The organism is Streptomyces sp. NPDC001068, from assembly GCF_042897315.1.
Lineage (GTDB): Bacteria > Actinomycetota > Actinomycetes > Streptomycetales > Streptomycetaceae > Streptomyces.
The window spans coordinates 1-54,219 of record NZ_JBIAYD010000027.1; the positions used below are offsets into that span (position 1 = coordinate 1).

General features: G+C 71.2%; 52 protein-coding genes. 31 read left to right on the forward strand and 21 right to left on the reverse strand.

Annotated features, from left to right (window positions below):
• Nucleotides 1–196: 196 nt before the first annotated feature.
• The 5 genes from ACFY3I_RS42165 to ACFY3I_RS42185 all read right to left on the reverse strand — a co-directional run bounded on the left by ACFY3I_RS42165 (nt 197) and on the right by ACFY3I_RS42185 (nt 3,582).
• Complete coding sequence (locus ACFY3I_RS42165; RefSeq protein ID WP_350751515.1) at nt 197–277, reverse strand: Ms5788A family Cys-rich leader peptide; 81 nt, start codon at nt 275–277, stop codon at nt 197–199.
• 203 nt (nt 278–480) lie between these two features.
• The gene (locus ACFY3I_RS42170) at nt 481–1,218 is read right to left on the reverse strand and encodes a DUF2993 domain-containing protein (RefSeq protein WP_390866268.1); all 738 of its coding nucleotides are present in this window, start codon (nt 1,216–1,218) and stop codon (nt 481–483) included.
• 118 nt (nt 1,219–1,336) lie between these two features.
• The gene (locus ACFY3I_RS42175; protein WP_390866269.1) at nt 1,337–2,407 is read right to left on the reverse strand and encodes a hypothetical protein; all 1,071 of its coding nucleotides are present in this window, start codon (nt 2,405–2,407) and stop codon (nt 1,337–1,339) included.
• A 9-nt stretch (nt 2,408–2,416) separates the two neighbouring features.
• Complete coding sequence (locus tag ACFY3I_RS42180; protein ID WP_365289839.1) at nt 2,417–2,671, reverse strand: MoaD/ThiS family protein; 255 nt, start codon at nt 2,669–2,671, stop codon at nt 2,417–2,419.
• Nucleotides 2,672–2,745: 74 nt separating this feature from the next.
• Complete coding sequence (locus ACFY3I_RS42185; RefSeq protein ID WP_390866270.1) at nt 2,746–3,582, reverse strand: alpha/beta hydrolase; 837 nt, start codon at nt 3,580–3,582, stop codon at nt 2,746–2,748.
• A 179-nt stretch (nt 3,583–3,761) separates the two neighbouring features.
• On the opposite strand from ACFY3I_RS42185, the gene ACFY3I_RS42190 reads away from it, so the two are divergent.
• From ACFY3I_RS42190 to ACFY3I_RS42225, 8 genes are all read left to right on the forward strand, one after another.
• A complete protein-coding gene (locus tag ACFY3I_RS42190) occupies nt 3,762–4,550 on the forward strand; it encodes a response regulator transcription factor (RefSeq protein ID WP_390866271.1) in 789 nt (262 codons plus the stop codon).
• Between the two features lie 107 nt (nt 4,551–4,657).
• Nucleotides 4,658–5,680 (forward strand): LacI family DNA-binding transcriptional regulator, encoded by a 1,023-nt coding sequence (locus tag ACFY3I_RS42195; protein WP_365289844.1) that lies wholly within the window; start codon nt 4,658–4,660, stop codon nt 5,678–5,680.
• Nucleotides 5,681–5,954: 274 nt separating this feature from the next.
• Nucleotides 5,955–7,022, forward strand: a complete 1,068-nt coding sequence (locus ACFY3I_RS42200; protein ID WP_390866272.1) for a S1C family serine protease — start codon at nt 5,955–5,957, stop codon at nt 7,020–7,022.
• Nucleotides 7,023–7,074: 52 nt separating this feature from the next.
• Nucleotides 7,075–7,308 (forward strand): hypothetical protein, encoded by a 234-nt coding sequence (locus ACFY3I_RS42205; protein ID WP_390866273.1) that lies wholly within the window; start codon nt 7,075–7,077, stop codon nt 7,306–7,308.
• A gap of 106 nt (nt 7,309–7,414) precedes the next feature.
• Nucleotides 7,415–8,149, forward strand: coding sequence for a response regulator transcription factor (locus ACFY3I_RS42210; protein WP_390866274.1), 735 nt, complete (start codon nt 7,415–7,417; stop codon nt 8,147–8,149).
• The gene (locus ACFY3I_RS42215) at nt 8,146–9,597 is read left to right on the forward strand and encodes a sensor histidine kinase (protein WP_390866275.1); all 1,452 of its coding nucleotides are present in this window, start codon (nt 8,146–8,148) and stop codon (nt 9,595–9,597) included. Before ACFY3I_RS42210 ends, ACFY3I_RS42215 begins: the two co-directional genes overlap by 4 nt.
• 95 nt (nt 9,598–9,692) lie before the next feature.
• A complete protein-coding gene (locus ACFY3I_RS42220) occupies nt 9,693–10,403 on the forward strand; it encodes a PH domain-containing protein (RefSeq protein WP_390866276.1) in 711 nt (236 codons plus the stop codon).
• Between the two features lie 73 nt (nt 10,404–10,476).
• Nucleotides 10,477–11,079, forward strand: a complete 603-nt coding sequence (locus tag ACFY3I_RS42225) for a PH domain-containing protein (RefSeq protein WP_390866277.1) — start codon at nt 10,477–10,479, stop codon at nt 11,077–11,079.
• A 15-nt stretch (nt 11,080–11,094) separates the two neighbouring features.
• Here ACFY3I_RS42225 and ACFY3I_RS42230 read toward each other — a convergent pair whose 3' ends face one another.
• On the reverse strand, nt 11,095–12,876 hold the full coding sequence (locus ACFY3I_RS42230; RefSeq protein ID WP_390866278.1) for an ABC transporter ATP-binding protein: 1,782 nt from the start codon (nt 12,874–12,876) through the stop codon (nt 11,095–11,097).
• Nucleotides 12,877–13,368: 492 nt separating this feature from the next.
• Nucleotides 13,369–15,165, reverse strand: a complete 1,797-nt coding sequence (locus tag ACFY3I_RS42235) for a bifunctional metallophosphatase/5'-nucleotidase (protein ID WP_390866279.1) — start codon at nt 15,163–15,165, stop codon at nt 13,369–13,371.
• Between the two features lie 168 nt (nt 15,166–15,333).
• Here ACFY3I_RS42235 and mshD point away from each other — a divergent pair, with 168 nt between their 5' ends.
• Nucleotides 15,334–16,263 (forward strand): mycothiol synthase, encoded by a 930-nt coding sequence (gene mshD / locus ACFY3I_RS42240; RefSeq protein ID WP_390866280.1) that lies wholly within the window; start codon nt 15,334–15,336, stop codon nt 16,261–16,263.
• A gap of 58 nt (nt 16,264–16,321) precedes the next feature.
• Here mshD and ACFY3I_RS42245 read toward each other — a convergent pair whose 3' ends face one another.
• The 4 genes from ACFY3I_RS42245 to ACFY3I_RS42260 form a co-directional block, all read right to left on the reverse strand.
• A complete protein-coding gene (locus tag ACFY3I_RS42245) occupies nt 16,322–17,857 on the reverse strand; it encodes an ABC transporter permease (RefSeq protein WP_390866281.1) in 1,536 nt (511 codons plus the stop codon).
• Nucleotides 17,854–18,714, reverse strand: coding sequence for an ABC transporter ATP-binding protein (locus ACFY3I_RS42250; protein ID WP_365289865.1), 861 nt, complete (start codon nt 18,712–18,714; stop codon nt 17,854–17,856). Before ACFY3I_RS42250 ends, ACFY3I_RS42245 begins: the two co-directional genes overlap by 4 nt.
• Nucleotides 18,715–18,827: 113 nt before the next feature.
• A complete protein-coding gene (locus tag ACFY3I_RS42255; RefSeq protein WP_365289867.1) occupies nt 18,828–19,637 on the reverse strand; it encodes a zf-HC2 domain-containing protein in 810 nt (269 codons plus the stop codon).
• The gene (locus tag ACFY3I_RS42260) at nt 19,634–20,176 is read right to left on the reverse strand and encodes an RNA polymerase sigma factor (protein WP_365289868.1); all 543 of its coding nucleotides are present in this window, start codon (nt 20,174–20,176) and stop codon (nt 19,634–19,636) included. Before ACFY3I_RS42260 ends, ACFY3I_RS42255 begins: the two co-directional genes overlap by 4 nt.
• Nucleotides 20,177–20,288: 112 nt before the next feature.
• On the opposite strand from ACFY3I_RS42260, the gene ACFY3I_RS42265 reads away from it, so the two are divergent.
• From ACFY3I_RS42265 to ACFY3I_RS42305, 9 genes are all read left to right on the forward strand, one after another.
• Nucleotides 20,289–20,717: a GntR family transcriptional regulator gene (locus ACFY3I_RS42265; RefSeq protein WP_390866282.1), complete on the forward strand. Its 429-nt coding sequence runs from the start codon at nt 20,289–20,291 to the stop codon at nt 20,715–20,717.
• On the forward strand, nt 20,714–21,592 hold the full coding sequence (locus ACFY3I_RS42270) for an ABC transporter ATP-binding protein (RefSeq protein WP_390866283.1): 879 nt from the start codon (nt 20,714–20,716) through the stop codon (nt 21,590–21,592). Before ACFY3I_RS42265 ends, ACFY3I_RS42270 begins: the two co-directional genes overlap by 4 nt.
• Entirely contained in the window at nt 21,589–22,500 is a 912-nt protein-coding gene (locus ACFY3I_RS42275) for an ABC transporter permease (RefSeq protein ID WP_390866284.1), read from the forward strand. Before ACFY3I_RS42270 ends, ACFY3I_RS42275 begins: the two co-directional genes overlap by 4 nt.
• Nucleotides 22,501–22,508: 8 nt before the next feature.
• A complete protein-coding gene (locus ACFY3I_RS42280; protein WP_390866285.1) occupies nt 22,509–23,288 on the forward strand; it encodes a hypothetical protein in 780 nt (259 codons plus the stop codon).
• A 196-nt stretch (nt 23,289–23,484) separates the two neighbouring features.
• A complete protein-coding gene (locus ACFY3I_RS42285) occupies nt 23,485–25,839 on the forward strand; it encodes an RNA degradosome polyphosphate kinase (protein ID WP_390866286.1) in 2,355 nt (784 codons plus the stop codon).
• Complete coding sequence (locus tag ACFY3I_RS42290; protein WP_365289880.1) at nt 25,820–26,842, forward strand: CHAD domain-containing protein; 1,023 nt, start codon at nt 25,820–25,822, stop codon at nt 26,840–26,842. The genes ACFY3I_RS42285 and ACFY3I_RS42290 overlap by 20 nt, the downstream gene beginning before the upstream one ends.
• A complete protein-coding gene (locus tag ACFY3I_RS42295) occupies nt 26,839–27,255 on the forward strand; it encodes an NUDIX hydrolase (protein ID WP_365289882.1) in 417 nt (138 codons plus the stop codon). The genes ACFY3I_RS42290 and ACFY3I_RS42295 overlap by 4 nt, the downstream gene beginning before the upstream one ends.
• Nucleotides 27,256–27,576: 321 nt before the next feature.
• On the forward strand, nt 27,577–28,431 hold the full coding sequence (locus ACFY3I_RS42300) for a hypothetical protein (RefSeq protein WP_390866287.1): 855 nt from the start codon (nt 27,577–27,579) through the stop codon (nt 28,429–28,431).
• A gap of 110 nt (nt 28,432–28,541) precedes the next feature.
• Nucleotides 28,542–28,703: a hypothetical protein gene (locus tag ACFY3I_RS42305; protein ID WP_390866300.1), complete on the forward strand. Its 162-nt coding sequence runs from the start codon at nt 28,542–28,544 to the stop codon at nt 28,701–28,703.
• 56 nt (nt 28,704–28,759) lie between these two features.
• Here ACFY3I_RS42305 and ACFY3I_RS42310 read toward each other — a convergent pair whose 3' ends face one another.
• A complete protein-coding gene (locus tag ACFY3I_RS42310; protein ID WP_365289887.1) occupies nt 28,760–29,098 on the reverse strand; it encodes a metal-sensitive transcriptional regulator in 339 nt (112 codons plus the stop codon).
• Between the two features lie 197 nt (nt 29,099–29,295).
• Here ACFY3I_RS42310 and ACFY3I_RS42315 point away from each other — a divergent pair, with 197 nt between their 5' ends.
• Nucleotides 29,296–29,916, forward strand: a complete 621-nt coding sequence (locus ACFY3I_RS42315) for a DUF47 family protein (protein ID WP_351708843.1) — start codon at nt 29,296–29,298, stop codon at nt 29,914–29,916.
• A 7-nt stretch (nt 29,917–29,923) separates the two neighbouring features.
• Nucleotides 29,924–30,922 carry an anion permease gene (locus ACFY3I_RS42320; RefSeq protein ID WP_390866288.1) on the forward strand — a complete coding sequence of 333 codons (999 nt, stop codon included), beginning with the start codon at nt 29,924–29,926 and terminating at the stop codon, nt 30,920–30,922.
• A 437-nt stretch (nt 30,923–31,359) separates the two neighbouring features.
• Here ACFY3I_RS42320 and pstB read toward each other — a convergent pair whose 3' ends face one another.
• The 4 genes from pstB to pstS all read right to left on the reverse strand — a co-directional run bounded on the left by pstB (nt 31,360) and on the right by pstS (nt 35,510).
• Entirely contained in the window at nt 31,360–32,136 is a 777-nt protein-coding gene (gene pstB, locus ACFY3I_RS42325; RefSeq protein WP_365289891.1) for a phosphate ABC transporter ATP-binding protein PstB, read from the reverse strand.
• Between the two features lie 39 nt (nt 32,137–32,175).
• Complete coding sequence (gene pstA / locus ACFY3I_RS42330) at nt 32,176–33,231, reverse strand: phosphate ABC transporter permease PstA (protein WP_390866289.1); 1,056 nt, start codon at nt 33,229–33,231, stop codon at nt 32,176–32,178.
• Nucleotides 33,228–34,235: a phosphate ABC transporter permease subunit PstC gene (pstC, locus tag ACFY3I_RS42335; RefSeq protein WP_365289895.1), complete on the reverse strand. Its 1,008-nt coding sequence runs from the start codon at nt 34,233–34,235 to the stop codon at nt 33,228–33,230. Before pstC ends, pstA begins: the two co-directional genes overlap by 4 nt.
• A 144-nt stretch (nt 34,236–34,379) precedes the next feature.
• Nucleotides 34,380–35,510, reverse strand: coding sequence for a phosphate ABC transporter substrate-binding protein PstS (gene pstS / locus ACFY3I_RS42340; RefSeq protein WP_390866290.1), 1,131 nt, complete (start codon nt 35,508–35,510; stop codon nt 34,380–34,382).
• A gap of 366 nt (nt 35,511–35,876) precedes the next feature.
• Between pstS and ACFY3I_RS42345 the strand changes: the two genes are divergently transcribed.
• Entirely contained in the window at nt 35,877–37,439 is a 1,563-nt protein-coding gene (locus ACFY3I_RS42345) for an FAD-binding oxidoreductase (protein ID WP_390866291.1), read from the forward strand.
• A gap of 100 nt (nt 37,440–37,539) precedes the next feature.
• Here the strand turns inward: ACFY3I_RS42345 and ACFY3I_RS42350 are convergent, their stop codons facing one another.
• The 3 genes from ACFY3I_RS42350 to ACFY3I_RS42360 form a co-directional block, all read right to left on the reverse strand.
• The gene (locus ACFY3I_RS42350) at nt 37,540–38,232 is read right to left on the reverse strand and encodes a phosphatase PAP2 family protein (RefSeq protein WP_365289900.1); all 693 of its coding nucleotides are present in this window, start codon (nt 38,230–38,232) and stop codon (nt 37,540–37,542) included.
• A 194-nt stretch (nt 38,233–38,426) separates the two neighbouring features.
• The gene (locus ACFY3I_RS42355; RefSeq protein ID WP_390866299.1) at nt 38,427–39,446 is read right to left on the reverse strand and encodes an NlpC/P60 family protein; all 1,020 of its coding nucleotides are present in this window, start codon (nt 39,444–39,446) and stop codon (nt 38,427–38,429) included.
• Nucleotides 39,447–39,519: 73 nt separating this feature from the next.
• Nucleotides 39,520–40,290 carry a trypsin-like peptidase domain-containing protein gene (locus ACFY3I_RS42360; RefSeq protein ID WP_365289901.1) on the reverse strand — a complete coding sequence of 257 codons (771 nt, stop codon included), beginning with the start codon at nt 40,288–40,290 and terminating at the stop codon, nt 39,520–39,522.
• A gap of 287 nt (nt 40,291–40,577) precedes the next feature.
• Here ACFY3I_RS42360 and ACFY3I_RS42365 point away from each other — a divergent pair, with 287 nt between their 5' ends.
• On the forward strand, nt 40,578–41,924 hold the full coding sequence (locus tag ACFY3I_RS42365; protein ID WP_390866292.1) for a DUF4157 domain-containing protein: 1,347 nt from the start codon (nt 40,578–40,580) through the stop codon (nt 41,922–41,924).
• Nucleotides 41,925–41,948: 24 nt separating this feature from the next.
• Here the strand turns inward: ACFY3I_RS42365 and ACFY3I_RS42370 are convergent, their stop codons facing one another.
• Nucleotides 41,949–42,857: an oxidoreductase gene (locus tag ACFY3I_RS42370; RefSeq protein WP_365289905.1), complete on the reverse strand. Its 909-nt coding sequence runs from the start codon at nt 42,855–42,857 to the stop codon at nt 41,949–41,951.
• A gap of 90 nt (nt 42,858–42,947) precedes the next feature.
• On the opposite strand from ACFY3I_RS42370, the gene ACFY3I_RS42375 reads away from it, so the two are divergent.
• From ACFY3I_RS42375 to ACFY3I_RS42410, 8 genes are all read left to right on the forward strand, one after another.
• On the forward strand, nt 42,948–43,550 hold the full coding sequence (locus tag ACFY3I_RS42375) for a TetR/AcrR family transcriptional regulator (RefSeq protein ID WP_365289907.1): 603 nt from the start codon (nt 42,948–42,950) through the stop codon (nt 43,548–43,550).
• Between the two features lie 267 nt (nt 43,551–43,817).
• Nucleotides 43,818–45,179 carry a peptidase S8 gene (locus ACFY3I_RS42380; RefSeq protein ID WP_390866293.1) on the forward strand — a complete coding sequence of 454 codons (1,362 nt, stop codon included), beginning with the start codon at nt 43,818–43,820 and terminating at the stop codon, nt 45,177–45,179.
• Between the two features lie 532 nt (nt 45,180–45,711).
• The gene (locus ACFY3I_RS42385) at nt 45,712–46,020 is read left to right on the forward strand and encodes a hypothetical protein (RefSeq protein ID WP_351328461.1); all 309 of its coding nucleotides are present in this window, start codon (nt 45,712–45,714) and stop codon (nt 46,018–46,020) included.
• Between the two features lie 141 nt (nt 46,021–46,161).
• Nucleotides 46,162–46,992 carry a hypothetical protein gene (locus tag ACFY3I_RS42390; RefSeq protein WP_390866294.1) on the forward strand — a complete coding sequence of 277 codons (831 nt, stop codon included), beginning with the start codon at nt 46,162–46,164 and terminating at the stop codon, nt 46,990–46,992.
• Entirely contained in the window at nt 46,982–48,313 is a 1,332-nt protein-coding gene (locus ACFY3I_RS42395) for a hypothetical protein (RefSeq protein ID WP_390866295.1), read from the forward strand. The genes ACFY3I_RS42390 and ACFY3I_RS42395 overlap by 11 nt, the downstream gene beginning before the upstream one ends.
• A complete protein-coding gene (locus ACFY3I_RS42400) occupies nt 48,310–49,869 on the forward strand; it encodes an SCO6880 family protein (protein ID WP_365289914.1) in 1,560 nt (519 codons plus the stop codon). The genes ACFY3I_RS42395 and ACFY3I_RS42400 overlap by 4 nt, the downstream gene beginning before the upstream one ends.
• A gap of 14 nt (nt 49,870–49,883) precedes the next feature.
• Nucleotides 49,884–51,299, forward strand: a complete 1,416-nt coding sequence (locus ACFY3I_RS42405) for an ATP-binding protein (RefSeq protein WP_365289916.1) — start codon at nt 49,884–49,886, stop codon at nt 51,297–51,299.
• Between the two features lie 13 nt (nt 51,300–51,312).
• The gene (locus ACFY3I_RS42410; RefSeq protein WP_390866296.1) at nt 51,313–52,800 is read left to right on the forward strand and encodes a type IV secretory system conjugative DNA transfer family protein; all 1,488 of its coding nucleotides are present in this window, start codon (nt 51,313–51,315) and stop codon (nt 52,798–52,800) included.
• Nucleotides 52,801–52,871: 71 nt separating this feature from the next.
• Here ACFY3I_RS42410 and ACFY3I_RS42415 read toward each other — a convergent pair whose 3' ends face one another.
• On the reverse strand, nt 52,872–53,450 hold the full coding sequence (locus ACFY3I_RS42415; protein ID WP_390866297.1) for a GNAT family N-acetyltransferase: 579 nt from the start codon (nt 53,448–53,450) through the stop codon (nt 52,872–52,874).
• 95 nt (nt 53,451–53,545) lie between these two features.
• Here ACFY3I_RS42415 and ACFY3I_RS42420 point away from each other — a divergent pair, with 95 nt between their 5' ends.
• Nucleotides 53,546–54,097, forward strand: coding sequence for an isochorismatase family protein (locus ACFY3I_RS42420; protein ID WP_390866298.1), 552 nt, complete (start codon nt 53,546–53,548; stop codon nt 54,095–54,097).
• Nucleotides 54,098–54,219: the final 122 nt, after the last annotated feature.

Genomic DNA, 54,219 nt, shown 5'->3' on the forward strand with positions numbered 1-54,219 from the left:
CCTCCACGATCGCGATGTCGGCGTTGTCCAGGTTGTCCTGGACCCAGTCGGCGTCGACCAGGACGTCGCTGCGGCTCATGCTCTTTCTCCTCCGGGGCGGGTGCGGCGGTGCGTGCGGGTGGGTGCGCGTGGGCGCGCACGGGTGCCCTCGGCGAGGGAGGGCGAGGGGATGCGGAGGCAGCAGCGGCCTCCACCGTCAGAAGGGGCGACAGAGCATGGCGGCGACGCGGCACAGGTCGACTGCCCGCCGCTTCGTGAGATCCGCCTGACGCTTCATGGGCTCGATCGTAGGGACGGATGACCGGGCATGTCACCGGCATGTCGCATGATGAGACGCGATCGTCCGGATTGCGGGACGGTTGCGGGGTCCGAGGCATGACCGGGCCGCGGCCGTCGTACCGCGCCCGTCGCCGTATCTACGGTACGGACGTCACCGTCTCGACAGATGGACGACGGCGTCGACCGCCGAACGGGTGACGGCTACCCGGCCAGCCGGACGTTCGAACCCTTCACACCGATCTCCACGCCGTCCGCCGCCGCCTCCACCTTGTCCAGCCGGATGCCACCGGGGAGCTGGTCGATCGCCTGCTGGAAGTCGGAGGCCTGCCGGAGCCGGCTCTCGACCAGGCCGACCCCCGCGAGCTTGGGCAGGTTGTCGGCGTGCACCTGCACGGCGTTGTCCTTGACGGCGACCGAGCTGACGACGGTCACCTTCTGGTGGGCGTCCACACCGGGGACGGTGATGTCGACGGTGACCTTGATCTTGCCGTTGCCGCCGTCGGAGAGACCGACGACCTTGCCGGTGAAGCCGAGACCGAGGTCGGCGGGCTGCGTGTCCACGTTCTTCAGCAGCTCGTCGTAGGAGATGAGCGCGCTGCCGGTGGCGGTCCGGGCGGTGGCCGAGCTGTAGTCACCGGTGAAGGTGACGCCCTTCATGTCGGCCTTCAGGTCCTCGACACGGATCGTCTTGCCCGCGGTGCCGGTGGTGGCGTCGTAGTCCTTGATGCCGACCCGCACGTCGTCCAGCGTGCCGCCGGCCACCTGGGTGAGGAACGGGAAGCCCTCGATGGAGACGTCCGGCGTGCTCGCGAGGTTCTCCGACGTCTTCAGCTTCCCGGCGGCCTCACCCTCGGCGAAGTGCACGGCGACACGGTCGACGACCACGAAGAGCACGCCGAGTACGACGACGACGATCAAGAAGATACGCAGGGCTCGCATGGTGGTGGGGTCCCCCGGGTCGGCGTTGGGTAACGGCGGGTTCACGCTAACCCCGCGCGGGACGGCGACCGGGAAATTGTCGAACACCTGTGACAAGAGCCGGTCGCACGGCCGGGTGCTACCTCCCCAGGATCCACACCGCCGGCGCCGCCGCGGCCAGTGGCAGCGCCACACCCGCGGTGAAGTGGACGAACCTCGACGGGTAGTCGTAGCTCGCCGCGCGGTGCCCGGCCAGCGCGCACACCGCGGCACCGGCCCCGATCAGCGCGCCCCTGGTGTCCATCCCGGTCATGCCGCCGACCGCGATGCCCGCACCGGTTGCGGCCAGCACCGACACGGCCACCGACGCGACCGTCGGCAGCGGCAGCGCCCGGGCCACGACCGCCACCGCGACCGCCGCCGCGCCCACCGAGGCCGCGTCCGGTTCCGCGCCCAGGAAGCCCGTCGCGATGATCGTCAGCGCGGAGGAGGCGACCGTGGCCATCAGTCCGTACATACGGGTGTCGGGGTCCGCGTGCGAGCGGAGCTGGAGGACCAGGGAGAGCAGGACCCACACGCCCAGCGGTCCGAGGATCGCCGCCGGAGCCTGGTCACGGCCCGCCACCAGGACCGCGGCGTCCGCCGCCAGCCCGCCGAGGAAGGCCAGGGCGATGCCCTGCCGGGCCGGCCACATGCCGTTCAGCCGGAACCAGCCCGCGGCCGTCACCGCCTGGAGGATCACCAGGGGGACCACCAGGGCGTACGAGGAGACCGGGGCGGCCACCGCCAGCAGCACGCCCAGTACGCCGGTCAGCAGGGCGGGCTGCATCCCCGGCTCGATGATCGGCGAACGGCCCTCCAGGCGGGCCCGCTGCGCGTCGGTGACGCGGGCGTTGCCGGCCAGCGTCGCGGGACCGTAGCCGGCGCCGGCCTCGGCGGACGGGCCCGGCGTGGGCGCCGCCTGCTGGGCCTGCTGCGTGAAGGCGGGCTGCTGCGGCTGCTGGGCCGGGGCGTACGGCTGCTGGGGCGGCATGTACGCCGTCTCCGCCGCCGGCGGCTGCGCCGCCTGCACCGGTGCGTGCGTCTGCGTCTCCCAGGTCTGTCCCTGCCACTGCTGCGTGGCGTACTGCTGCTCCTCGTAGCCCCACTGGGGCTGCGCCGGCTGCTGCTGGTACGGGTCGTAGCCCTCGTACGGCGGCTGGTTGGTCATGGGTCTCGCTCATCCTCCTGCGAACGGCGGGAGCACCTCGACCGTGCCGCCCTCGGCCAGCCGTACCGTCGCATGCTCGCGAGTCCCCACGGGGTCACCGTCGATGAGGAAGGAGCAGCGCCTCAGGACGCGCGCGAGCTCACCGGGGTGTCGCGCGCGCACCGCGTCCAGCGCCTCGGCGAGGGTGTCCGCGTCGTGCGGCTCCTCGGCGATGCCGGCCGCGGCCTTCGCGGCGGCCCAGTAGCGCACCGTGACCTTGGGCATCAGCTTCCTCGACAGACTCGGTGGGAACCGGTGGGAACATTCAGTCGGCTGTGTAGCAGTCTTGCAGGCTCAGGCTAGCCCGCCCGGGAAGCGGCCCAGTCGCCGATCCTGGCCAGCAGCCGGTCGCCCGCCGCGTGTTCGGCGTGCCCCATGCCCGGCTCCAGCCACAGCTCGGCCGCGCCACCTGCGGCGTCCGCCAGCATGCGGGGGTGGTCGAGGGGGAAATAGCCGTCGCTGTCGCCGTGCACGATCAGCAGCGGGGTGGGAGCGATCCTCGGCACCGCCTCCACCGGGGACAGCGGCACCGGGTCCCAGTCGCGGTGGTGGATACGGGTGCGGAAGCCGTAACGGCCGACCAGCCGGCCCGCCGGACGGGTGACCAGCCAGTGGACGCGGCGCATGGGCGCGGTGCCCCGGTAGTACCAGCGGGCGGGCGACGAGACGGAGACCACGGCGTCCACCCCGGCGTTCAGCGCCGCGTGCCGCAGCACCACCGAGCCGCCCATCGAGAACCCGACGGTCACCACCCGGGCGGCTCCGAGGCCGCGCGCCCAGCGCACCGCCGCCGCCAGGTCGAGGACCTCCCGGTCGCCGACGGTGGTGTGGCCGCCGGAGCGGCCGTGGCCCCGGAAGGAGAAGCTGACGACCGGGGCGTAATCCGTCAGGGCGGCCACCACCCGTCGTACGTGTGGCCGGTCCACGTCGCCGGTGAAACCGTGGGCCAGGACGAACACCAGGTCACGGGAGGGTGGCCGGGAGCCGTCGTATACGACGGAGGCTGGATCGTATACGGAATCGATGGAAATCCCGTCGTCCGTGCGCAGGAACGTCCGGATAGGAGTGCTTCTGCTCGTCTCACAGTTCGGACGAATGCCGGAACGTGCCACATGACCTGCCGGACCGTTGTTCATGTGGGCTATTCTGCTGTGCAGAGGACTCGGGCAGCGCCGCCACCGGGTCCTTTTGTGCTTTCGGAAGCTCTGTATACGAAGCGGGAAACTCCAGGTGACCCCGGTTGTACGGAGGCTCGGGAGCGCAGCGCAGTGTCATTGCACACAGTCCTCGCAGGGACCGAGGAGGAACCAGTCGTATGAGTTCTCTGCTGCTCCTGACCAACGCCCTCCAGCCGTCGACCGAGGTGCTGCCCGCGCTCGGGCTGCTCCTGCACAACGTGCGGGTCGCTCCGGCCGAGGGCCCCGCTCTCGTCGACACCCCGGGCGCCGACGTCATCCTCATCGACGGCCGCCGCGACCTGCCCCAGGTGCGCAGCCTCTGCCAGCTGCTGCGGTCCACCGGCCCCGGCTGCCCGCTGATCCTGGTCGTCACCGAGGGCGGCCTCGCCGCCGTCACCGCCGACTGGGGCATCGACGACGTCCTGCTCGACACCGCCGGCCCGGCCGAGGTCGAGGCACGGCTCCGCCTCGCCATGGGCCGCCAGCAGATCGTCAACGACGACTCCCCCATGGAGATCCGCAACGGCGACCTCTCCGTGGACGAGGCGACGTACAGCGCCAAACTCAAGGGACGGGTCCTCGACCTCACCTTCAAGGAGTTCGAGCTCCTCAAATACCTGGCCCAGCACCCCGGCCGGGTGTTCACTCGCGCACAGCTGCTCCAGGAGGTCTGGGGGTACGACTACTTCGGCGGCACCCGTACCGTCGACGTCCACGTACGACGGCTGCGCGCCAAGCTCGGCGTGGAGCACGAGTCCTTGATCGGGACCGTCCGGAACGTCGGTTATCGTTTCGTTACCCCGGAGAAGGGGGACCGGGGCGACCGGGCCGGCGACGGGGCCAGGGCGCGGGCGGAGGTGCCAAAGCCGGAGGATGCGGACGCTTCGGCGGCCCCGGACGCGACCGAGGTACCGGCCGAGGCGTAGCGAGGCTCCGGGGGCGGCATGGCCGTCACCCGGACGGGGCATTGCTGCCGCAAGCGAAGCTGCGATACGCCCTGCCCAGGGCGGGTCCATCCGCGTAGACTCCGCGCGTGCCCAAGGTGACTCGGGATGATGTGGCGCGGCTGGCGGGTACTTCGACCGCCGTTGTCAGTTATGTCATCAACAACGGACCCCGGCCGGTCGCACCGGCCACGCGCGAGCGCGTCCTCGCCGCGATCAAGGAGCTGGGGTACCGGCCCGACCGGGTCGCCCAGGCGATGGCGTCGCGGCGCACGGACCTGATAGGGCTGATCATCCCGGACGCCCGGCAGCCCTTCTTCGGCGAGATGGCGCACGCGGTGGAACAGGCCGCCTCCGAACGCGGGAAAATGGTCCTGGTCGGCAACACCGACTACGTCGGCGAGCGTGAGGTCCACTACCTGCGGGCGTTCCTGGGGATGCGGGTCTCGGGCCTCATCCTGGTCTCGCACGCCCTGAACGACCTGGCCGCCGCCGAGATCGACGCCTGGGACGCCCGGGTGGTGCTGCTGCACGAGCGGCCCGAGGCGATCGACGACGTGGCGGTGGTGACGGACGACCTGGGCGGCGCCCAGCTCGCCGTGCGGCACCTGCTGGAGCACGGCTACGACTACGTGGCCTGTATGGGCGGCACCGCCGACACCCCGGCCGTCGGCGACCCGGTCTCCGACCACGTCGAGGGCTGGAAGCGGGCCATGGCGGAGGCGGGCCTGACCACGGAGGGCCGGCTGTTCGAGGCTCCGTACAACCGGTACGACGCGTACCGGGTGGCCCTGGAGGTGCTGGCCGGCCCCGAACGGCCGCCGGCGATCTTCTGCTCCACCGACGACCAGGCGATCGGCGTGCTGCGGGCGGCCCGCGAACTGCGCATCGAGGTGCCGGGAGAGCTGGCGGTGGCCGGGTTCGACGACATCAAGGAAGCGGGGCTGGCGGATCCGCCGCTGACAACGATCGCATCGGACCGCCCGGCGATGGCCCGGGCGGCGGTGGACCTGGTCCTGGACGACGGACTGCGGGTGGCGGGGTCGCGCCGGGAACGGCTGAAGACGTTCCCCTCACGGCTGGTGGTGCGGGGGTCCTGCGGCTGCGGGTAGCTCTTCGGCGGGTGCGGGTGGTCCGGTGCGGGTGGTCCGTCGGCCGCGGGTGCGTCGTGGTTGCTCGCGCAGTTCCCCGCGCCCCTGCAGGGGCGCGGGGAACTGCGCGAAAGGCCCCCACCGGGCCGCACCCCGCCGCGAAGCCTTCATGAACGGCGTCTGAGAGACCGGCCCGACCTGCGCGAAGGTTCCTTATATCGGGCAAACGCGGTTCTCGCGGCGTTCTCAGCGGGCCCTCAGCCGACTCTCATGGTCGCGGGACAAGCTAAATGTCATGACCGAGAGCCTCCGCCGCAGCGGCGAGTACGAGAACCCGCAGGGTCCCCAGGGTGACGCCTACCAGGGCGCGTACCCCCAGCAGCAGTACGCCTCCGCTCCCGTGAACCCGGAATGGCCGCCGCCGCCGGCCCACCAGCCGACTCCGCACACGGCCCCGGAACCGCACTCGGTCCACGCGAAGCAGAAGCGCACCGGGGGCCCGATAGCCCTGCTCGCCGCGGTCGCGATCGTCGCGGCGGCCGTGGGCGGCGGCACCGCCTACGCCTTCCAGGAGCTGACCGGCAAGAGCGACGCGGTCTCCTCCAGCACCACCACCAGCGTGGTGCCCTCCAGCAAGAAGGGCGACGTCGCCACGATCGCCGCCGCCGTCAGCCCGAGCGTCGTGGAGATCACCGCCACCCTCGACAACGGCACCTCCACCGGCTCCGGCGTCGTCATCAGCCGCAACGGCGAGATCGTCACCAACAACCACGTGATCTCCGGCGCCCAGAGCATCAAGGCGACGACCAGCACCGGCAAGACCTACACCGCCGAGGTCGTCGGCACCGACAGCGCCAAGGACCTCGCCCTCGTCAAGCTCCAGGGCGCCTCCGGCCTCAAGGCCGCCGCCCTCGGCAACTCCAACGGCGTCCAGGTCGGTGACACGGTCGTCGCGATCGGCTCCCCCGAGGGCCTCAGCGGCACCGTCACCAGCGGCATCGTCTCCGCGCTCGACCGGGACGTGACCGTCGCCACCGACGAGGGCCAGGACCAGCAGAGCCAGGGCGGCGACGGCCAGTGGCCGTTCTCCTTCGGCGGCCGCCAGTTCAACGGGGACACGGGCTCGTCCACGACGACCTACAAGGCGATCCAGACCGACGCCTCGCTGAACCCCGGCAACTCCGGCGGCGCGCTGATCGACGCCGGCGGCAACATCATCGGCATCAACTCGGCAATGTACTCGGCCAGTTCGAGCTCCTCGTCGTCCTCCTCGGACGCGGGCAGCGTCGGCCTCGGCTTCGCCATCCCGATCAACACCGTCAAGTCCGACCTCGCCAAGCTGCGAGCGGGCTCCACCAGCTGAAGAACGGCACCACGAGCACACAACGATCACACCGAACGCAAGGGAGAACGTCATGATCGAGCAGGTTATGCACCACACGAGCGGTGACAGCCCGGCCGGCTTCGACCTCGCCCTGGAGGTGGCGTACGACCTCAGCGCGCCGACCAGGGCGGCGATGACCCCGGCACCGGCCCCGCGTACCCCGGAGATCGTGCCGGCCCCCGAGCTGATGGGGCTGCGCGTGACCGCGGACCGCCCGCACCAGCGCAAGGTGCCGCTCAGCCGCATGACCCTGGTGTGCGTGTAGGGGCACGTACCACCCCACCGGCGTGCATACCAGACAGCCCGGAAACATGCGAGGCTGTGACGCGCCACCCCACCCCCGAACTCCACACCCCGAGGAATCGCGAGCGATGAGCCCCGCAGAAGGCGACCGTGACCCCCAGCGCATCCTGATCGTCGACGACGAGCCGGCCGTGCGCGAGGCCCTCCAGCGCAGCCTCGCCTTCGAGGGATACGAGACCGAGGTCGCCGTCGACGGGGCGGACGCGCTGGAGAAGGCCACGGCCTACAAGCCGGACCTGATCGTCCTCGACATCCAGATGCCGCGGATGGACGGCATGACAGCGGCCCGCCGGATCCGCGGGGCGGGTGACACCACCCCGATCCTGATGCTGACGGCCCGCGACACGGTGGGCGACCGCGTGACCGGGCTCGACGCCGGGGCGGACGACTACCTGGTCAAGCCCTTCGAACTCGACGAACTCTTCGCCCGCATCCGTGCCCTCCTGCGCCGCATCTCCTACGCGGGCACCCTCGCCGAAGGCGGCCAGGAGGACGACGCGCTCACCTTCGCCGACCTGCGCATGGACCTGGCGACACGCGAGGTCACCCGGGCCGGCCGGCAGGTGGAGCTGACCCGCACGGAGTTCACGCTCCTGGAGATGTTCATGGCCCACCCGCGCCAGGTCCTCACCCGCGAGCAGATCCTCAAGGCCGTGTGGGGCTTCGACTTCGAGCCCTCCTCCAACTCCCTGGACGTCTACGTCATGTACCTCCGCCGCAAGACCGAGGCCGGCAGCGAGCCCCGCCTCGTGCACACCGTGCGCGGTGTCGGGTACGTCCTGCGCCAGGGCGGCGCCGAGTGACCGGCCTCACCCGCCGCCTGCGCACCCTCCCGATCCGGGCCCGCCTGTCCATGCTGGTCGCGGCGGCCGTCGCGTTCGCGGTGGCGGCGGTGTCGGTGACGTGCTGGTTCATCGTGCAGGGGAAGCTCTACGAACAGCTGGACAACGACCTGGGCAAGGGGCTGCTGCACGGGCCACCTCAGTACCCGGCGGGACAGCTGCGCAACACGCTCCTGGCCTGTACGGACACAGTGCCCGAGGACGAAGGCTTCCGGAGGAACTACGGCCAGCTGGTCACGGAGGACGGCAAGATCTGTCTGTTCGGGGACTCGACCGGCAAGATCAAGGTCACCCGGGCCGACGAGGAAGTCATCAAGGCCGGGAACCTCCGTCAGCTCAACTTCCGTAACGGCACGGACGGAGACGGCAACGAGCTGCGCGTGATGACCCTGTCCCTGGCCACTCAGACCGACACCCTTCAGCGGGGCCCCAACGTCGGACTCGTCGTCGCCGTCCCCCTGCAGAACACCCAGAAGACCCTCAACGACCTCGCCCTGATCCTGCTCCTCGTCTCCGGCATCGGAGTCGTGGGGGCCGGTGCCGCCGGGCTCGCGGTCGCGCGGGCCGGGCTGCGGCCCGTGGACGAGCTGACCGACGCCGTGGAACACGTCGCCCGGACCGAGGACCTGAGCATCCGCATCCCGGTGGAGGAGGACGCGGACGACGAGATCGCGCGGCTGTCCCGGTCGTTCAACTCGATGACGACCTCGCTCGCGAGCTCCCGGGAACTCCAGCAGCAGCTCATCGCCGACGCCGGTCACGAACTCCGCACCCCCCTCACCTCCCTCCGCACGAACATAGAACTCCTCACCCGCAGCGAGGAGACGGGCCGCCCGATCCCCGCGGCGGACCGCAAGGCACTGCTGGCCTCGGTGAAGGCGCAGATGACGGAGCTGGCGTCGCTGATCGGCGACCTCCAGGAGCTGTCCCGGTCGGAGGGCCAGCGCGGCGAACGCGTACAGGTGGTGGCCCTTCAGGACACCGTCGAGGCCGCCCTGGTCCGTGCCCGCCTGCGCGGTCCGGAGCTGAAGATCACGGCCGACGTCAAGCCGTGGTTCGTCCGCGCCGAGCCCTCCGCCCTGGAACGGGCGATCGTCAACATCCTCGACAACGCGGTGAAGTTCAGCCCCGAGGGCGGCACCGTCGACGTCGCCCTGGACCAGGGTGTCCTCACCGTCCGCGACCACGGCCCCGGTATCCCGGAGGACGAACTCCCGCACGTCTTCGACCGCTTCTGGCGCTCCCCGAGCGCCCGCGCGCTGCCCGGCTCCGGCCTCGGCCTCTCCATCGTGGCCCGCACGGTCCAGCAGGCCGGCGGCGACGTCACCCTGTCCCGCGCGAGCGGCGGCGGCACGGTGGCGACCGTACGGCTGCCGGGCGCGCCCACGGCTCCCCCGGAGATCTCGTAGCCGTCTCCTGACCTGCCCGAAGACCCCGCGACGAGGCGGCCTATCCTCTCCCCCAGTCGCGCACCCGTCCGGTGCGCGCGGGGAGGGGTTCGGGCGTGGACGAGGGCGGATTCGAGCGGGAGTACCGGAAGCGGCGGAGGCCACCCGGCGCGTATCTGCTGCTGCTCGGGGTGGTGCTGCTCAACGCGCTCTTCCAGGCCGGCCGGCCCGACGGCGGGGGCGGGTTCCGGTGGGGGCCGCCGGTCATGATCCTGCTGTTCGTCGTGACCCTGACGCGGGTCCTGCTGGAGCAGTACCGGGCGTACACGAGGGTCACCAGTGCCGGGATCACCGCGCGGAGCCCGCTGCGGACCCGTACCTGGGCCTGGTCCGAGGTGTACGACATCCGGGTCGAGCCGCTCCCGCGCGGCTCCGGCCGGAACGGCCCCCGGTGGTTCACCTACCTGTACGACTTCGACGGCCGCCGCTTCCTGCTCCCGCACCTCGACGACTGGCAGCTGGCCGACCCCTACGCCGAGGTCTCGGAGCTGTGCCTGACCGCGGACCCGCAGCGCAGCCTCGGCTGGGAGCAGCGCCCGGACGTCGAGGAGCGGATCCGGCGCGGGGCCCTGCGGCGCAGGGCACGGCTGTGGGGCGGGTACGGAGCCGTCGCCATGATGGTGGTGATGTTCGTGGTCAGCCTGGCGCTGGTGTTCGCGGACCGGGCGGACCATCCCTTCCTGCTGATCGTGTGCGTGCCGGTGGCCTCGGGCGTCGCGCTGAGCGCCGTACTCCAGTGGTACTGGACCACCCGGGCCGCCAACTGACCGCACAGTCAGTGGTCTTATCCTCTCCTCAGCCGCGCACCAGTTCGGTGCGGGTCTGAGGAGGGGGGCCTCGATGGGGGAGGCGACGGGCGTGGAGCGCGTGTACCGGAGACGGCGCAGACTGCCGCGGCGGTACTTCCTGGTGCTGGCCGCGATTGTGGGCGGATCGTACCTACGGATCTACACGGATGACACCGGGCTGCGTGTCTGGGGCTCGCTCCTGTTCGGGCTGCTGTTCCTGATCATCCTCGTGATGGTCCCGCTGAACCAGTACCGGGCACACACCCGGATCACGGCCCAGGGCGTCACCGCGCAGTGGGCCCTGCGCGCACGGACCTGGGCGTGGCGGGAGGTGTACGGCATCCGGGTCGAGCGGGTCCCGGGCGGCACCTCCGGGGTGACGTACCCGGACTGGGTCGTCTACCTGTACGACTTCGACGGACGCCGGTTCCCGCTGCCGCAGCTCAACAACTGGCAGCTGGACGACCCGTACGCCGAGATCACCGACATCTGCCTGACCGCCGTTCCGTACCGCGGCTTCGACTGGGAGCTGCGCCCGGCGGTCGAGGAGCAGATCGTGCGGCGGATCGCGCGGCGCAAGACGTGGTCGATGGCGGTCGGGCTGGCGATCGCGGTGGTGATCACGGCGGTCGTCGCCGTCCTGGTCTCCCACTGAACCACCGGTGCGCCGCTACCACCTGAGGATCATCGTCTCGTCCGGCACCGGTGCCGGTGCGATCGTCTCCGGGAGGGGACGGGCCAGGGCGGCGTAGGCGCCGCCCCGGGCGAGGAGTTCGGCGTGCGTGCCCGCCTCCACGAGGCGGCCGCCGTCGACGACCAGGACGCGGTCGGCGTCCGGGGCGAGGGCGAGGTCGTGCGTGATCATGATCGTCGTACGGCCCGCCATCAGCCTGCGCAGCGGGGCTGTCACCTGGCGGGCCGCGATCGCGTCCAGGCCGGCCGTCGGCTCGTCCAGGACGAGGACCGGGGCGGCTCGCAGCATCGCGCGGGCGATGGCGATCCGTTGGAGCTGGCCGCCGGAGAGGGCGGCCGTGCCGGGGGCGATACGGGTGTCGTAGCCCTCGGGGAGGGCCGCGACGAACTCGTGGGCCGCGGCGGCACGGGCCGCCTGCTCGATCTCCTCGTCCGTCGCGCCGGGACGGCCGCACCCGATGTTCTCGCGGACCGTGCCGTTGAGGATCAGGGTCTGCTGCGGGAGCAGGGCCACGTTCTCGCGGAGGAAGTCCAGGGGCACGTCCGGAAGCGGAACGCCGTCCAGGCGGATCACGCCGGCCGAGGGGTCGTAGAAGCGGGTGAGGAGCTTGGCGAGGGTGGACTTGCCGGCGCCGCTGCGGCCGGTGACCAGGACCAGTTCGCCGGGTCCGGCCGCGAGGTCGATGTCGCGGAGGGAGTCGCGGCGGGCCCCCGGGTAGCGGAAGCAGACGCCGTCGAGGACGATCCGGCCGCGCACCGGCCAGGGGCCGACCGGACGGACGGGGTCGGTGACCGCGGGCTCGGCGTCGAGGATCTCGCCGATGCGTTCCGCGCCCGCGGTGGCCGCGGTGAGGGTGAGGCCGAGCCCGCCGAGGGTGCGGACGGGCGGGTAGAGGTAGCCGAGGAAGGCCGCGAAGGCGAGCAGCTGGCCGAGGGTCATGCGGCCGGCGGAGATCTCCCAGACGCCCAGGCCGATCACGGCGAGCACGCAGAGCGTCTCGACGACCTCGACGGACTGCGCGTACATCTCGCCGAGCCGGGCGCCGCGCACGCTCGCCCGCATCCAGGCCCTGGCCTCGGTGTCGAGGCGCTTCTCCTCGTCCCGGCGGCGGTTGTAGGCCTGGGTGAGGACGATGTTGCCGAGGGACTCCTCGACCACGGAGGTGATCGCGCCGTCGGCGACCCGCTCGTCCTGGGCGGCCGTCCTGATCCGGCCGGAGAAACGGCGGGCGGCGAGCAGGAACAGGGGCGCGAGGACGAAGGTGGCCAGCGCCAGGTCCCAGCGCAGCCAGCAGGCGGCGACCGCGTAGAAGACGGCGGAGAACGCGGCGGCGACGGTGCCGACGACACCGGAGACGACCATCTGCTCGATCGCCTCGACGTCGCCGGTCAGGCGCTCCACCAGGTCGCCCCGGCGGTGGCTCTGGAAGAAGTGCGGGGGCAGGTCCTGGAGGTGCCGGAAGACCTTGGCGCGCAGCCGCAGGACGAATCTCTCGGCGGTCCAGGCGGCCAGCGAGTTGCCGAGGTAGCCGACGGACGCGCCCACCGCGGCGACCAGCAGCCAGGCACCGGCCGGTCCCCAGAAGGCGGTGAGCGAACCGGTCGCCAGGGCGTTGTCGGTGAGGTCGGCGAAGAGCAGGATCGCGGCGGTCTCGGCGAGCGCGGCCACCACCACGCAGGCGATGACCGCGACGAGCCACCTTCGGTCGCCGCGGGTCAGCGGCCAGAAGCGGCGGACGGCCACCCGGGCTTCTCTCATGGTCGACGACTCCCTTCCGTCATCCGTCCGGGCCCGGACAGGGCCGAGGCGGGGTCACCGGCACGACCGTGCTCAACCGGTGACCCCGCCTCGACGCAGGCCTGTGAATTGCTTTGAATTACGCCTGTGAATTCTTTGTCAGCGATTATCGCCGACGGGGCGACGCTTCGGCTCCGGCCTCTTCGGCGCGGGCTTCTTCGGGGCCGGAGCGGGCTTGTGGTGCTTCTTGACCGGGGCGATCTTATGGAAACTCATGCCGTTCTCCTTCGTTCTGTCGTCTGCGCCGTTCGCTTTCGACATGGAAAACATTACGTGCCGAACGGACCGAAGAAAGCCATTTTCACTGAGACCTCGATGAATTGCGACTGAGATGAATTTTCAGAAGCAATGCGGAACCAAACGCCGTCTCACACAGGTTTTACAGAGCGGAACGGAAAACGGGCCCGGTGCACGCGGGATGCGCACACCGGGCCCGTACGAAGGCCGGGGGGGTTACCGCACGACCGTGATCCGGTCCGCGGCCGGCGGCGCGAGCGGCGCCGTGGCCGAGGAGTTGGCCGTCAGGTACCGCGCCAGGGCGGACAGGTCGTCGGTGCCGACCACGTCGCCGGTGCCCTGCCCGAGGGTGGTGAAGCCGTCGCCGCCGCCCGCGAGGAAGGAGTTGGTGGCGACGCGGTAGGTGGCCGCCGGGTCGACGGGCCGGCCGTCCAGCCTCACCGAGTCGGCGACGACGCGGTCCGCGCCCGTCCTCGTCAGGTCCAGGGTGTAGGTCAGCCCCGCGGAGGGCAGCAGGATCTTCGGCGCGGCCGCGTTGGCACCGCTCACCTGCTCCTTGAGCACCTGGACGAGCTGCGCCCCGGTGAAGTCCTGGAGGTTGACGGTGTTGGCGAACGGCTGGACCGTGAAGCCCTCCGCGTAGGTCACCACCCCGTCGCCCTCGCTCCCCGTGGCCGCGTACGTCAGCCCGGCCCGCACCCCGCCCGGGTTCATGAGCGCCAGGTCGGTCTCCGGGTCCAGCTCCTTGCCGTAGGCCAGTTGCGCGTCGGCGATCAGGTCGCCCATCGGGGACTCGGTACCGGTGCTGTTGACGTCGGCCGAGATGTAGCCGATGGCGCGGTTGCCGATCGGGGCGGCGAGGGCGTTCCACTTCCCGATCAGCGCGGTCAGGTCGGGCGCCTTGGCGACGTCCCGGCTGACCACGCGGTTGGCCGACTTCACGGCCGTACGCGCGATGTCCCCGGTACGGCGGTCGTAGGTCAGCGTAGTGTCGGTGTACAGACGCCCGAAGGAGGCGGCGGAGGTGACCATGCGCGGGTTGCCGGCCGGGTCGTCGACCGTGCACACGTACGCGGTGTGGGTGTGGCCGGTGACCAGCGCGTCCACGGCCGGCGTCACGTTCTTGGCGATGTCGACGATCGGGCCGGAGATGCCGCTGCCGGCACCCGACGCGTCACAGTCGTAGTTGTAGTTGGCCGAGGCCGGGAAGCCGCCCTCGTGCACCAGCGCCACGATCGACTGGACGCCCTGGCGCTGGAGCACCTTGGCGTACTTGTTGATCGTCTCGACCTCGTCCTTGAAGGCCAGCCCCTTGACGCCGTCGGCGGAGACGATGCCCGGCGTGCCCTCCAGAGTGACGCCGATGAAGCCGATCCTGACGTCCTTCTTCTTCCAGACCCAGTACGGCTTCAGGATCGGCCGGTGCGTCTTCTCGTCGAGGACGTTGGCTGCCAGGTAGGGGAAGTCGGCGCCCTTGAACCTCTTGTCCGTGTAGCAGCCGTCGGTGGGGTGGCAGCCGCCGTTCTGCAGCCGCGCGAGTTCCCTGGCGCCCTCGTCGAACTCGTGGTTGCCGACCGTCGTCACGTCCAGGTCGAGCTTGTCGAGCGCCTCGATGGTGGGCTCGTCGTGGAAGAGCCCCGAGATCAGCGGGGAGGCGCCGACCATGTCACCGCCGGCGGCCGTGATCGAGTACGGGTTGCCCTTGCGGGCCTGCCGCAGGTGCGTGGCGAGGTACTCCACGCCGCCGGCGTCGATCGTCTTCGTCGTCCCGTCGGCCTGGGTCTCCGTCACCCGGCCCGACGAACCCGACGGCGGTTCGAGGTTGCCGTGCAGGTCGTTGAAGGAGAGCAGCTGTACGTCCTGATAGCGGCCGGGGCCGTGGTGCCCGTGCCCCTTGCCGGAGTGCGCGTCGGCGGGCAGAGCGCCCGCCAGCGCCGCGACGACGGCCAGCCCGGCGGCCGACGCGAGCAGCGCGTACGTCCGCCTTCCGGACGGTCTGGACTTCGCTTGCATGAAACCCCCTGCGGTTCTGCCGAGAAGTGGCCCGGTCCGGCGCAGCCTAGGGTCAACGCGCGTAGCACAACAGGGGGTTCATGGTTACATCTTGGTTGCCGGTTGCCCTGCCCTTTACCTTCCCGCGGTGCCCCCACTTTGCCGGTCGGGACCCGTACCCTCGTACGCATGACCAGCGACGACACCGCACGGCCGCCCCTGCACTCCCGCTCCATCGACACCTACGCCGAGCTCGCTCCGGACCAGGCCGAGGCCGTGCTGGAGCTGCTCGCGGAGGCGGCCGGCTCCGACGGCCAGCAGCCGGTGTCCGAGCAGGGCCGGATCCAGCTCCGCGGCGGCGCCCGCGAGGGCGTCTCCCACCTCCTGCTGACCGCGGGCGGTGAACTCGTCGGCTACGCCCAGCTGGAGGACACCGACCCGGTGGAGGCACCGGCCGCCGAACTCGTCGTCCACCCCGCCCACCGGGGCCACGGTCACGGCCGCGCGCTCGGCTCCGCCCTCCTCGCGGCCTCCGGCAAACGGCTGCGCGTCTGGGCGCACGGCGGCCACTCGGCGGCCCGCCACCTCGCCCAGGTGCTCGGCCTCAGCCTGTTCCGCGAACTGCGCCAGATGCGCCGCCCGTTGACCGACCTGGACCTGCCCGACCCGAAGCTCCCCGAGGGCGTGACGGTCCGCGCCTTCGTGCCCGGCCAGGACGACACGGCCTGGCTGGCCCTGAACGCGGCCGCCTTCGCGCACCACCCCGAACAGGGCTCGCTCACCCAGCGCGACCTGGACGACCGCACGGCCCAGCCCTGGTTCGACCCGGCCGGCTTCTTCCTGGCGGAGCGGGACGGCGAGCTGCTCGGCTTCCACTGGACCAAGGTCCACGACCAGGAGCGCCTCGGCGAGGTCTACGTCCTCGGCGTCTCCCCCGCCGCCCAGGGCGGCGGCCTCGGCAAGTCCCTCACCACCATCGGCCTGCGCCACCTGGCCGGCCGGGGCCTGCCGACGGCGATGCTCTACGTCGACGCCGACAACACGGCGGCGGTGGCGGTGTACGAACGCCTCGGCTTCACGACCCACGAGACGGACCTGATGTACCGCACGGAGACGTGAGGACCGTCGGCCGTGGCGGCGGCCCCTCCGCCACGGCGCCGCCGCCACGGCGCCGCCGTCAGCCGTTCCCGCAGTCTTCCGGTCCCTGGGGGACCCTCACGCCCAGCAGGCGGGCCGCCTCCGCCGCGGTCGTCCGTGACGAGGTCAGCTCGGCCCAGTGGGCCTTCACCCGGGCCGCGATCGTGTCGTGCGGAGCGCGGAACAGTTCCCGTACCACTTCGGTCGTCTGGGCCGAGACGCCCATGCTGCCGCCGTCCGGGGTGAGGACCGCGGCCGGGCCGGTGAGGCTGTCGTCGATGCGGAGCCGGCGGAAGGTGGCCTCCGGGGTGGGGTCGGTGGCGAGGGCCAGCCACATCGTCGTGACCCCGCGGGCGTCGCACATGTCGAGGGTGGCCCTCTCGTCGTGCGCCACCAGGACCCGGGCGACACCGACGGCGAACTCGGGGACCCGGTTGCCGCCCCACTGGGTGCCGACCGTGACCGTGCTCCGGGCCGAACCGGTCGTCATGGCGCCGTCGGTGGTCAGGTCGGTGATCTCCTGGATGTGCTGGCGGACGGTGAGACGCGCCGTGGCCGCCGCGCCGCCGGCCTCGGCCCGCACCCGGCGCTCCACTCCCGCCCAGTCGGCCGTCCAGCCGGCCCAGTCCGGGTAGGCGCAGTACCGGGACATCCCGCGCGCCACGCAGGTCTGGTACTTCGCCGGGTGGTCCGCCTCCGCCTTGCGGGTGGCCTGGAACGCGGCGGACGGGCCCGGGGTCTGGCCGTTCACGCCGAGGACCGTCGCGGCCAGGGCCACGGCCGTCACCCCCTGGAGCAGCCGCGTCCGGCCGCCCGCGACCATCACCGCGACGCCCGCCGCCAGCACCGTCAGTCCCGCGAGGTACAGCGCGTGCCAGCCCGCGGGGCGGCCGAGCAGCTCGCCCGGGACCGGGGTGGCGCCGGTCTCCTCCACCGCCGGCCAGAGCCACTGCACGCCGTGCACGCCGCCGGTGACACCCCCGGCGAGGGTGAGGACGGCCACCAGCGCGATCACGAACAGCACCGGGGCGGCCGCGTACGGCAGCAGTCGGGCCAGCAGCGCTCCGACCGCCCCGCAGAGCAGGACCGTCAGCGGTGCGACGGCGAGTTCGGCGAGCGAACCGTGGCCCGCCGCGCCCGGCCGCAGCGCCGCCCGGCCGAACTGGACGCCCACCAGCAGGGCCACACCTACCGCGAACGGCACCACCGACAGGACGTGCGCCAGCGTGCGCCGCGCCGGCGACACGACCACCACCGAGAGCTGCTCCTCCAGCCCGCGCCGCCGGTTCAGCACGGCGGCCCGGTGCACGCACGCCAGCAGGGCGACGCAGAGCAGCATCGGACCGCCCTGGGTGGCCCGGTCGACGTCGTGCAGGACCGGGTAGTCGTCCATGCCCTCGTCCCGGCCGAGCAACTGGTATCCGACGTAGACGAGATAGACCAGGCCGAACAGCACCACCGGTATCTGCAGGGCCAGTTGACGGGCCTCGAAGGACGCGAGGACCAGCACCGACGCGGCGCGGCGGCCGGCCTCGCGCTCCCCGGGCACCGGCGGTTTCACCAGGGTCGTCGTCATGCCGCCACCTCCGTGGTCTCGTCGTCGAGGACCAGCAGGTAGCCGTCCTCCAGGGTCGGTTCGAGCAGGTCGGCGCCGGCCGGCGGGTCGCCCACGTTGCGGTAGGCGCCGTTGCCGGTGCGCCACGCCGCCCGGGCGCCGGCGGCCCGCTCCGCGCTGCTCCACACCCGGCCCGCAGCACGCTCCGCCAGCTCGGCGGGGCTGCCGTCGAAGCGGACCCGGCCACCGGCCAGCACGATCACGTGGTGGCAGAGCATCGCCACGTCCTCGGTCTGGTGGGTGGAGAGCAGCACCGTGCGGTCCTCCCCCGCCTCCGCGACCAACTCCCTGAACCGCATCCGCTGTTCGGGGTCGAGATGGACGGTCGCCTCGTCCAGGACCAGGAGGCCGGGGTCGCCGACGAGGGCCGCGGCCAGCGCGACCCGCTGGCGCATCCCGCCGGACAGCCGCCTGATGCGCACGGAGCGCGCGTCGGCGAGCCCGACCCGGTCCAGGACCCTCCGTACCTCGCGATGCCGTTCGGCGCGGCCGGTCAGCTCCTTGAGGACGGCCACGTAGTCGACAAACTCGAAGGCCGTGAAGTCCGGGTGGAATCCGGGGGTCTGCGGAAGGTAGCCGAGGGTGCGGCGCACGGCCAGCCGGCCGGCCGGAGTCGACGGGTCCTGACCGCGGACGGTGAAGCCGCCGCTGTCGGGCGGTACCACCGTGGCCAGGACCTTCAGCAGGGTCGTCTTCCCGGCGCCGTTCGGGCCCAGCAGGCCCGTCACGCCGTCCGTCAGACGCAGCGAGACGCCGTCCAGGGCCCGCGTGCCGCCGTAGCGCACGGTGAGGCCTGCGGCGGAGACAGTGGTGTTCACGAGGTACTCCAGCGATCAGGATCAGCAGGTCGAAGAGCGGGAGCTCGAAGGGCGGGAGCTCGAAGGGCGGGAGGTCGTAGGACGGGAGCTCGAAGGGGCGGCCGGGTGCCGGGTCAGCCGGGCCTGACGTCGAAGCGCTCTCGCGCCTGGTGCAGGAGGAAGATCGCCAGCGCGGCCAGGACGGCGGCCACCGACTGTCCCGCCGCCGTGAACACGACCGGCATGTCCGCCGGATGCCGCGCGGCCAGCGCCATCAGCAGCGTCCAGGCACCGCCGACCAGGCCGGGGCCGAGCAGCGGGCCCAGCCGCGCGGAGAGCGCCAGGCCGGCCGCGGTGAGCGCGAGCGCGGGCAGCAGCCAGGCGAAGGCGAGCAGGCCGAACCCGGGCAGGGCCAGCGCGGCGAGGCAGTCGAGGCCGAGCGAGGCGGCCAGCGCGGCCACCGTCCTGATCATCAGCAGCCGGAAGCCGTGCGTCGGGGTGACCGCCGCGATCTCGTGCATCGGATCGAGGGCCGGTCCGTACGACAGCGCCACCGCGGCCAGCGGAAGGAGCGGCGCCAGCGCCAGGAACAGGGCCGGGGCGTCCACCACGCGCACCACGGTGACGGTCGCCGCCAGCACGAACGCGACCGACGCCAGCCAGGAGCGGCGCAGCACCGGGGTCGCGGTGAGCAGCCGCGCGGTGTGCTCGCCGACGCCCAGCCGGGTCAGCAGCCGTTCGCCCGGTCCCGGCCGCGGCGCGTCCAGTTCGGCGTCCAGCCGGTCCCAGCCGGCGTCCAGCGCGACCGGGTCGCACACCGCGGCGAGCACCGCACGGCACTCGGCGCAGGCGCCGACGTGGGTGTCGGCCGACCACAGCAGCGGCGGCGCCAGTTCGCCGCGCGCGTAGGCCCGCAGGTCCTCCTCGGACACGTGCCAGGTCATGCCAACTCCTCCCGCAGCCGCTTGCGGGCCCGCATCGCCCGTGTCTTGACCGTGCCCGGCGGGATGCCGAGCAGGACCGCCGCCTCCCGGGTGGTGAGCCCGTCGATCACCGTCGCCTGGAGTACCGCCCGCAACTCCGGCGAGAGCCGGACCAGGGCCCCGGCGAGGTCCCCGTGCTCCACCCCCGCGAGCACGCGTTCCTCCGCCGAGGCCTCGTCCCGGTGCCGCAGCCGTGCCAGCGCCTGCCGCAGCCGGCCCCGGGCCCCGTCGCCGCGCACCGCGTCCACCAGCCGCCGCGACCCGATCCGCCAGAGCCACCCGGCGGCGTCGCCGTCCTCGTGGTAGCGGGCCGTGCCGCGCCACACCGCGAGGAACGTCTCCTGCACGACGTCGTCGACGAGCGCCGGGTCGGCGCACCGGCCGCGCAGGCGCACGGTCAGCCACGGCGCGTACCGCCGGTACAGCTCCTCGAAGGCGCGCCGGTCGGAGTCCGCGGCGATCGCCCGCAGCAGCTCCCCGTCGCTTCTCGTTCCGCTCACGTCCCCTCATCGCACGAGCCCGGCCGATCGGTTCACGAAGATCCGCCTTGACTTTCCGAGCCGTCTTCCACCACCCTTTCACTACTCAATTAGTGAAAGGGTGGTTGTACGGGTGGTCGAGTACCGCATCGACCGGCGCTCCGGCGTCGCCACCTACGTCCAGATCGTCCAGCAGACCAAACAGGCGCTCCGCCTCGGCCACCTCCGGCCGGGCGACAGGCTGCCGACCGCACGCGAGGTGGTCGAGGCCACCGCCATCAACCCCAACACCGTCCTGAAGGCATACCGGGAGCTGGAACGGGAGGGGCTGGTCGAGGCCCGGCGAGGCCTCGGCACGTTCGTCAAACGGGCCCTGGGAACCGCCACGGCCGAGTCCCCGCTGCACGGGGAGCTGGCCGACTGGGCGGTCCGGGCCCGGGAGTCCGGCCTGGACCGGGACGACGTGGCCGCGCTCTTCACCGCCGTACTCGAGAAGCACTTCACCCCGGTGGAGCGGGACTTCGCCGTGCCCGAGAAGCACTTCCAAGGAGAGAGTTCATGACCGACACCGCGATAGCGGCCACCGCGCTCGGCAAGCGGTTCGGCCGCCGCGGGGGCTGGGCGCTGCGCGACTGCGGCTTCCGGCTGCCGACCGGCCGCGTGTGCGCCGTCGTAGGCCCCAACGGGGCGGGCAAGTCCACCCTGCTGGCGCTCGCCGCCGGCCTGCTGGGCCCCACCGAGGGCGAGCTGACCGTCCTCGGCACCACCCCGGGCCGGGCGCGCGACCGGATCGGTTACGTCGCCCAGGACAAGCCGCTGTACCCGCAGCTCACCGTCGCCGAGACGCTCCGGATGGGCGCCGGCCTCAACCCGGAGCGCTGGGACGCGGCCGCCGCCGAACACGTGGTGGCCGCCGGCGGCCTGGACCCGAAGTCCCGGGTCCGCGCCCTCTCCGGCGGCCAGCGCACCCGGGTCGCGCTCGCCCTCGCGCTCGGCAAGCGGCCGGAACTGCTGATCCTGGACGAGCCGATGGCCGACCTGGACCCGCTGGCCCGGCACGAACTGATGGGCCTGCTGATGGTGGAGGCGGCCCGGCACGGCACCACCATCGCGATGTCCTCGCACGTGGTCGCCGAGCTGGAGGACTCCTGCGACCACCTGCTGCTGATCGGCGGCGGCCGGGTCCGGCTGGCGGGCGAGATCGACGACCTGCTCGCCGCCCACACCCGGGTCTCCGCGCCCGCGGACACCGACCTCGCCCCGCACACCGTCGTGGACTCCCGCACCACCGGCCGGCAGCTCAGCGCCCTGGTCCGCCCCGCGGGCCCGCTGCCCGCCGACTGGCACACCGGCAGCCCCTCCCTGGAGGAGCTGGTCCTCGCCCATCTCCGCAACCCCGAGGCCCCGGCCCTGACCGCGGTGGAGGCCACCGTATGACCACCCTGACCGCATCCGCGCCCGCGCCGGCCGCCCGGGCCCACCTCGCCCGCTGGGTGGTGCACCTGCACCGCTCCGCGCTGTACGTCTGGACGGGTCTGGTCCTGGCCCTCACCGTCCTGCTCCTCCTGCTGCACGGCCCGCTGACCGACGCGGCGGCCGACGCCTGGCGCCACTACGACGCCTGCACCCCCGAGCACCAGTGCCGGTACGACCAGAACGCGATCCTGCGCTACAAGGACTGGTACAACTACGCCACCCTGGCCGTGGCCGCGATCCCCCTCCTGGCGGCCGCCTGGGCCGGCGGCGCGTTCGGCAAGGAGCTGGAGTCCGGCACCGCCAGGCTGGCCTGGACCCAGTCCAGTACACCCGTGCGCTGGCTGGCCGTCCGGCTCGCGGTGCCCGCCGCGGCCGTCGCCGCCGGGACCGCGCTGCTGGTGTGGCTGCACCACCTGGCCTGGGCCGCGGGCCACGAGCGCGTCGACACCGCCAAGGAGTGGTACGACGTCTGGACCTTCCACACCAACGGGCCGACCCTCGTCGCCCTGGTCCTCTGCGGCCTGGCCGCCGGCGCCCTGACCGGCCTGCTGTCCCGCCGCACCCTGCCCGGCCTCGGCCTCGGCCTGCTCCTCACCGGCGCGCTCTGGGCCGTGGTCCAGGTGCTCATGCCCCGCCTGTGGCCCTCGGGGACCCGCACCGGACAGGCCGTGTTCGACCTCCCCCACACCACCTGGACCTGGCGGTCGAGCACGCTCGCCGGCGACGTCCCCCGCGGCGACTACCACCCCGCCTCGCACTACTGGCCGCTGCAGCTGACCACCAGCGCCCTGCTGCTCGCCGTGGCGGCCCTGCTGACCCTGGGCTGCTTCCTGGCGCTGCGCCGCCTGACCGGAAAGACCGCCTCCTGATGCCCGCCGTGTCCACCACCGCCCCCGCCGCCACCCCCGCGTCCGCGCAGCGCTCGCTGCGCCGGCTGCACCGCCCGGCCCTGCTCGTGTGGTCCGCCTTCGCGCTGCTCGTCACCGGCTGGCTGCTGTGGCTGCACCTCTCCGAGGTACCCGCCGAGCGGGCCTGCCAGGGCTTCCACCACTCCGCCGACGGCGACCTCCCCGGCTGCGACTACTCGGCGCTCACCGACGCCGGCAACCTCTTCAACTTCCTCGGCGAGGTCCTCGGCTACGCCCCCGTCGCCGTGGCCGCCTGGGCGGGCGGCGCGCTGACCGGCCGGGAACTGGAGTCCGGCACCGCCAAGCTGGCCTGGACCCAGTCCCTCTCCCCGGCCCGCTGGCTGACCGGGAAGCTGACCGCGGCCGCCCTGCCGCTCCTGGCCGGGGGCGGCCTGCTGGCACTGGTCTTCGGCTGGGCGTGGACCTCGGACCAGGACGCACTGGTCACCGACTGGACCTGGGACCGGGTCTTCATCCCGCGCGGCCCGCTGCTGCCCGCCCTGCTGCTGCTCGGCCTCGCCGTCGGCGCGCTCGCCGGGATCGCCCTGCGCCGCACCCTGCCGGCGCTGGCCGCGGCCGCCGCCGTGACGCTGGCGGTCAGGCTGTACCTGCGCACGGCCTGGCAGCCGCTGCACGGCCCCCTGCACGGTTTCTGGCCGGTTCACCTGGCGGCCACCGCCATGGTGCTCGTCCTGACCGCGGCGGCCCTCATCGGCTCGTTCTCCCTCTTGCGCCGCCGGACCCGCTGAGGGACCGTCTGACCCGTGTGTCCCTCCGCCGGCGGAAGGGCGCACGGGAGCCGTGGGAAGCTCGTACCCGATCGTCGCTTTCGTGATCCCGAAGGACGTCACGGCCCGATCTTCGACGTCCGTGAGCCCCTCGCAGCTATCCCATACGCCATGTCCTCTTAACCATTGGTTCAGGCTGGCTTGCGACGCTCAGCCAATGAAGCCCGCCGTGCCAGAGCCGTCGCCGCCCCCGCCGGGGTCCGCGGGAAACGGGGTCGTTCAACTCCCACCCGCACGTTCCGACGCGCCCGTCACGCCCCGGGCGCGGAACAATGGGGTCATGAGTCAGCAGAACGCCCAGGCAGAGGTCCAGCACGCACAGCCCTCCGTGGGCTCCATAGCGGCACACCGCCCGCACACCGTGGCCGCCGCGGTCTCCGACCTGGAACCCGACATCGACGCGGACCTCGACGCGTACGAGGAGTCCCCGTACGACGGGCCCCAACTGCCCCAGGGCCGCTTCCTCGACCGGGAACGCAGCTGGCTCGCGTTCAACGAGCGGGTCCTGGAACTCGCCGAGGACCCGAACACGCCCCTGCTGGAGCGGGCCAACTTCCTGGCGATCTTCGCCAGCAACCTGGACGAGTTCTTCATGGTCCGGGTGGCCGGCCTCAAGCGCCGCATCGCCACCGGCGTCGCCACCCGGTCGGCCTCCGGGCTGCAGCCCCGCGAGGTGCTGGAGATGATCTGGGCCCGCTCCCGCGAGCTGATGGCCCGGCACGCCGCCTGCTACCACGAGGACATCGCCCCCGCGCTCGCCGAGGAGGGCATCCACCTGGTCCGCTGGTCCGAGCTGACCGAGAAGGAGCAGGCGCGGCTCTTCACGCTCTTCCGGCACCAGATCTTCCCGGTCCTGACCCCCCTGGCGGTCGACCCGGCGCACCCCTTCCCGTACATCTCGGGCCTCTCCCTGAACCTGGCCGTGGTGGTACGCAACCCGGTCAGCGGCCACAAGCACTTCGCCCGGGTCAAGGTGCCGCCGTCGCTGTCCCGCTTCCTGGAGAGCAGCGCGGGCCGGTACGTCCCGATCGAGGACGTCATCGGCGCCCACCTGGAGGAACTGTTCCCGGGCATGGAGGTCGTGGAGCACCACGCCTTCCGCCTCACCAGGAACGAGGACCTGGAGGTCGAGGAGGACGACGCCGAGAACCTGCTCCAGGCCCTGGAGAAGGAGCTCATGCGGCGCCGCTTCGGGCCGCCGGTGCGCCTGGAGGTCGAGGAGTCCATCGACCGCGAGGTCCTCGACCTGCTGGTCCGCGAGCTGAAGGTGTCCGAGGCCGAGGTATACCCGCTGCCCGGCCCGCTCGACCTGACCGGCCTGTTCCGCATCCACGGCCTGGACCGCCCGGAGCTGAAGTACCGCAAGTTCATCGCGGGCACCCACCGCGATCTCGCGGAGGTCGAGTCGGCGTCCGCGCCCGACATCTTCGCCGCCCTGCGCGAGCGGGACGTCCTGCTGCACCACCCGTACGACAGCTTCTCCACCTCCGTGCAGGCCTTCATCGAGCAGGCCGCCGAGGACCCGGACGTCCTCGCCATCAAGCAGACCCTGTACCGGACCTCCGGCGACTCCCCGATCGTCAACGCGCTCGTCGACGCCGCAGAGGCCGGCAAGCAGGTCCTCGTCCTGGTCGAGATCAAGGCCCGCTTCGACGAGCACGCCAACATCAAGTGGGCCAAGCGCCTGGAAGAGGCCGGCTGCCACGTCGTCTACGGCCTGGTGGGCCTGAAGACGCACTGCAAGCTGTCCCTGGTGGTCCGCCAGGAGGGCGAGACGCTCCGCCGCTACAGCCACGTCGGCACCGGCAACTACCACCCGAAGACGGCCCGGCTCTACGAGGACCTCGGCCTGCTCACCGCCGACAGCCAGGTCGGCGCGGACCTGTCGGACCTGTTCAACCGGCTCTCCGGCTACTCGCGCCGGGAGACCTACCGCCGCCTGCTGGTGGCGCCCAAGTCGCTGCGCGACGGACTGATCGCGCGGATCAACAAGGAAGTACAGCACCACCGGGCCGGCCGTCCCGCGTTCATCCGCATCAAGGTCAACTCGATGGTCGACGAGGCGATCATCGACGCCCTGTACCGCGCGTCCATGGCGGGCGTGCCGGTCGACATCTGGGTCCGCGGCATCTGCGCGATCCGGCCGGGCGTGGCGGGCCTGTCGGAGAACGTCAGGGTCCGCTCGATCCTCGGCCGCTTCCTGGAGCACTCCCGGGTCTTCGCCTTCGGCAACGGCGGCGAGCCCGAGGTGTGGATAGGCAGCGCCGACATGATGCACCGCAACCTCGACCGCCGGATAGAGGCGCTGGTCCGGGTCACCGATCCGGGCCACCGGGCCTCGATCAGCCGGCTCCTCGAAACCGGTATGTCCGATTCCACCTCCTCCTGGCACCTGGGTGCGGACGGCGAGTGGACCCGGCACGCGACCGACGCGGACGGACAGCCCCTGCGCAACGTCCAGGAGATGCTCATAGACGCCCGGAGGCGCCGGCGTGGCACAGCAACACCTTGAACCGACGGACCCGACGGCCCGGGTGGTGACCGGGGACGCCCTCGCGGGCTACCTGCGCGCCCAGGCCACGGAGTTCCTCCGCGCGCTGCGCCTGCACCGGGAGACCGGGACGGCCGGCACCGCGGAGGAGTCCGTCGACGCGGCCCGCGCGCTGCGCCGCTCGGCCCGGCGCATCAGCGGCAGCCTGCACACCTTCCGTCCGCTGCTGGAAGCCGACTGGTCGGAGGAGATCCGCCCGGAACTTGCCTGGCTGTCGGGCACGTTGGGCCTGGAGCACGCCTACGAGGCACGACTGGAACGTCTGTTGCTGGCGCTCCACCGGCTCTCCGGCTCGACCAGCCTGCCCAGTCAGGCCACTTCGGAGACGGCGGCCGAGCGCGGCAACCTCACCGTCGGCGCCGCCAAGGCCGGCGCCCTGCTCGACCGCCAGCTCACCCTCGCCCGCACCCGGGCCCACTCCACGGCCCTCCAGGCGCTCGGCTCCTCCCGCTTCCACGCGGTCGCCGACAAGGTGGCGGTACTGGCCAGCGAGGTCCCGCTCACCGGCGCGGCACCCGCCACGGACCTGCGCCCCCTCTCCTCGGCGGCCGAGGAGCGGCTCACCGACGCCATCGCGGCCCTGCCCCTGGTCACGGCCGGCCACCCGTACAACGCGGAGGCCCTGGTCCACGGCCTGTCCCCGGACCCGTCCCCGCACCCCCAGGACGGGCCGTGGCACCAGGTCCGCCTCCTGCTGCGCCTGCACCGCTACGCCCGCGAGGTGCTGTGCGGGCAGGGCGCCCCGGTGGACGTACGGCTGCTCGCGGCGGGCCAGGCCCTGAACCGGCACCGCGACGCCTCCGAGGCGGCGGCCGCCGCGGCCGCCGCCGCCCGCACCCCGCGCATCGCGCCGGCGACCGCCTACGCCCTCGGCGTCCTCCACGCCGACCAGCGCCACGAGGTGGAGGCGGCCCGGTTCGTCTTCCAGCAGGCGTGGCAGAAGCAGCGGGTGGAGGCGGTGTGAACGGCACCCCGGTGCTGGCGGCCGGCTGCGTCCTGTGGCGCCGCTCGCCGGTGGACGGGGACCTCGAGGTCTGCCTCGTCCACCGCCCCAAGTACGACGACTGGTCCCACCCCAAGGGCAAGCTGAAGCGCGGCGAGGACGCGGTCACCGGGGCCCTGCGCGAGGTGGCGGAGGAGACCGGCTACGCCGCGCTGCTCGGCGGCGAACTGTCCACGGCCCTCTACTACGCCAACGACCGCCCCAAGCAGGTCCGTTACTGGGCGGGGGAAGCAGGAGAGGGCCACTTCACCCCGAACCACGAGGTGGACCGGATCCTGTGGCTCCGCCCGGCGGCGGCCCGGCAGCGCCTGACCCAGCCGAGGGACGCCGAACTGGTCGACGAGCTGCTCGCCTCGCTGCACAACACCCCTTAGGCGAGGGAACCCCCAGGCGCCCTGCTCAGCCGCCCCCGCTCACATGCCCCGCCCCGTCGGTGCGCGCGAGGCTGCGCGCCCGACGCGCCGGCCCCCGCCACCCGCACGTACACCGCGCGTAACAGAACGGTCCGTGTTCGACCAGTTCCGTATCGTGCTCCTGCCGCTGCGCAGCCCGACCGGAAGCGTTCCTCTCCACCACTCGGACAACGTTACCCACGCCCGGTAAAGGCCGGGTGTGCGTGACGGGCCCACCCACCCCTCGTTAAGCGGAACGACAGGGGGCCCGTGACGGACGTACCGGCTGGGGGTAGGCAGGCGATGGATCGGCGGCAGCACAGGCGCGCTGGGAAGACGGCGGTCACCGTGGGGCTCGTGGTCGGCCTCGGCACGTGCGCGACCGGCTGCGGCGGGGCCGCCGCCGAAGGGGCCGGGGGCGGCACCGGCGACTCCGCGGTCACCGTCCTGCGGCACGCGGCGGACGCCCTGCGCGCCGCCGCCACCTCCAGGGTGACGACATCGATGGAGATGGCGACCGGCGGTACCCGGGTCACCATCCGCGGCAAGGGCGGGTACGACTACCGCCACCAGCTCGGCGAGCTCACCGTCGTGCTCCCGCAGGACCCGGCCGGCACGCCCGAGCACCGCCCGATCACCGAACTCCTCGCCCCGGGCGCACTGTTCATGAAGAACAGGGGAGCCGGGGTGCCCGCCGACAAGTGGGTACGGGTGGAGACCGCGAGCCTCTCCGACGGCAACCTGGTCACCGGCGGCGCGACCGACCCGTTCGCCGCGACCGAGCTGCTCCTCGGCACCCGCACCGCCATCTACCTGGGCAGGACCGAGGTCGCCGGAACCGCGGTCAGGCACTACCGGGGCACCGCCGACCTCGCGGTCGCCGCCCGCGCCGCCTCGGCCGGCAGCCGGCCGGCCCTCACCGCCGCGGCGAAAGGGTTCGCCACCGCCGAGGTCCCGTTCGACGCGTACCTCGACGACGAGGGCCGGGTCCGCAAGCTCCGGCAGCGGTTCAGCTTCGTCAACGACACCGGCAAGGGCACGGTGGCGGTCGCCTCGACGACCCTGCTCTACGACTTCGGCACCCCGGTGGACGTAAGGTTGCCGCGTCCCCGGGACATCTACGCGGGCCGGATCGCCGAAAACCAGCCAGCGCACTAGTCCGGGATCGGCTCCGTACAACCGGTGAACTAGCCCGTCCGTGCCATGCGCGTTGTGTAGACCGCTCCCTACTCTAGGAAGTCGGTGACGGCAGAGAAGAGGTGACGCACGTGGCTCCGGTCGGCGGTACGGCAGTTCAGGACCACGTGGCCCTCGCCGAGATCGAGCTGTGCGGAGAGCTGATCATCGCCGCTTCGGCCGCCGAGGACCGGCTCAGCCTGGAGAGCATCGACGAGGTGCTGCGCGTGGCCGAGGAGCGCGAGAGCGTCTGACTTCGGCCAGGCCCGCAGGTGGGCACGCGGCCCGGACCCCTGCCCGGACCCCCCGGTCAGGTCCGCAGCAGCCTGGCGATGGCCTGGGTGGCCTCCTCCACCTTCGCGTCGATCTCCGCACCACCCTTGACCGCGGCGTCGGCGACGCAGTGCCGCAGGTGCTCCTCCAGGAGCTGCAGCGCGAACGACTGCAGGGCCTTGGTGGAGGCGGAGACCTGGGTGAGTATGTCGATGCAGTAGGTGTCCTCGTCGACCATGCGCTGCAGGCCGCGGATCTGGCCCTCGATCCGGCGCAGCCGTTTGAGGTGTTCGTCCTTCTGCTTGTGGTAGCCGTGCGTGGCCGCCGGAGCCCCGTTTCCGGAGGGCTTCGTGGCGCCGGCCTCGGTGGTCGTCATCGCGTCCTCCGCATTGCCGATACATATACCCCTGGTGGGTATATGGTAACGAACTTTGCTGGGTATAGGGCCCTCGGGACGCCCCCGTACTGATCACCATGCCCGATGGGTGACACTGGAGGACGGCCCATTAGCCGTGGCCGGATGATGCGCCTAGCATCAGCCTGACCGAAACCCATGCATACCGAGGACCCCAAGTGCGCTTTCGTCTGACCCCCAGGGAGACGAGCTTCTACGACATGTTCGCCGCGTCCGCGGACAACATCGTCACCGGCTCGAAACTCCTGATGGAACTGCTCGGGGCGGACGCGTCTGCCCGGGCCGAGATCGCGGAGCGCATGCGGGCAGCGGAACACGCGGGTGACGACGCCACGCACGCGATCTTCCACCAGCTGAACTCCTCGTTCATCACGCCCTTCGACCGCGAGGACATCTACTCCCTCGCGTCCTCCCTCGACGACATCATGGACTTCATGGAGGAGGCCGTCGACCTGGTCGTCCTCTACAACGTCGAGGAGCTGCCCAAGGGCGTCGAGCAGCAGATCGAGGTGCTGGCGCGGGCCGCGGACCTGACCGCTGAGGCCATGCCCAACCTGCGCACGATGGAGAACCTCACCGAGTACTGGATCGAGGTCAACCGTCTGGAGAACCAGGCCGACCAGATCCACCGCAAGCTCCTCGCCCACCTCTTCAACGGCAAGTACGACGCGATCGAGGTGCTGAAGCTCAAGCAGATCGTGGACGTCCTGGAAGAGGCGGCGGACGCGTTCGAGCACGTGGCGAACACGGTGGAGACCATCGCCGTCAAGGAGTCCTGAGGCGTCGATGGACACCTTCGCGCTCGTCGCGACCATCCTGGTCGCGCTCTTCTTCACGTACACGAACGGCTTCCACGACTCGGCGAACGCGATCGCCACGTCGGTGTCGACGCGTGCGCTCACGCCCCGGGCGGCGCTCGCCATGGCCGCGGTGATGAACCTGGCCGGCGCGTTCCTCGGCAACGAGGTCGCCGAGACGGTCAGCGAGGGCCTGATCAAGACACCCCAGGGTTCGACGGGGATGGGAATCCTCTTCGCCGCGCTCGTCGGCGCGATCGTCTGGAACCTCGTCACCTGGTACTTCGGGCTGCCCTCCTCGTCCTCCCACGCCCTGTTCGGCGGCCTGGTGGGCGCGGCCCTGGCCGGCGGCACACAGGTGCTCTGGAACGGCGTCCTCGACAAGATCATCATCCCGATGTTCCTGTCGCCCGTGGTCGGCCTCCTCCTCGGCTACCTGGTCATGACGGCCATCATGTGGCTGTTCCGGCGCTCCAACCCGCACAAGGCGAAGCAGGGCTTCCGCATAGCGCAGACCGTCTCCGCGGCCGGCATGGCGCTCGGGCACGGCCTCCAGGACGCCCAGAAGACGATGGGCGTCGTCTTCATGGCACTGGTGATTTCCGGCCACGCGTCGTACGGCGACGCGATCCCGGTCTGGGTCAAGATCGTCTGTGCGGTGATGCTGTCCCTGGGCACCTACGCGGGCGGCTGGCGCATCATGCGCACGCTGGGCCGCAAGATCATCGAACTGGACCCGCCCCAGGGCTTCGCGGCCGAGGCGACGGGCGCGTCGATCATGTTCACCACGGCGTTCCTCTTCAAGGCGCCGATCTCCACGACCCACGTCATCACCTCGGCCATCATGGGCGTCGGCGCGACGAAGCGCGTGAACGCGGTCCGCTGGGGTGTCGCCAAGAACATCGTCCTGGGCTGGTTCATCACCATGCCTGCGGCGGCCCTGGTGGCGGCGGCGGCCTTCGGCATCGTCGACCTGACGATCCTCTGACCGGTTTCCCGCCCACCCGACTCGGTCCACACAGGGGCAAGGCCGAAAAGCCGCACCACACCTCCGACACCGCCTCCCAAGACCCAGGGACACGAGCCCCGTCAGAGGCGCAGGCACAAGGCCCGTCGGAGGCGCAAGCCCCGTCAGGGGCGCGGGGAACTGCGCGAGCGGCCACGACGTGCCCGCGGCCGCCGTACGACACGAGCCGGCCCCCACAATCCGCGGCTCTTCCACAGCCCCGGTCCGCAGCCCCGGTCCGCAGCGGCCCCCCACCTACGACCTCGCCTCCCGGCGGACCGAGTCGGGCGGGCGGGCAGGCGGGCGGGAGGGTGGACGGGTGGGCAAAAGGACGGGCCCGCCCCCGGGAGCCAGGGGCGGGCCCTTTTGCATCCTCGCGGTGGCACCGCCATGCAGCACCGCGAGGGGTCGGTTCCGGCTTAGCCGAAGCGGCCGGAGATGTAGTCCTCGGTCGCCTGGACCGACGGGTTGGAGAAGATGCGCTCCGTGTCGTCGATCTCGATCAGCCGGCCGGGCTGGCCGACGGCGGCCAGGTTGAAGAACGCGGTGCGGTCGGAGACACGCGCGGCCTGCTGCATGTTGTGCGTCACGATGACGATCGTGAAGCGCTCCTTGAGCTCACCGATCAGGTCCTCGATGGCGAGGGTGGAGATCGGGTCCAGGGCCGAGCAGGGCTCGTCCATGAGCAGGACCTTCGGCTCGACCGCGATCGCACGGGCGATGCACAGCCGCTGCTGCTGACCACCGGAGAGACCGGAGCCCGGCTTGTTCAGGCGGTCCTTGACCTCGTTCCAGAGGTTGGCGCCCTTGAGCGACCTCTCGACGATGTCGTTGAGCTGGCTCTTCTTGAAGTTGCCGTTCAGCTTCAGACCCGCGGCCACGTTGTCGAAGATCGACATGGTGGGGAAGGGGTTCGGACGCTGGAACACCATGCCGATCTCACGGCGCACCGACACGGGGTCGATGCCGGCGCCGTAGAGGTTCTCGTCGTCCAGGAGGACCTTGCCCTCGACGCGGCCACCGGGGGTGACCTCGTGCATGCGGTTCAGCGTGCGCAGGAACGTCGACTTGCCGCAGCCGGAGGGGCCGATGAACGCCGTGACGGTGCGCGGCTCGATGTTCATCGAGATGTCGTCGATGGCCTTGTGGGAGCCGTAGTACGCGGAGAGCCCGCTTACGTCGATTCGCTTGGACATTACTTCTTCACTTCCAGGGAGTCGGTCGCTGTAGGCCGGTCAGCGACCGGTCTTCGGGGCCTTCCAGCGGGCGATGCCGCGGGCCGCCAGGTTCAGGATCATCACAAAGGCGATCAGCGTGAGCGAGGCCGCCCAGGCACGGTCGTAGCCCGCGTCGGAACCGGCGCTGTTCGCGTACTGCTGGTAGATGAACAGCGGCAGCGACGACTGCGCACCCTCGAAGGGGTTGTTGTTGATGAACGGGTTGCCGAACACCAGCAGCAGGACCGGAGCGGTCTCACCCGCGATACGGGCGATGGCCAGCATGACACCGGTGGTGATACCGCCGATGGAGGTCGGCAGGACCACCTTCAGGATCGTGCGCCACTTCGGCACGCCGAGGGCCAGCGAGGCCTCGCGCAGCTCGTTGGGGACGAGCTTGAGCATCTCCTCGGTGGAGCGGACCACGACCGGCATCATCAGGATGGCCAGGGCGAGCGATCCGGCGAAGCCGAAGGGCTGCATGTCGAAGATCAGCATGAGGCTGAGGATGAACAGACCCGCGACGATCGACGGGATACCCGTCATCACGTCCACGAAGAAGGTGACCGCCTTGGCGAGCCGGCCGCGGCCGTACTCGACGAGGTAGACCGCGGTGAGGATGCCGATCGGAGCGCCGATCAGGGTGGCGAGGCCGACCTGCTCCAGGGAGCCGATGATGGCCGCGTAGGCACCGCCGCCGGGCTGGGCGTCGGCGACCACACCCATGGAGTGGCTGAGGAAGTAGAAGTCCAGGACCTTCACACCGCGCGAGATGGTCACCCAGATCAGGGAGACCAGCGGGATGACGGCGACGATGAAGGCGACCCAGACGAGCGAGGTCGCGACCCGGTCCTTCGCCTGGCGGCGGCCCTCGACCCGGGCGGCGATGCCGTAGGTGCCGAGGATGTAGAGGACGGCGGCGATCAGGCCCCACTGGATCTTGCTGTCCAGGCCGCCGACGAGGCCGATGACCACGCCGAGGACGATGGACCCGCCGACGATGGCGTAGGGGGACCACTTGGGGAGGGTGGCGCCTTGCAGGGTGCTGGGGCGCTTGACTGCTGCGGTGCTCATGCGTTGGCCCCCGAGTACTCCGCGCGGCGCTGGATGATGTAGCGGGCCGCGCCGTTGACCAGCAGGGTGATGACGAAGAGGACCAGACCGGACGCGATGAGCGCGTCGCGGCCGTCGTCGGTCGCCTCACCGAACTTGCTGGCGATGTTCTGGGCGAAGGTTCCGCCGCCCGGGTTGAGCAGGCTGGCGTGGATGTCGAAGTCCGGGGAGAGCACGGTGGCGACGGCCATCGTCTCGCCGAGCGCGCGGCCGAGGCCGAGCATCGAGGCGGAGATCACGCCGGAGCGGCCGAAGGGCAGCACCGACATGCGGATGACCTCCCAGCGCGTGGCGCCGAGGGCGAGTGCCGCTTCCTCGTGCATCTGCGGGACCTGGCGGAAGACCTCGCGGCTCACGTTGGTGATGATCGGCAGGATCATGATCGCGAGCAGGATGCCGACGGTCAGCATCGAGCGGGGGGCGCCGCCGTCCCAGGAGAAGATCCCGGTCCAGCCGAAGTACTTGTCGAGCCAGCCGAACAGGCCGGACATGTGCGGCACCAGCACCAGCGCGCCCCACAGGCCGTACACGATGGACGGCACCGCGGCGAGCAGGTCGATCACATAGCCGATGATGCCGCCGAGCCTGCGCGGCGAGTAGTGCGTGATGAACAGCGCGATCGCGACGGCGACCGGGACCGCGAGGGCCATGGCGATGATCGAGGAGACCACCGTGCCGAAGGCCAGCACCGCGATGCCGAAGCTCGGCGGGATGACGTTGGTGTTCCACTCGAAGGTGGTGAGGAAGTTGCTGTGGTCGCGGTTGATCGCGAGGGCGGCACGGTAGGTGAGGAAGACCGCGATCGCGGCCATGATCACCAGCAGCAGGATGCCGGATCCGCGGGAGAGACCGAGGAAGACCCGGTCACCGGCGCGGGTGGCCCCCCGGGCGTTCCGCTTCTGCTGGGCGGAGCCGTGCCGTGGGGTGGGAGGAGATGCGTCTGTTGTCTGTGTAGATATGTCCATCGGGTTCTCCGGTCTGCGGAGCCGCCTGACGGGCGGCTCGGAGAAGCCGCACGCCCCGGCTCTGAGGGGCGTACGGCTCCGGGCGGCGGTGCACCGGACGGTGCGGCCGGGCCCCTGCCGGGACTCGGCCGCACTCGCGGATCTTTAGCTCAGGGCCTCGATGGTCTCGCGGACCTTGGTGATGATGTCGCTCGGAACCGGGGCGTAGTCGATCGTGGAGAGGACCTTCTGGCCGTCCTCGGAGGCGATGTAGCGCAGGAACGCCTTGGTCGCCGGGAGGGTGTCGGCCTTGTTGCCCTTGTCGCAGACGATCTCGTACGTGACCAGGGTCATCGGGTACGCACCCTCGGCCTTGGTCTTGTAGTCGAGCTGCAGCGCCATGTCCTTGCCGGTGCCGACGATCTGGGCGGCGGCGATGTCGGCGGTGGCGGACTCGGTGGACGGGGCGACCGGCTTGCTGGCACCCGTGTCGATCGAGACGGCCTTGACGCCGTCCGCGACGTAGGAGAGCTCGAAGTAGCCGATGGCGCCGGAGGTCTGCTTGACCTGCTGGGCGACACCCGCGGACTGCGGAGCGGACTGGCCGCCCTTGGCCTGCCAGGCCTTACCGCCCTCGTACTTCCAGTTGGACGGGGTGGCGGCGATCAGGTACTTGGTGAAGTTGTCCGTCGTGCCCGACTCGTCCGAGCGGTGGAACGCCTGGATCTTGAGGTCGGGGAGCTTCGCGTCGGGGTTCAGCTTCTTGATCGCGGCGTCGTTCCACTTGGTGATCTTGCTGTCGAAGATCTTCGCGATCGTCGGCGCGTCCAGGACCAGGTTGTCGACACCCGGGACGTTGTAGCCGAGGGCGATCGGGCCGCCGACCATCGGGAGGTCGATGCCCTGGCCGCCGTTGCAGACCTTCTTGGAGGCGGCGACCTCTTCCGGCTTGAGCGCCGAGTCGGAGCCGGCGAAGGCGACCTGGCCCTGCGTGAAGGCGGTCACACCGGCGCCGGAGCCGGAGCCCTTGTAGTTGATCTGCACACCGCAGGCCTGGGAGAAGGCCTTGACCCAGGCGTCGATGGCGTTCTTCTGCGCGGAGGAGCCGTCGGCGAGCAGCTGGCCCTTGGCGTCGTCGCACTTGATGGAGCTGGCGTTCGCGGAGCTCGAGGGGGTGCTCGAACCGCTGCCGCCACCGTTGTCGTCCGAGCCGCACGCCGAGAGGGTCAGGGCACCGGTGACGGCGACAGCACCGAGAGACAGGGCGCGCAGCCGGTTCTTGCGCTGAAGCTTCACTTTCGGGAGTTCCTTCCAGATGCGCCACCGTCGGCGGCGTGCGAGGTAATCGTGGCGGGGCGAGGGCCTCCTGACTGGGGATTTATGACCACTCACCGCACCGGGTAAGGCCGAAATTAGGCAGAACAGGTGAAGGCGCCGATGGCCATAGGTAAACGGAGGGTGAACCCCTGCCGTCAACCCGGTTAGGTCACGGAACGCTCACGGTGAGGGCACGCCCCGGTTCCAACTGCCGGGTTACGCGAACATTTATTCGCCGTTCGCCATCGCAGTCGTCACGAGGGCACGGCATTCATGACCCGCGCACGGGAACCCGTGTGCGACGGACGCCGTCTCGTCCCACGAAAGCCGACGAAAGGCATGGGCATGGAACGGCGTTCCTTCATATCGGGCGGGGCCGCCGCCCTCGCGGCGACCGCACTGGCCGGGTGCAGCTCCGGCGGCGCCACCGCGCCCCGCACGACCGGCGCACCGCCCGTGTCCACATCCTCCCGTACGGCGCTGAAGACCACCAGCGCAGCGGCCGCGGCCAACTGGACCGCCCTCGCCCACGCTCTGGACGGCACCCTGGTCCGCCCCGGCGACGCGAACTGGACGACGGCCCACCAGCTCTACAACACCCGCTTCGACGGGCTGAAGCCGTCCGCCGTGGCCTACGTGGCCCACGCCGACGACATCCGCACCACGCTGTCGTACGCCCAGGCCCACCACCTGAAGGTCTCGATCCGCAACGGCGGCCACTCCTACGCGGGCTACTCCTCGGGCGACGGCCGGCTGATCCTCGACGTCTCCAAGCTCAACCGCATCCGGGTGGGCGGCGGCACGGCGGTCGTCGGCGCCGGTGCCAAGCTCATCGACGTCTACCGGGGTCTCGCCGCCAAGGGCGTGACCGTCCCGGCGGGCTCCTGCCCCACGGTCGGCGTCTCCGGCCTGGTGCTGGGCGGCGGACACGGGGTCGCGTCCCGCGCCTACGGCCTGACCTGCGACAGCCTCACCCGGGCGACACTGATCACGGCGGACGGCACGCAGGTGGTCGCCGACGCGAGCAGCAACAAGGACCTCTTCTGGGCGCTGCGCGGGGCCGGCAACGGCAACTTCGGCGTCGTCACCGAGCTGCAGTTCAAGACGCATCCCACCCCGCAGGGCGTCACGGCGTACCTGACCTGGCCGTGGGCGAAGGCCGCGCAGGTCCTCAAGGCCTGGCAGGAGTGGGGGCCGTCCCAGCCGGACGAGATCTGGTCCTCCCTGCACCTGGAGAACTCGGGCAGCGGCCCGCGCGTCTCGGTGGCCTGCTTCTCGATGGGCACCTACGGCGAACTCCAGAACGCGGTCGACGCCCTCGCCCACAAGGCGGGCGCCAACGCCTCCTCCGTCTCGCTGCGCCGCCACGGCTACGAGGAGGCGATGGAGATCTACGCCGGCTGCTCCTCCTTCGCCACCGAGCCGCAGTGCCACCTGCCCGGATCCACTCCGGGCCGCTCCACGGCGGGCAAGCTGGGCCGGGAGACCTACGCGGCCCGCTCCGACTTCTTCGACCGCTCGCTCTCGACGGCCGGCATCCAGGCGGCGCTGAAGCAGATCGGCTCGGTCCGGGGCGGCGCGGGGAGCATCGCGTTCACGGCGCTCGGCGGTGCGGTCAACCGGGTCTCCCCGACGGCGACCGCGTTCGTGCACCGGCGGTCGCGGATGCTGGCCCAGTACATAGTGTCGTGGGGTGCCGGATCCTCCGGCGGCACGGGCCAGGCGTGGCTGAACGCGGCACACGCCGCGATGAAGCCGTACGCCTCCGGCGCCGCGTACCAGAACTACGCGGACCCGACGCTGACCGGCTGGAAGAAGGCGTACTACGGGGACGCGGTGACGAAGCTCGGCAAGGTGAAGCAGCAGTACGACCCGGAGCGGTTCTTCTCCTCCCCGCAGGGGCTGTAGCAGGGCTTGCGGGGATCGCGGGGGTCTTTCGGCCGCGGGTGCGTGGGGGGGCTGGTCGGCAGTTCCTCGCGCCCCTGCCGGGGCGCCGCAGTCGCGTCGGCTACGCCGCCAGGTCCCGTTCCTCGGACTCCAGCGGGGTGCGGGCCCCGGGCACCAGGCCCATCCGGGCCGCCCGCCCCCGTACGATCCACCCCACCCTCGGCGACGACTCGACCGCCTTCATCACCGGCGTCAGCAGTGCCGTGGCCAGGGGGGACAGGAGGAGGACGACGGCCGTGCCCAGGGCGAAGCCGCCCACCACGTCCGTCGGGTAGTGCACTCCCATGTACACCCGGCAGAACCCCTCCGCCAGCGCCAGGCCGATCCCCGCGAGACCGAACCTCCGGTTGGCGACGAAGAGGCCGACGCCCAGGGCCATGGTGATCGTCGCGTGGTCGCTGACGAACGAGTAGTCGGTCTTGCCGGAGACCAGGACGTCGAGTCCCTGGTGGGTGAGGAAGGGCCTCGGCCGCTCGACGAAACCGCGGATCGGCACGTTCACCAGGACGGCGGTCGCCGCCGCGAGCGGGGCCCACACCAGCGCGGCCAGGGTGCCGGCGGTGCCCTCGTCGCCCCGGCGCCGCACGGACCACCAGCACCACACCACCAGCAGGACCATCGCGACCAGCAGCCCGTACTCCCCGACGAACTCCACCGCCCGGTCGAACCAGTGCGGGGCGTCCTTGGCCAGGCCGTTGATGTCGTAGAGCAGGTCGACGTCGGGGTTGGATCCGGATTCGGCGAGTACAGCCATCGTGCCTGCGGCCCCTTCGTCGTCGTTCCGGGACGCACCTGGTGTGCGTCGCTCGCTGCCACCCCCGTGGTCGGCTACGTCAACAGGAACGCACGGCCCCCGTCACTACGTTCCACCCTCCACCGAATGATCACGCAGACGTTATCGAAGAGAGACACAAAGCCCCAGCTCAGGGGGTGGGTTATACGCTCCGTTCACACCGTGGTGGGCAACGCTTTCGCGCCATCCTCGGTGACCCGGGTGGCCCCGAAGTAGTCGGCGCCGTCGATGGGGTCGAACCGGATGACCGCCCCGGTGTACGGCGCGTCGATCATGTACCCGCCACCGACGTAGATGCCCACGTGATGGATGGCGCGGGAGTTGGCGAGGTCGGTGGAGAAGAAGACCAGATCCCCGGGGAGCAGCTCCTTGCGCGAGGGGTGCGGGCCGGCGTTGTACTGGTCGTTGGCGACCCGCGGCAGCGTGATCCCCACACTCTCGTACGCGGCCTTGGTCAGCCCGGAGCAGTCGAACCGGCCACCGTCCTGAGCTGTGCCGTTGCCGCCCCACTTGTACGGGGTGCCGAGCTTGTTCTGGGCGTACTCGATGGCGCCGGCCGCCTGCCTGGTCGGCGAGAGCCGGCTGACGGGCGCGGCGAAGCTGTCCGCGAGGGTGGTGATCGTCCTGACGTAGTTCTGCGTCTCCTTGTAGGGCGGCACACCCTTGTACCTGATGACCGCGTACGCCCCCGCGTTGTAGGCGGCGAGCATGTTGTCGGAGACGTCGCCGGGGACGTCCTTGACGTACGAGGCGAGCTGGCAGTCGTAGGAGGCCGCCGACGGGATCGCGTCGTTCGGGTCCCAGACGTCCCGGTCGCCGTCGCCGTCGCCGTCGATGCCGTGGGTGGCCCAGGTCCCCGGGATGAACTGCGCTATCCCCTGCGCGGCCGCCGCGCTCTGCGCCCTCGGGTTGAACCCGCTCTCCTGGTAGAGCTGCGCGGCGAGCAGGGCGGGGTTGATCGCGGGGCAGAGGTTGCCCCACCTCTGCACGAGCGTGGAGTAGGCGGCCGGTACCGCGCCCTTGGCCAGTGCCCTGCCGGCACCGCCGGCGCCGCCCAGCAGGTTCCCGGCGACGAGGTACACCCCGACGACGAGCAGCATGACGAAGCTCAGCCCGAGGCCGACCGCCGCGCCACCGATCACCCAAACTTTCCGCACGCCCCAACCCTCCCCCATGCCAGGGCTGTTCAACGCCATTTCGGCCGAGAGTGGCGTTATTTCGCGGCAGAAAGACGCAGCTGACGCCCTCTCACCGGGTCACGGCGTCCTCGTACAGCCCGCCGGCCTCGCTCCCGAGCACGACACTGTAGGACGTGTCGGGCGTGGAACCGCCCTGTTCGTGCCCGCCGAGCACCCCGACCACCTCGTGGTCCCCGTTCACCCACGGGCTGCCGCTGGTCCCCCCGGTGAACTCGGGACAGTCGATCCGCTGCTGGGTGGCGCCGCGGGGGACCGGCTTGTTGGTGCAACTGACGGGCACCTCGCGGGAGTCGGGGTAGCCGGTGACGGTCACGCCGGTGGCACCGGTGGCCGTGCCGCTGACGAACCGGTTGGCCCCGGTCACCTCCTCGACCCGCCGGCCGCCCAGCTCGGCCACGACGGCGAAGGCCACGTCGCTGTCCTCGTCCCGGCCCTTCGCCCACCCGTCGGGCAGGTACCGCCGGCCCACCTTCCACACCCCGTACGGCGCCTGCCCGTCCCGGTACCCCGGCACGAAGACGAGCCCGCCGGCGTCGTCCCCGTCGACGCAGTGCGCGGCGCTGACGATCAGGTCCCGCTGCGGACTGTGCACGACGGAGGCGGTGCAGAAGTGGTGGCCTGCCAGGCTGCCGGCCTCGTCGGCGCCGAACAGCGCCCCGACCCGCGCGCTCTCCGCGGTCGGCCCGACCACCGCGGTCACCCCGAACGGCCCGGGGCCGTCGTCGGCGGCCGCCACCGAGGCCGAGGTGGCGGTCAGCACGACGGCCGCGCCGAGCGCGAGCCGGCGCGGGACGGAAGAGATGCGTGAGGAGCTCTTCATCAGCCCCCACTGTGTCCCAGAAAGGTGAGAAACGACTCCCCGCTTCACTGAGATTTACCTGTGAACCACTCTGCCGTCGCGGCCCGTCCACCGTGCCCGTTGGGACCGCAAGTCTGCCCCGGAGCGCCTCGGAACCTGCCCGCGCTCCGTGCGAGCGTGGGAATGTCCGCTCGCCCGCGACCACCGGAGGAAGACATATGGGACTGGCTCGTGATGAAAGCCCCACGTCGAAGCAGGGGCGGGCCCCTCAGCGGCCGCGAGTGAGTCCCGTACCCGCCGGAACGGCCGTGCAGCGGATACTCGACCTGCAGAGCCACGCGGGGAACCAGGCGGTGGTCGAGATGCTGGGGCGCCCCGGGCAGCCGGCGGCGGAGCGGCACCGGCACGGCCCCGCGTGCGGGCACCGGTCGCAGAACTCCCCCGTCCAGCGTTCCACGGACGGCGGCACCGTGGCGCGCGCCGAGGAGGAGGACGGGCACGTCCACGACGGGGCGAGGGACACCGGTCCCGAGGGACAGAGCGCCCTGCTGGCCGCCGCCATGAACTCCTCGAGCGAGTCCCTGCCCGCCTCGGTCGTGGCGAAGGCCGGTGCCTTCTACCGGAACGACGGGTTCTCCACCACGCGCGTGCACCGTGACGCGGTGGCCCAGCGTGCCACGGCGGCGCTGGGCGCCCAGGCCATGACCGTCGGCAACCACATCTTCCTCTCCGCGGGGGCCGGGGCCGACGAGAAGCTGATCGGGCACGAACTCAGCCATGTCGACAAGAACCTCAAGGGCGTGCCCGAGACGGGCCACGGCAACGGTGCCGGAGTCACCGTCACCGACCCGCGGCAGCACTCGGAACAGGCCGCCGAGCGGGACGGCAACGCCTACGCCTCCGGGCAGGCGACCGCCCCCTCCGCCGTCGCCCGGCAGACGGTGGCGAACGGCTCGCACGGCACCGTCCAGCGGATGCCGGGAGACGGCGAACAGGCGCCGGGCGGCGGAAGCCGGATCGCCATCCAGGACCAGGCCCCGGAACTCAGCGCCGAGGACCACATCGCGTCGCTCCCCGAGGACAGCGACCAGGAGGTCTACCTGAAGCGCGGTGTGACGCCGACGCAGAAGAAGTACCTGGTGAAGGAGGTGATCCGCGGCTCGTTCATCAGCCTCCCGAAGATGCTCCGGGAACCCGACGAGAACGCCGCCAAGCCCGACCCCGAGCACGTCAAGGGGTACGTGAACCAGACCCGCAACGACGACACCGCGAAGCTGATCGAGTTCTCCACGGACTCCAAGATCGCCGCCCAGTTCGCGTCGGAGTCCCGGTTCGGGTACGTGCTCACCATCCGGATCAAGCGGAAGTACCTGGCCAAGGGCGCCACCGGCGGCGAGAACGGCTGGATCGCGCAGCAGGGCGCGCCCTACGAGATCGTCGCGGTCGACCAGCGCGACTCGACCAGGGAGGGGATCTCTCCGCTGACCGAGGAAGAGCTGCGCGCGGTGGTCAAGAAGGAGGAGATGGCCGAGTTCCTGCTCAGCGTCCAGGAGACGGACGCGCTCGCCACCTACCTGGGCCAGTTCCAGGGACCGGCCAAGGTCGCGGAGATGAAGAGGATCATGGCGCTCCGGGCGTCGGAGCTCAAGGACTAGCCGGCCGGAGTCTCCCGGGAGCGGTCACACGGCCCCGACCCCGAGCGGCCACGTCACCCCCGTCAGCTCCTCCGACAGCGTCCAGAGCCTGCGGGCCGCCACCGGATCGCTCGCCGCCGCGCTGCGGCCCGCCAGTGCCGGTGCGCCCCGCATCTCGCCGAGTCCGCTCGGTCCGACGTAGCTGGCGCCGGGCAGGTCCTGGGTCGCCGCGTAGAGCGTGGGGAGCGAGCCCGCGCGGTCGTCCTGGGCGACCAGCAGGTTGCCGAGACGCATGCCGAGCCGGGCGAGCGGGTTGGCGGTGTGGCTCTGGAGGTTGGTGGCCGCGTAGCCGGGGTGGGCGGCGAGGGCCCTGACAGCGGAACCGGCCTCGGTGAGCCGGCGCTGGAGTTCCAGGGTGAACAGCAGGTTGGCCAGCTTGGACTGGGCGTAGGCGCGGGTCGGACTGTAGGTGCCGCGCAGGTTGACGTCGTTGAAGTGGATCACGCCGTCGCCGCCGCGGTGCAGCCCGGAGGAGACCGTCACCACGCGGTCCCTCAGGTACGGCAGCAGCAGGTTGGTCAGTGCGAAGTGACCCAGGTGGTTCGTGCCGAACTGCATCTCGAAGCCGTCCCTGGTGGACTGCTCCGGGAGCATCATCACGCCGGCGTTGTTGACCAGGAGGTCCAGCGGGCGGTCCCAGGCCGCCGCGAACTCCCGTACCGAGGCCAGGTCGGCCAGGTCCAGCCGGCGCACCTCCGTGCTGCCGTTCACCCGTGCCGCGGCCGCGCTTCCGCGCTCCTGGTCGCGCACCGCGAACACCACATGTGCCCCGGACCGGGCCAGCGCGTCGGCGGCGGTGAAGCCGATGCCGCTGTTGGCACCGGTGACCACGGCCGTACGGCCGGAGAGGTCGGGGAGGTCGGACGCGTTCCACGTGCCAGTTTTCTCAGCCATGGCCGTCAATGTAGGCGTCGCCAACAATGCTGTCAATGACAACAAAGATGGCATCGTCAACAAAGCTGACGGCGGCAACATCGGGTTACGATGACCCGCATGCCGCAGAGCCGCCCCTACCACCACGGAGACCTGCGCGCCGCGCTGCTCACCAGCGCCGAGCGCACCCTGCGCGAGAAGGGCGTCGCCGCGCTGTCCCTGCGCGAGCTGGCCCGCGACATCGGTGTCAGCCACGCGGCACCCGGCCGCCACTTCAAGGACAAGCAGGCCCTGCTGGACGCCCTCGCGCTCAACGGGTACGGCCGCCTGCAGCAGGCCCTGGACGCGGTCGACGACCCGGCCGCCCCCCTGCAGCCGAGGGTCACCGCACTGGCGCGGGCCTATCTCACCTTCGCCGTGGACCACCCCGAACTGCTGGAGCTGATGTTCGCGCGCAAGCACGACCCGGAGAGTTCCGTGCAGGCCGCCGAGGTGATCGACGCGTCCCTGGGGTCCTTCACCCGCCTGGTCGCCGACGCGCAGGCCCGGGGCGAGATCGTCGAGGGCGACCCGGAGCGGCTCACCCTCGTCGCGGCCGCCGGCATCCACGGCCTGGCCGCCCTCATCGCCGGCTGCGCCCTGCCGGCCGAGGAGGCCCTGGCCTCGCTCGACGAGCACGTCCACCACATCCTGCACGGCCTGAAGCCGCGCTGACCGCTCGGAACGCCCCGGTCAAGGCCCGCCGAGGGGCCGTCAGCGGCACCCCTGGTCAACCGGACCCCAACTTCCGGCCATCCGCGGCCCAATGATCAGTAAGCCCCGGCCGTCCTTGGGTAACGCGGAAGTCAGAATTCCGAAACCCACCTTGTTGTCGCGTACCCAACAAGGTGATGGTCGTCGCGGGCCGCCGCCCCCACCGGCAACCACACCGGTGGCCCCCACCCGCAGGCCTCTGTCCCCCCTCTTCCAGGAGGCTGTACCTTGCGTACGACCACCCCCGACACCCCCCACATACGCGGCAGATGGCGCCGCGCCGGCTCGGCGGCCGCCGCCACCGCCGCCCTCCTCGTCGCGGGCCTCGGCACCGCCGCGCACGCCACCGCGGCCACCGCCCCCCACAGGGTGAGCGCCACCGCCGTCGCCGCCCAGGTCGCCAAGGCCCACGTCCGGTACGAGAAGGCGGGCTGCGGTGCCACCCCGAAGAAGGGCTTCGCCGCGTGCGACGCCCTGCGGGTCACCGGCGGCACCACCGCCTTCATGGAGAAGCAGGCCGCGCTCAAGGGCGTGGCACCGAAGACCGTGTCGCCGGACGCCGCGTCCGACTCCCCCACCGGATACGGCCCTTCGGACCTCCAGTCGGCCTACGGCCTGACCTCTGCCGCCGCCTCCGACGGCTCGGGCGAGACCGTCGCGATCGTCGACGCGTACGACGACCCGAACGCCGCCGCCGACCTCGCGACCTACCGCTCGCACTACGGCCTGCCCGCCTGCACCACGGCCGACGGCTGCTTCAAGAAGGTCTCCCAGACCGGCTCCACGACCGCACTGCCCTCGGCCGACAGCGGCTGGGCCGGCGAGGAGTCCCTCGACCTCGACATGGTCAGCGCGGTCTGCCCGAAGTGCGACATCCTGCTCGTCGAGGCGAAGTCGGCCTCCGACGCCAACCTGGGCACCGCGGTGAACGAGGCCGTCAAGCTGGGCGCCAGGTTCGTCTCCAACAGCTACGGCGGCGGCGAATCCTCCTCGGACACCTCGTACGACACGTCGTACTACAAGCACCCCGGCGTGGCCATCACGGCGAGCGCCGGCGACGAGGGCTACGGCGCCGAGTACCCGGCCGGCTCCCGTTACGTGACCGCCGTCGGCGGCACCGCCCTGAAGTCCTCCTCCAACAGCCGCGGCTGGACCGAGAGCGTCTGGCGGACCTCCAGCACCGAGGGCACCGGCTCCGGCTGCTCCGCCTACGACGCCAAGCCCGCCTGGCAGACCGACACCGGCTGCACCAAGCGCATGATCTCCGACGTCTCCGCCGTCGCCGACCCGGCCACCGGCGTCTCCGTCTACGACTCCTACGGCGCGGACGGCACCGGCTGGAACGCCTACGGCGGCACCAGCGCCTCCTCGCCGATCATCGCCTCGGTCTACGCGCTGGCCGGCACCCCGGGCAGCGGCGACTACCCGGCCCAGTACCCCTACGCGGCGGCCGGCACCCCGGCCCTGAACGACGTGACGAGCGGATCCAACGGCTCGTGCTCCACGTCCTACTTCTGCACCGCCCGGTCCGGCTACGACGGCCCGACCGGCTGGGGCACCCCGGAAGGGACCGACGCCTTCACCGGCTAGGGCCCGGCTGGACCTCCCCGTCGGGTCACGGGGAGCCGCCACCGTGAGGGGGACGTGGGGTCCCCTCGGCGGCACGCAAGAGGAAACGGGTCACGGCAGCCGGCCGTGACCCGTTTTTCCGCGCCTCCGGAGACACCCGCAACTCCCACGCACGGCCGTCGAGTCGAATCAGGCACCGGCTGAGCCTCCGTCACCACCCCCGGTGGGCCCGGCATCGGCCGAGGCCCACCGGCCGTCTCCCCCCGACCACCGTGAGAACATCGTCTCGACCCCTCACCCGACCGGCCGCCATCCAACGTGCCAGGTCATAAAAGGGGACAACGACGGAACCACACGACAGGTTCCGCTCAGGCCTCATTGCCCGGCGTGACCTGCCGTGATACACAGAGTGACCGTACGAGCCCTTCGTACGAAACCCGCCAATCGATGACGTCAAGTCGACATACTCCGGCGACGTTTTCAGCGAGAATGAGGCGTGACCTCTGCACCCGGCAGGGGCGAACGGAACTACCCACCAGGGGCGGTGACTTACGTGTTCTATGCGGCCGACAAGGGAGACATCAACACCATCATCGGCGGGATCGCTCCGGACTGGGGCCCCTTCGGCAGCCTGGGCAACGAGGCGAAGACGATGATCCAGGTGGTCATGGCCGTCGCCATCCTGCTCTGCCTCGGCATCGCCGTCTGGGGTGCCGCCAAACAGCGCATCGGCGCCACGGCCCTCCGCGACACCTTCAGCGCCGAACAGGGCAAGGGCCTCATCATCGCCGGACTGACCGGAGTCTTCATCATCGGCTCACTCGGCACCCTGTTCACGATCGTGTACGGCATGGCCGTCTAGCCGACCTGCACCTCCCTTTCCCCCGCTCCGAGGTTGCGTTTCCCTGATGTCCAGTCACCACACCGCGCCCGCGCGGGAACCAGCACGGCTACCGTCGTACTGCTACGCGTTCCGGTACGACGTGGAGGGGGAGTACGCGGCATGAGCCTCGGAGACGAGCCCGGCTACCCGGAGACGGGCCACACCCGAACCCGCCTGCCCGAGAGCGACCCGTACGGCGGCGCGTCCCGCCGCCCGGCCCGCTCCTCCTCCAGAAGCCTGGTCACGGTGGTCGGCGTGGTCGTCCTCCTGATCGCGGCCATCGCCTTCGCGAACAGGGGCGGGGGCGACGACCCGTCCTCCCCGAAGACCACCGGCGGCAACGGATCCCAGCCGAACGCCGCACCGACGGCGGCGACGGGCACGAAGCCGGTGGAGACGAAATCCACCGACGGCATCCCGACCGGCTTCGCCCACAGCGAGCAGGGTGCGGCGAGCGCGGCCGCGAACTACGCCGTGACGCTCGGGTCCACCGGCATGTTCAACAAGGACAGCCGGCACCGGATCCTCAGCGGCCTCTACACGTCCACCGCGGCGAACGACCTCCAGGGCGCCTTGGACACCGCGTACTCGGCGACCTTCCTGAGCAAGCTGGGCCTGGACGCCAACGGAAATCCCCCGCAGGGCAGCACCTTCGTCTCACGCACGGTACCGGTGGGAACCAAGGCCCAGCAGTACGGCGACAGCAACGCCAAGATCTCCGTCTGGTACATGGGCCTCATCGGCATGTCGGGCAACTCCTCGACGAATCCCGTCACCACCACCTGGAAGACCTGGACCTTCGACCTCCAGTGGACCGACGGCGACTGGAAGATCAGCGCGGACACGCAGACGGACGGGCCGGCGCCGGTTCCCGGCGACGACCAGGCCGCGACATCCGACGAGATCAGCAAGGCCGTCGAGCAGTACGGAGGGTTCACTTATGCCCGGTAGCCCACGTCGCGCCCTCAAGATCGCAGGCGTGCTGACCGCCGTGCAGGCAACCGCTGTCCTGCTGGCCACTCGTGCTGTGGCGGCCCCCTCTCCCACGCCCGCCGCAACGTCGAGCGGCGACTCCTGCGGCCTGCTGATCGGTCCCGCCAAGGACTACTGCGAGAAGGGCAGCAACGGTGGTGGCGGTTCCACCACCGACCCCCTCACCTCCACCCTCGACCCCCTCTCCTCGCTCGCCCAGGGCTGCGCCAAGGCCGCCTCCTGGACCGTGGACGTGCTCAGCAACGCCGTGAAGGACACCGCCAGCGTCGACTTCACGAACAGCGCGTTCCTCAAGCAGTACGCCCTCGTGTTCGCCGCGTCGACGATCCTCACCCTTCTCCTGTGGCTCCTGGCCGTCGCCAAGCGCGCGGTGCGAGGCGTCCCCCTCAGCACCGCGATCTCGGAAGCCGTCGGCTTCCTCTGGCTGACCGTGCTCGCGTCCGCCTTCACCCCCCTCATCCTCTACACCGTCGTATCGGCGACGGACGCCGTCACCGACGTGCTCGCGAAAGGCACCGGCGACCAGACCGACGTGTTCTTCGGCACCTTCTCGCAGGCACTGAAGAAGGGCGACGACATCGGCGGCGGCCCGATCATGCTGATCATCGTGTCGCTCGTGTCGATCCTCGCGGCCGGTGTCCTCTACCTGGAACTGTTCCTGCGGGCCGTCCTCCTGTACGTCGGCGCCCTGCTCGGGGTCGTCGTGTACTCGGGGCTCGTGGACAAGAACCTCTGGGGCCACGTCCGCCGCTGGGCCGGCATCATGATCGCCGTGATCCTGGTGAAGCCGGTGATCGTGATAGTGCTCGGCCTGGCCGGAGCACTCGCCGCGGACAACGGCCCTGACTCGCTGGCCGCCGTCGTCTCCGGCCTCGCCATCATCCTGCTCGCCATCTTCGCCAGCGCGATGATCTACCGCTTCGTCCCCGGCTTCGGCGACGAGATCGCCGCCGGCCGCAACAACCGCATCATGTCCGGCGCCGAGGGCAAGGCCGCCGCGGTCATCAGCAGCCCCGCCAACCTGGTGGCCCAGGGCATCAGGACGCACAGCGCCCGCGCGGACAACAACGGCGGCGGAGGCGGCGGTTCCGGCTCCTCCGGTGCCCGCCCGTCCAACCCCGCCTCGGGCGGCGTCGCCGCACACAGCACGCGCACCCCGAACAGTGGTGGCGGCGGATCTGTCCCCTCCGCCGCACCCGCACCCCGCGCGCCCAGCCCGCTGAACACCCCGCACGCCGGCAACACCCGCAACAACAGCTCGGGAGGTGAAGGGCGTTGACGACCGAGTCCCACCTGTCCCATCCGGTCACGCCCCGCCGTACGTATCTGATCGGCCGCGCCCGGCCGAACGCGATCGTCGGCCGGAACCGTGAATCCGGCGAGATCGTGCTGATCATCGCGGGCGCGTTCCTCGGCATGATGTGCGGACTCCTCGTCCCGGTCCTCTCCCTGCGGATCGTGCTCCTCATGGGCTTCCCCCTGCTCGCGCTCGCGGCGGTCTACGTCCCCTACAAGCGCCGCACGTTCTACAAGTGGTTCGAGATCAACCGCAGTTACAAGCGCAGCCTGCGCCAGGGCACGGTCTACCGCTCCACCGCCGCCGAGGCCGGCACGCGCATCGACGGCCGTGAGGTCGAGATCGGCCCGCCGCCCGGCATCGGCCGGATCAGCTGGCTCGCCGCGCCCTTCGGCCCCGACGAGATCGCGGTGCTGCTGCACGCCGACCGCAAGACGGTCACCGCCGCGATCGAGATCGAGGGTCCGGGCGTCGGCCTGCGCGACTCCGAGGACCAGGAAGCCCTCGTCGACCGCTTCGGCACCCTGCTCAAGCACGTGGCCAACGGCGACGGCTTCGTCACCCGCCTCCAGATGCTCGCCCGCACCCTCCCCGCCGACCCCGACGCCCACGCCAAGGACGTCGCCCAGCGCGGCGACGAGAAGGCCCCGGGCTGGCTGTCGCAGTCGTACGACCAACTGCAGTCCATGGTCTCCACCAGCAGCGAGCAGCACCGCGCCTATCTCGTCGCCTGCATGCACTACTCCCGCGAACTGGCCGCCGAAGCCCAGGCGATGGCGCGCGCGGCCCGCCCGCGTTCCGGCCGCAAGCTGGACCGCGACGCAGGTCTCGCCGTCGTCATGGCCCGCGAGCTGACCGACATCTGCTCCCGCCTCCAGGAGGCGGACATCCGGGTCCGCCAGCCCCTCGGCCAGGGCCGCCTCGCCTCCCTCATCCACTCCATGTACGACCCGGACCACCCCATCGACCACATCCAGGCGATGACCCAGCGCAACGCCTGGCCGGCCGAACTGGACGCCATGGAGCCCACGTTCCTCCAGGCGAAGACCCGCGAGTCGTCCACCCGCGAACCCTGGTGCCACGCCACGGCCTGGGTCAAGGAGTGGCCGATGACCCCCGTCGGCGTCAACTTCCTCGCCCCGCTCCTCGTCCACACCCCGGACGTCATCCGCACGGTCGCGGTCACCATGGACCTCGAACCCACCGAGGTGGCCATCGAGCGCATGCTGACCGAGAAGACCAACGACGAGGCGGAGGCGTCCCGCGCCGCCAAGATGAACCGGACCGTCGACCCCCGCGACGTCGCCGCCCACAACCGTATCGACCAGCGCGGCGAGGACCTGGCCAGCGGCGCCGCGGGCGTCAACCTGGTCGGCTACATCACGGTCTCCTCCCGTACCCCGGAGGCCCTCAACCGCGACAAGCGCACGATAAGGGCGTCCGCCGGAAAGTCGTACCTGAAGCTGGAGTGGTGCGACCGCGAGCACCACCGCGCCTTCGTGAACACACTGCCCTTCGCCACCGGAATCCGAAGGTAGAGGCTGATGCGCTGATGAGGGACCCGCTGTCCGTCCTCACCGAAGCCTTCACGTCCTTCCTGTTCGGGAAGGTCGAGACGACCCGCTCCCCGGTCCGCACCTCCACCGGCCAGGCCCAGGCGGTCTACCTGCCCACCGCCGCCCCCGGCCTCGGCGACTCCGGCGTGATCATCGGCCGCGAGGTGTACTCCGGCAAGGGCTACATCTACGACCCGTTCCAGCTCTACGGCCAGCAGCTGCCGGCCCCGCACTGGCTGGTCCTCGGCGAGTCCGGCAACGGCAAGTCGGCCCTGGAGAAGACCTACGTCCTGCGGCAGCTCCGCTTCCGCGACCGCCAGGTCGTCGTCCTGGACGCCCAGGGCGAGGACGGCGTCGGCGAGTGGAACCTCATCGCGGAGGAGCTGGGGATAACCCCCATCCGGCTCGACCCGACCGCCGCCCTGAACCACGGCATCCGCCTGAACCCGCTGGACCCCTCGATCACCACGACGGGCCAGCTCGCGCTGCTGCGCACCATCATCGAGGTGGCGATGGGCCACGGCCTCGACGAGCGCTCGGGCTTCGCCCTCAAGGTCGCCCACTCCTACGTCAACGAGACGATCGTCGACCGCCAGCCGGTCCTCATGGACATCGTCGAGCAACTGCGGCACCCGGAACCGGAGTCCGCGGAGGCGATGAACGTCGCCATAGACGACGTACGGGCCTGGGGCCTGGACGTCGCCCTGGTCCTGGACCGCCTGGTCGACGGTGACCTCAGGGGCATGTTCGACGGCCCGACGACCGTCGGCATCGACCTCGACGCCCCGCTCATCGTCTTCGACCTCTCGCACATCGACCGCAACTCCATCGCCATGCCCATCCTGATGGCGATCGTCGGCGTGTGGCTCGAGCACACCTGGATCCGCCCCGACCGGAAGAAGCGCATCTTCCTGGTCGAGGAGGCCTGGCACATCATCAACAGCCCGTTCGTCGCCCAGCTCTTCCAGCGTCTGCTCAAGTTCGGCCGCCGGCTCGGCCTCTCCTTCGTCGCGGTCGTCCACCACCTCTCCGACGTCGTCGACGGCGCGGCCGCGAAGGAGGCGGCGGCGATCCTGAAGATGGCGTCGACCCGCACGATCTACGCCCAGAAGGCGGACGAGGCCCGTGCCACCGGCCGGGTCCTCGGCCTGCCGCGGTGGGCGGTGGAGATCATCCCGACCCTCACCCCCGGCATCGCCGTCTGGGACGTCAACGGCAATGTCCAGGTGGTCAAACACCTGGTCACCGAGACGGAACGCCCGCTCGTCTTCACCGACCGCGCGATGACCGAGTCCTCGGCCGACCAGCTCGCCGCCGACGACGCCCTGCGCGCCGCCGAGTTGGAGGCCGAGCAACGGGCGGCCGCCTTCGTCGAACAGCACCTCGGCGACTCGGAATCGACGGTGGCGTAGGGAGGACCCGATCGTGAGACCGGACCCCCGGCAGGAGCGCGAGCAGCACAGCGGCGGCGGCATGCCCGACGGCCTGCTGATCGGCATACTCGCGTTCCTGCTCGGCATCACGGTACTGGTATGGACGGCGACCGGTCTGGCGGCCTGGTTCTCCCAGGGTTCCTGGCCGTCGACGGTCGACCTGACACACACCCCGCCCGCGATGCGCCACCTCATCGGCGAACCGCACGACATCGCGGGCGCCTGGCCGGACACACCGGCGGCCCAGCTGTCGGGATGGGGCCTGTTCTGGGGCCTGTTCATCGGCCAGCTGCTGATCCTGCTGGTCCTCACCGTGTTCGTGGTGGGCACGGTGGCGCGCTGGCGGGCGGGGAGGAGAAGGCGAGCGACGGAGAAGCGGACGGCCGCCACCACGCCGGCCCCGGAACCTCACACGGCACCGGTGCCGGTGCCGGTACCCCTCGCAGTCCCTGAACCGAGCGTCCCGGAACCGAGCATCCCGGAGCCGGTCCTCGTCGAGTCGGCCCTCGCCCACACCCCTGCCGACGCGGCACCGGCACACGGGTGGGCCAACCTCCACATCGCGCCCAGGGAAGCCCGGCACGCCTCCGCGGCCCAGGCCGTCCGCGACGCGGCCGGCCCCGCTCTCGTCGTCACCTCGAACCCCGCCCTGTGGTCCGACACCAAGGACGCGCGGGCCAAACTCGGCCCGATCCTGCTCTACGACCCGAACCACCTCTGCGACACGCCGGCCCGCTTCCACTGGTCGCCCACGGCCGACTGCGAGGACAAGCAGACCGCGGTCCAGCGCGCCCAGGCACTCCTGACCCCCGTGAAGCCCACCGCCCGCATCGACCAGGCGGTCACCGACACCGCCGAGACACTCCTGCGCAGCTACCTCCACGCGGCCGCCCTGGAGAACCGCACGGTCCGCCACGTCCACCGCTGGGCCCAGGGCACCGGTGTCCAGGACGCCGTCAGAACCCTCCGCACCCACCCCAAGGCGGCCCCCGGCGCGGCCGGCGAACTCGAAGCCGCCCTCACCTCGCATCCCGAACGCAGGGACATCGCACAGGAGTTGACCGCGCGGGCGCTCGCCGCCCTCTTCACGGTCAACATCCGGGAAGCCTGCACACCGAACCGATCCGATGCCCTCGCCCTGGATTCCTTCGTATCCGAAGGGGGCACGCTTTACTTGGTCGGTGAATCCATCGAAGACCCCAGGACCAATCCGGGCGCGATGCCTCTTCTGACGGCTCTCGCCTCCAGCGTGGTCGAGCGCGGCCGGCGCATGGCCGAACGGTCATCCTCCGGTCGGCTCGACCCACCACTCACCCTGGTCCTGGACGACGTCGCGGCCGTGGCCCCGCTCCCCCAGCTACCGGACCTGCTCGCCGCCGGCGTCGGACAGGGCCTGCCGACCCTCGCCCTGCTCCGCTCGCACGAACAGGCCCGCTCCCGCTGGCCGCACCGCGAGCTGCCGGTCCAGCCGACCGCCTAGGACGGCCACTCGGGACAGCCACACGGGACAGCCACTCAGGACACCGCTCCGGACATCGCTCAGCGCACCGCTCAGGGCGCCACTCGGGAAGGACGCTCCAGAACGAACTCCATCTCGCTCTCCGTCTCGTCCTTGTCGAACTTCACGACCACCCCGCTCGGCACGAACCCGGCCCTGCGGTAGGCCCCCTGGGCCCTGGGATTGCCTTCGTGCACCAACAGCCGGACCCGCTCGGCGCCCTGCTCCCACGCCCAGTCCACACCGGCGTCGAACAGCGCGTTGATCAGCCCGGTCCCCCGGTACTCAGGCCGCACGAACACCCCGACCACATGCCCCTGCCGCCGCTCGACCGGAACTCCGGCCCAGTCCGTCGACCCGGCCTCCTCGACCAGCACGGTCAGGCTCCCGACCCACACCCCGTCCGCCGCCTCGGCGACGAACTGCCGCGCACCGCTCGGCTCCGCGGCCGACCGCTCGGCCCGCTCCCGGTAGAAGGAGTCCGGCCGGTCCACGGCGTCCTCGTAGGTCTCCAGGAACGCGATACGCGCCACCGGGTCCCGCAGCGCGACGAGCCGCAGCCGCTTCACGGCCTCCCACTCGTCGGCACGTATCGCGCGGACAACACAATCACCGTCGGTCGTCGTATCCATACGGGAACGGTAGCCGTCGGCGTCCGCCTGGCCCACCTCGTTTACGACGGCTCGCCCGAGGTCCGCTGTCAGTGCTCCGGCCTACTGTGGACGCCATGACGACTCTCCCGAACCGCCCGAACACCGCGCTTCTGATCGTGGACGTGCAGAACGGCGTGGTGGACAGCTCCCACAACCGCGACGAGGTCATCGCCAACATCAACACCCTGATCGACAAGGCCCGTTCGGAGACGGTCCCGGTGATCTGGATCCAGCACTCCAGCGACGAGCTGAAGCCGGACAGCGCACCTTGGCAGTACGTCCCCGAGCTGATCCGTGAGGAGGGGACCGAACCTCTCGTCCACAAGCGCTACGGCGACTCCTTCGAGGACACCGAGCTGGAGTCCGTCCTGGCCGAACACGGCGTGGGGCGCCTGGTGGTCACGGGCGCCCAGACCGACGCCTGCATCCGCTCCACCCTGCACGGCGCGATGGTCCGCGGTTACGACGCGACCCTGGTCGGCGACGCCCACACCACGGAGGACCTGACCGCGTTCGGTGCGCCGGCGCCGGAGCAGGTCATCTCGCACACGAACCTCTACTGGCAGTGGCAGGAGGCCCCCGGCCGCAAGGGCGGCACGGTCACCACGGCGGAAGTGACGTTCTGACCGGCTCAACAAAAACGGTCCGGAAATGCGAAAAGGCCCACACCATACGGTGTGGGCCTTTCCCAAAAATTGTTCGGCGGTGTCCTACTCTCCCACAGGGTCCCCCCTGCAGTACCATCGGC

Excerpts from the sequence above, each read along its gene's own strand:
- ACFY3I_RS42175 (WP_390866269.1), bottom strand. The coding sequence starts at position 2,407 with ATGACCAACCAGCCGCCGTACGAGGGCTACGACCCGTACCAGCAGCAG.
- ACFY3I_RS42415 (WP_390866297.1), bottom strand. The coding sequence starts at position 53,450 with ATGGATACGACGACCGACGGTGATTGTGTTGTCCGCGCGATACGTGCC.
- ACFY3I_RS42370 (WP_365289905.1), bottom strand. The coding sequence starts at position 42,857 with ATGGCTGAGAAAACTGGCACGTGGAACGCGTCCGACCTCCCCGACCTC.
- ACFY3I_RS42180 (WP_365289839.1), bottom strand. The coding sequence starts at position 2,671 with ATGCCCAAGGTCACGGTGCGCTACTGGGCCGCCGCGAAGGCCGCGGCC.
- ACFY3I_RS42185 (WP_390866270.1), bottom strand. The coding sequence starts at position 3,582 with ATGAACAACGGTCCGGCAGGTCATGTGGCACGTTCCGGCATTCGTCCG.
- mshD (WP_390866280.1), top strand. The coding sequence starts at position 15,334 with ATGACCAGCGACGACACCGCACGGCCGCCCCTGCACTCCCGCTCCATC.
- ACFY3I_RS42190 (WP_390866271.1), top strand. The coding sequence starts at position 3,762 with ATGAGTTCTCTGCTGCTCCTGACCAACGCCCTCCAGCCGTCGACCGAG.
- ACFY3I_RS42405 (WP_365289916.1), top strand. The coding sequence starts at position 49,884 with ATGAGGGACCCGCTGTCCGTCCTCACCGAAGCCTTCACGTCCTTCCTG.
- ACFY3I_RS42165 (WP_350751515.1), bottom strand. The coding sequence starts at position 277 with ATGAAGCGTCAGGCGGATCTCACGAAGCGGCGGGCAGTCGACCTGTGC.
- ACFY3I_RS42345 (WP_390866291.1), top strand. The coding sequence starts at position 35,877 with ATGGAACGGCGTTCCTTCATATCGGGCGGGGCCGCCGCCCTCGCGGCG.
- pstC (WP_365289895.1), bottom strand. The coding sequence starts at position 34,235 with ATGGACATATCTACACAGACAACAGACGCATCTCCTCCCACCCCACGG.
- ACFY3I_RS42395 (WP_390866295.1), top strand. The coding sequence starts at position 46,982 with ATGCCCGGTAGCCCACGTCGCGCCCTCAAGATCGCAGGCGTGCTGACC.
- ACFY3I_RS42270 (WP_390866283.1), top strand. The coding sequence starts at position 20,714 with ATGACCGACACCGCGATAGCGGCCACCGCGCTCGGCAAGCGGTTCGGC.
- ACFY3I_RS42245 (WP_390866281.1), bottom strand. The coding sequence starts at position 17,857 with ATGACGACGACCCTGGTGAAACCGCCGGTGCCCGGGGAGCGCGAGGCC.
- ACFY3I_RS42320 (WP_390866288.1), top strand. The coding sequence starts at position 29,924 with ATGGACACCTTCGCGCTCGTCGCGACCATCCTGGTCGCGCTCTTCTTC.
- ACFY3I_RS42205 (WP_390866273.1), top strand. The coding sequence starts at position 7,075 with ATGATCGAGCAGGTTATGCACCACACGAGCGGTGACAGCCCGGCCGGC.
- ACFY3I_RS42225 (WP_390866277.1), top strand. The coding sequence starts at position 10,477 with ATGGGGGAGGCGACGGGCGTGGAGCGCGTGTACCGGAGACGGCGCAGA.
- ACFY3I_RS42375 (WP_365289907.1), top strand. The coding sequence starts at position 42,948 with ATGACCCGCATGCCGCAGAGCCGCCCCTACCACCACGGAGACCTGCGC.
- ACFY3I_RS42200 (WP_390866272.1), top strand. The coding sequence starts at position 5,955 with ATGACCGAGAGCCTCCGCCGCAGCGGCGAGTACGAGAACCCGCAGGGT.
- ACFY3I_RS42310 (WP_365289887.1), bottom strand. The coding sequence starts at position 29,098 with ATGACGACCACCGAGGCCGGCGCCACGAAGCCCTCCGGAAACGGGGCT.
- ACFY3I_RS42420 (WP_390866298.1), top strand. The coding sequence starts at position 53,546 with ATGACGACTCTCCCGAACCGCCCGAACACCGCGCTTCTGATCGTGGAC.
- ACFY3I_RS42255 (WP_365289867.1), bottom strand. The coding sequence starts at position 19,637 with ATGACCTGGCACGTGTCCGAGGAGGACCTGCGGGCCTACGCGCGCGGC.
- ACFY3I_RS42170 (WP_390866268.1), bottom strand. The coding sequence starts at position 1,218 with ATGCGAGCCCTGCGTATCTTCTTGATCGTCGTCGTCGTACTCGGCGTG.
- ACFY3I_RS42230 (WP_390866278.1), bottom strand. The coding sequence starts at position 12,876 with ATGAGAGAAGCCCGGGTGGCCGTCCGCCGCTTCTGGCCGCTGACCCGC.
- ACFY3I_RS42360 (WP_365289901.1), bottom strand. The coding sequence starts at position 40,290 with ATGAAGAGCTCCTCACGCATCTCTTCCGTCCCGCGCCGGCTCGCGCTC.
- ACFY3I_RS42285 (WP_390866286.1), top strand. The coding sequence starts at position 23,485 with ATGAAGCCCGCCGTGCCAGAGCCGTCGCCGCCCCCGCCGGGGTCCGCG.
- ACFY3I_RS42390 (WP_390866294.1), top strand. The coding sequence starts at position 46,162 with ATGAGCCTCGGAGACGAGCCCGGCTACCCGGAGACGGGCCACACCCGA.
- ACFY3I_RS42350 (WP_365289900.1), bottom strand. The coding sequence starts at position 38,232 with ATGGCTGTACTCGCCGAATCCGGATCCAACCCCGACGTCGACCTGCTC.
- pstB (WP_365289891.1), bottom strand. The coding sequence starts at position 32,136 with ATGTCCAAGCGAATCGACGTAAGCGGGCTCTCCGCGTACTACGGCTCC.
- ACFY3I_RS42275 (WP_390866284.1), top strand. The coding sequence starts at position 21,589 with ATGACCACCCTGACCGCATCCGCGCCCGCGCCGGCCGCCCGGGCCCAC.
- ACFY3I_RS42300 (WP_390866287.1), top strand. The coding sequence starts at position 27,577 with ATGGATCGGCGGCAGCACAGGCGCGCTGGGAAGACGGCGGTCACCGTG.
- ACFY3I_RS42210 (WP_390866274.1), top strand. The coding sequence starts at position 7,415 with ATGAGCCCCGCAGAAGGCGACCGTGACCCCCAGCGCATCCTGATCGTC.
- pstA (WP_390866289.1), bottom strand. The coding sequence starts at position 33,231 with ATGAGCACCGCAGCAGTCAAGCGCCCCAGCACCCTGCAAGGCGCCACC.
- ACFY3I_RS42235 (WP_390866279.1), bottom strand. The coding sequence starts at position 15,165 with ATGCAAGCGAAGTCCAGACCGTCCGGAAGGCGGACGTACGCGCTGCTC.
- ACFY3I_RS42355 (WP_390866299.1), bottom strand. The coding sequence starts at position 39,446 with ATGGGGGAGGGTTGGGGCGTGCGGAAAGTTTGGGTGATCGGTGGCGCG.